The 44,108-nt window shown below is 73.1% G+C and carries 29 protein-coding genes and 4 pseudogenes (1 of these 33 only partly in view); 18 read left to right on the top strand and 15 right to left on the bottom strand.

Annotation, left to right across the window (positions count from 1 at the left end; genetic code table 11):
* Positions 1 to 175: 175 nt before the first annotated feature.
* The 3 genes from ACIRR9_RS45990 (at position 176) to ACIRR9_RS45980 (ending at position 3,710) form a co-directional block, all read left to right on the top strand.
* The gene (locus ACIRR9_RS45990) at positions 176 to 1,630 is read left to right on the top strand and encodes an FAD-dependent monooxygenase (RefSeq protein ID WP_403765058.1); all 1,455 of its coding nucleotides are present in this window, start codon (positions 176 to 178) and stop codon (positions 1,628 to 1,630) included.
* A 214-nt stretch (positions 1,631 to 1,844) separates the two neighbouring features.
* Positions 1,845 to 2,570, top strand: coding sequence for a dienelactone hydrolase family protein (locus tag ACIRR9_RS45985; RefSeq protein WP_403765056.1), 726 nt, complete (start codon positions 1,845 to 1,847; stop codon positions 2,568 to 2,570).
* A 579-nt stretch (positions 2,571 to 3,149) separates the two neighbouring features.
* Positions 3,150 to 3,710: a site-specific integrase gene (locus tag ACIRR9_RS45980; protein WP_403765054.1), complete on the top strand. Its 561-nt coding sequence runs from the start codon at positions 3,150 to 3,152 to the stop codon at positions 3,708 to 3,710.
* 201 nt (positions 3,711 to 3,911) lie between these two features.
* Here ACIRR9_RS45980 and ACIRR9_RS45975 read toward each other — a convergent pair whose 3' ends face one another.
* The 3 genes from ACIRR9_RS45975 to ACIRR9_RS45965 all read right to left on the bottom strand — a co-directional run bounded on the left by ACIRR9_RS45975 (position 3,912) and on the right by ACIRR9_RS45965 (position 5,037).
* A complete protein-coding gene (locus ACIRR9_RS45975; RefSeq protein ID WP_403765052.1) occupies positions 3,912 to 4,277 on the bottom strand; it encodes a hypothetical protein in 366 nt (121 codons plus the stop codon).
* A gap of 31 nt (positions 4,278 to 4,308) precedes the next feature.
* Positions 4,309 to 4,440: a hypothetical protein gene (locus ACIRR9_RS45970; RefSeq protein ID WP_356031989.1), complete on the bottom strand. Its 132-nt coding sequence runs from the start codon at positions 4,438 to 4,440 to the stop codon at positions 4,309 to 4,311.
* 381 nt (positions 4,441 to 4,821) lie between these two features.
* A complete protein-coding gene (locus tag ACIRR9_RS45965) occupies positions 4,822 to 5,037 on the bottom strand; it encodes a hypothetical protein (protein ID WP_403765050.1) in 216 nt (71 codons plus the stop codon).
* Between the two features lie 504 nt (positions 5,038 to 5,541).
* On the opposite strand from ACIRR9_RS45965, the gene ACIRR9_RS45960 reads away from it, so the two are divergent.
* Entirely contained in the window at positions 5,542 to 6,051 is a 510-nt protein-coding gene (locus tag ACIRR9_RS45960; protein WP_403765048.1) for a UDP binding domain-containing protein, read from the top strand.
* 159 nt (positions 6,052 to 6,210) lie between these two features.
* Here ACIRR9_RS45960 and ACIRR9_RS45955 read toward each other — a convergent pair whose 3' ends face one another.
* Positions 6,211 to 7,206 carry a hypothetical protein gene (locus ACIRR9_RS45955; protein WP_403765046.1) on the bottom strand — a complete coding sequence of 332 codons (996 nt, stop codon included), beginning with the start codon at positions 7,204 to 7,206 and terminating at the stop codon, positions 6,211 to 6,213.
* Positions 7,207 to 7,240: 34 nt separating this feature from the next.
* On the opposite strand from ACIRR9_RS45955, the pseudogene ACIRR9_RS45950 reads away from it, so the two are divergent.
* A pseudogene (locus ACIRR9_RS45950) lies at positions 7,241 to 7,405 on the top strand (transposase); the annotation flags it as partial.
* Between the two features lie 316 nt (positions 7,406 to 7,721).
* Positions 7,722 to 8,423, top strand: coding sequence for a G1 family glutamic endopeptidase (locus ACIRR9_RS45945; RefSeq protein WP_403765044.1), 702 nt, complete (start codon positions 7,722 to 7,724; stop codon positions 8,421 to 8,423).
* Between the two features lie 50 nt (positions 8,424 to 8,473).
* Here ACIRR9_RS45945 and ACIRR9_RS45940 read toward each other — a convergent pair.
* A pseudogene (locus ACIRR9_RS45940) lies at positions 8,474 to 8,715 on the bottom strand (dipeptidase); the annotation flags it as partial.
* A gap of 513 nt (positions 8,716 to 9,228) precedes the next feature.
* Between ACIRR9_RS45940 and ACIRR9_RS45935 the strand changes: the two are divergent.
* Positions 9,229 to 10,191 (top strand): ADP-ribosylglycohydrolase family protein, encoded by a 963-nt coding sequence (locus tag ACIRR9_RS45935; RefSeq protein ID WP_403765042.1) that lies wholly within the window; start codon positions 9,229 to 9,231, stop codon positions 10,189 to 10,191.
* A gap of 16 nt (positions 10,192 to 10,207) precedes the next feature.
* On the opposite strand, the pseudogene ACIRR9_RS45930 reads toward ACIRR9_RS45935, so the two are convergent.
* Both ACIRR9_RS45930 and ACIRR9_RS45925 read right to left on the bottom strand, forming a co-directional pair.
* Positions 10,208 to 10,522: pseudogene (locus tag ACIRR9_RS45930) on the bottom strand (transposase); the annotation flags it as partial.
* 134 nt (positions 10,523 to 10,656) lie between these two features.
* Positions 10,657 to 10,866: pseudogene (locus ACIRR9_RS45925) on the bottom strand (transposase); the annotation flags it as partial.
* Positions 10,867 to 11,364: 498 nt separating this feature from the next.
* Here ACIRR9_RS45925 and ACIRR9_RS45920 point away from each other — a divergent pair.
* Positions 11,365 to 12,573, top strand: coding sequence for an aminotransferase (locus ACIRR9_RS45920; protein ID WP_403765041.1), 1,209 nt, complete (start codon positions 11,365 to 11,367; stop codon positions 12,571 to 12,573).
* Here the strand turns inward: ACIRR9_RS45920 and vioC are convergent.
* Positions 12,563 to 13,591, bottom strand: a complete 1,029-nt coding sequence (vioC, locus tag ACIRR9_RS45915) for an arginine beta-hydroxylase, Fe(II)/alpha-ketoglutarate-dependent (RefSeq protein WP_403765039.1) — start codon at positions 13,589 to 13,591, stop codon at positions 12,563 to 12,565. The genes ACIRR9_RS45920 and vioC overlap by 11 nt on opposite strands.
* 231 nt (positions 13,592 to 13,822) lie before the next feature.
* Here vioC and ACIRR9_RS45910 point away from each other — a divergent pair, with 231 nt between their 5' ends.
* The 8 genes from ACIRR9_RS45910 to ACIRR9_RS45875 all read left to right on the top strand — a co-directional run bounded on the left by ACIRR9_RS45910 (position 13,823) and on the right by ACIRR9_RS45875 (position 34,614).
* Positions 13,823 to 14,968 (top strand): aminotransferase class I/II-fold pyridoxal phosphate-dependent enzyme, encoded by a 1,146-nt coding sequence (locus tag ACIRR9_RS45910; protein ID WP_403765037.1) that lies wholly within the window; start codon positions 13,823 to 13,825, stop codon positions 14,966 to 14,968.
* A gap of 97 nt (positions 14,969 to 15,065) precedes the next feature.
* The gene (locus ACIRR9_RS45905) at positions 15,066 to 16,430 is read left to right on the top strand and encodes an MFS transporter (RefSeq protein ID WP_403765036.1); all 1,365 of its coding nucleotides are present in this window, start codon (positions 15,066 to 15,068) and stop codon (positions 16,428 to 16,430) included.
* Between the two features lie 20 nt (positions 16,431 to 16,450).
* Entirely contained in the window at positions 16,451 to 20,128 is a 3,678-nt protein-coding gene (locus ACIRR9_RS45900) for an amino acid adenylation domain-containing protein (protein ID WP_403765034.1), read from the top strand.
* Positions 20,119 to 21,183, top strand: a complete 1,065-nt coding sequence (locus tag ACIRR9_RS45895) for a MupA/Atu3671 family FMN-dependent luciferase-like monooxygenase (protein ID WP_403765032.1) — start codon at positions 20,119 to 20,121, stop codon at positions 21,181 to 21,183. The genes ACIRR9_RS45900 and ACIRR9_RS45895 overlap by 10 nt, the downstream gene beginning before the upstream one ends.
* Positions 21,180 to 25,745, top strand: a complete 4,566-nt coding sequence (locus ACIRR9_RS45890) for an amino acid adenylation domain-containing protein (RefSeq protein WP_403765030.1) — start codon at positions 21,180 to 21,182, stop codon at positions 25,743 to 25,745. Before ACIRR9_RS45895 ends, ACIRR9_RS45890 begins: the two co-directional genes overlap by 4 nt.
* Positions 25,742 to 29,617, top strand: coding sequence for an amino acid adenylation domain-containing protein (locus ACIRR9_RS45885; RefSeq protein ID WP_403765028.1), 3,876 nt, complete (start codon positions 25,742 to 25,744; stop codon positions 29,615 to 29,617). The genes ACIRR9_RS45890 and ACIRR9_RS45885 overlap by 4 nt, the downstream gene beginning before the upstream one ends.
* 34 nt (positions 29,618 to 29,651) lie before the next feature.
* Positions 29,652 to 32,891: an amino acid adenylation domain-containing protein gene (locus ACIRR9_RS45880; RefSeq protein ID WP_403765026.1), complete on the top strand. Its 3,240-nt coding sequence runs from the start codon at positions 29,652 to 29,654 to the stop codon at positions 32,889 to 32,891.
* The gene (locus tag ACIRR9_RS45875; protein ID WP_403765025.1) at positions 32,881 to 34,614 is read left to right on the top strand and encodes a beta-ketoacyl synthase N-terminal-like domain-containing protein; all 1,734 of its coding nucleotides are present in this window, start codon (positions 32,881 to 32,883) and stop codon (positions 34,612 to 34,614) included. Before ACIRR9_RS45880 ends, ACIRR9_RS45875 begins: the two co-directional genes overlap by 11 nt.
* Positions 34,615 to 34,683: 69 nt before the next feature.
* Here the strand turns inward: ACIRR9_RS45875 and ACIRR9_RS45870 are convergent, their stop codons facing one another.
* From ACIRR9_RS45870 to ACIRR9_RS45845, 6 genes are all read right to left on the bottom strand, one after another.
* Positions 34,684 to 35,511 carry a DUF2306 domain-containing protein gene (locus tag ACIRR9_RS45870; RefSeq protein WP_403765023.1) on the bottom strand — a complete coding sequence of 276 codons (828 nt, stop codon included), beginning with the start codon at positions 35,509 to 35,511 and terminating at the stop codon, positions 34,684 to 34,686.
* A 67-nt stretch (positions 35,512 to 35,578) separates the two neighbouring features.
* Positions 35,579 to 37,915: a M20/M25/M40 family metallo-hydrolase gene (locus ACIRR9_RS45865; protein ID WP_403765021.1), complete on the bottom strand. Its 2,337-nt coding sequence runs from the start codon at positions 37,913 to 37,915 to the stop codon at positions 35,579 to 35,581.
* A gap of 11 nt (positions 37,916 to 37,926) precedes the next feature.
* On the bottom strand, positions 37,927 to 38,850 hold the full coding sequence (locus ACIRR9_RS45860) for a TauD/TfdA family dioxygenase (RefSeq protein ID WP_403765019.1): 924 nt from the start codon (positions 38,848 to 38,850) through the stop codon (positions 37,927 to 37,929).
* Entirely contained in the window at positions 38,847 to 40,088 is a 1,242-nt protein-coding gene (locus ACIRR9_RS45855) for an ATP-grasp domain-containing protein (protein WP_403765017.1), read from the bottom strand. The genes ACIRR9_RS45860 and ACIRR9_RS45855 overlap by 4 nt, the downstream gene beginning before the upstream one ends.
* Positions 40,081 to 41,496: an argininosuccinate lyase gene (locus ACIRR9_RS45850; RefSeq protein ID WP_365345303.1), complete on the bottom strand. Its 1,416-nt coding sequence runs from the start codon at positions 41,494 to 41,496 to the stop codon at positions 40,081 to 40,083. The genes ACIRR9_RS45855 and ACIRR9_RS45850 overlap by 8 nt, the downstream gene beginning before the upstream one ends.
* A 14-nt stretch (positions 41,497 to 41,510) precedes the next feature.
* Entirely contained in the window at positions 41,511 to 42,524 is a 1,014-nt protein-coding gene (locus ACIRR9_RS45845; RefSeq protein ID WP_403765015.1) for a cysteine synthase family protein, read from the bottom strand.
* Positions 42,525 to 42,686: 162 nt separating this feature from the next.
* Between ACIRR9_RS45845 and ACIRR9_RS45840 the strand changes: the two genes are divergently transcribed.
* Entirely contained in the window at positions 42,687 to 43,241 is a 555-nt protein-coding gene (locus ACIRR9_RS45840; RefSeq protein ID WP_403765013.1) for a DinB family protein, read from the top strand.
* A gap of 10 nt (positions 43,242 to 43,251) precedes the next feature.
* Complete coding sequence (locus tag ACIRR9_RS45835; RefSeq protein ID WP_403765011.1) at positions 43,252 to 43,869, top strand: GNAT family N-acetyltransferase; 618 nt, start codon at positions 43,252 to 43,254, stop codon at positions 43,867 to 43,869.
* A gap of 87 nt (positions 43,870 to 43,956) precedes the next feature.
* On the opposite strand, the gene ACIRR9_RS45830 is transcribed toward ACIRR9_RS45835, so the two are convergent.
* On the bottom strand, positions 43,957 to 44,108 hold the final stretch of the coding sequence (locus ACIRR9_RS45830) for an amino acid adenylation domain-containing protein (protein ID WP_403765009.1). Its footprint extends 2,218 nt past the window's final position; 152 of the gene's 2,370 nt are visible here — the last part of the coding sequence; the start codon falls outside the window, past its right edge — the gene reads right to left on this strand; it ends in the stop codon at positions 43,957 to 43,959.

Below are 44,108 nucleotides of genomic sequence, written 5' to 3'. Positions count from 1 at the left end.
CCGGCACCTGCACCACCTGCCACCAACCCCTGCCCAGAACAACCCCCACCAGCCAGAACCCGAGAGCCAGAGCAACTTAACGGAGTCCTACTAGTCATCTCCCGACAATCCGCAGCGGACGGCAAGCCCGACGGGCGGTCGGGCCGATGTCCGCTGCCCGGAGGAGGAAACTGCCATGATCGACGTCATCATCGCGGGCGCCGGACCCAACGGCCTGATGCTCGCCTGTGAACTCGCCCTGGCCGGCGCGCGCCCCCTCGTCCTGGAACGCCTCACCGAGCCGTCCGGCGAGCAGCGCGCGAACGGTCTGGTCGGCCAGGTCGTCCGCATGCTCGACCGGCGTGGACTGTATGAGCGGCTGACCGCACCCGGTGCCACGCCCGAGCCGGCGCCCGGTTACGTGTTCGGCGCGTTCCCGATCGGGCTGAACGACCTGCCGGACAACCCCCTCTACACGTTGATGGTGCCGCAGCACACGGTCGAGCGGATGCTCGCCGAGCGCGCGGCCGAACTGGGCGTCGAGGTCCGCCGCGGTCACGAGGTCACCGGGCTGAGCCAACGAGAAGGCTCGGTGACGGTCGAGTTGCGCGGGCGGGAGCCGGTGGAGGCGGCGTTCCTGGTCGGCGCCGACGGAGGGCACAGTACCGTCCGCAAGCTCACCGGGATCGGGTTCCCCGGCGTGACCACGGATGCCTCGGTATCGCGTACCGGACACGTGAGCGTGCTCCCGGAGATGGTCGGCGCCGATGGCGGCCTGGACGTACCGGGCTTCGGCGTCATTCCGCCGTTTCGGCACCTGCGCACCGAACGCGGCCTGATCACCTGGGCGCCGTTCCCGGGCGGCACCCAGATGGTCAGCACGACGGAGTGGGACCAGCCGGCCGAGGGGGAGAGCTCACTTGACGAGCTTCGGGCGAGCGCCTCCCGGGTCCTCGGCACGGACCTGCCGCTCCACCCGCCGACCGGGCCGGGACCCCATCTGATGAGGCGACTGTTCGGCGGCAACACCCGGATCGCGTCGCAGTACCGCGCGGGCCGGGTGTTCCTGCTCGGTGACGCCGCACACGTGCACTCGGCGATAGGAGGGCCAGGGCTCAATCTGGGCCTGCAGGACGCGGTGAACCTCGGCTGGAAGCTGGCCGCGGAGCTGCGCGGTCACGCGTCGGAAGGGCTGCTGGACACCTACGAGTCGGAGCGGTCCCCGGCGGCACGGCGGGTGGCCATGCACACGCAGGCGCAGTCACTGCTGACTCGCCCGGGCGGCGATGTGACGGCGTTGCGAGAACTGTTCGGCGAACTGCTCGATCAGCCCGGGACACGGCAGCACATCGCGAATCTGATGTCCGGCGCGGACATCACCTATGACATGGGGCCGGCGACCGGACCGCTCGTCGGCCGATGGGCGCCGGACCTGCCAGGCCTGCGTGCGTTGACCCGCATCGGCCGCCCGCTGCTTCTGGACCCCACCGGCACCCTCGACACGGGCCCCTGGGCCCCGCACGTCGACACCGTGGCCACCCCGGAACTCGACACCGCGCTGCTCCTGCGGCCCGACTGCTACATCGCCTGGCAGGGCACCACGAACGACGGCCTGCACGAAGCACTGGGGACCTGGCTCAGGCCGGCCTGAAGCGAACCCGCCGAGCGAGCAAGCACCGGCTGTCGCAGAACCCGCACACATGAACAGTTCTGCGACAGCCTTCGGAGTGATCGTGTTTCCCCGGGCCGTCGTACATGTGACCTTCAGAGCTTCATGCCCTCGAATCCAGAGGGACACCTGCGCTGTTCTGCCAGCGGCAGAACACCAGCCCGACCGGGCTCGACGATCACTACAGTCCAGTCTCATGGCGACGACTACAGCGCGCACGGTCGAATACCCGGCCGACGGTCTGAGGATGGTCGGGCACCTCTCGCTCCCCGTTGGCGCCGGCCGTCGGCCAGCAGTCCTGATCGGGCCCGAGGGAATGGGGCTCAGCGACGTCGAGCGCCGCCGGGCCGATGCGCTCGCCGAGCTGGGATACGTAGCGCTGGCCTTCGACCTCCACGGCGGGCGCTATCTGGGTGACCCCGAGGAGATGCTGGCCCGTTGCCTGCCGCTGCTCGCCGACCCCGACCGGATGCGGGGCATCGGCCACGCGGCGCTCGACGTGTTGCGCGCCGAACCGCGGACCGACCCTGACCGGATCGCCGCCGTCGGCTACGGCACCGGAGGCGCCATCGGGCTGGAACTCGGGCGCGACGGCGTCGACCTGCGCGTGATCGGGACAGTCAACGCGCTGACCACGGGCCGACCGGGCGAGGCGGCGCGTATCCGTTGCCCGGTGTGGGCCGGGGTCGGGTCGGAAGACCCGATCATGCCGCCCGCGCAACGGGACGCGTTCACCGCCGAGATGCAGGCCGCGGGCGTCGACTGGCGCCTCACGGTCTACGGCGGCGCCCTGCACGCCTTCCACCACCCACCGGTCGACCACACCGTGGTCCCCGGCGTCGGCTACCACCCACGGCACGCGCAGCGAGCCTGGCACGACGTCGTCGACCTGCTCACCGAGTGCCTGCCCGTGACGGAGTGACCTGGTCAGTCCAAGCTCGGGCACCCGCTGACCAGCGCTTACCTGTCGCCGATGCGGGTTTTTGGCGTATTCGGCCACACCCCTTGCAGCGGCGCAGGACGTTGACGACGCACTCTCTGCCCAAGATCGGGACGTCCACGCACCTTTCGGGTCGAGGTGCTCGCGCAGCTTTCCGCGCTGGGCGGGTAGCGCATCCCTGATGGAGAGGCCAAGCGTGGGGAACTTCTCGGCGATCTCGGCAGGGTCAGGAATGGGATCGCTGACGGGAATCTCCCAGTTGCTGCCATGGCGCTTCCAGCCGTCGAGGTCAGGCTCGATCGGGCGGATACGCTTCACGATCCCGTCCACGACCCGTCATCACTGAATTGGGGTCCGTCGCCTGGCCACCTGCCCCGAGCTTCGGCGTCAGATATCGCTGAAGACTCGGCGCCGCGAAGCCCTGAAGGTCACAAGAAAACCTCTCAAAAAGCGTCCCGCAACTGACCTCGGAATCGATGCGGACAGGGGACCTCGTGGTTCTAATCAGTGGGGTTGTCCCTCAGCCGAGGGAGTCATGCCGGTTCCCGGACAGAGGCCGACATGCGCCCGCTGGAGCCGCTGTGCTCCTTCTTCTTCGAGCTGGCCAAGGCCCTGAAGGCCAAGTCGCTGGCGGAATACACGTACGACACGCTGGACTTGGTCGACTTCCTGGAGGAGCTGGACCCGCCGGCCGATCTGCTGTCGGCCACCGAAGAGGACCTGATCGCCTACCGCGAGGACCGCACCGAGCACCAGGACGAGCCGATCTCGGCCGGCACCTGGCAGCGCCGCCGGGCGCTGATCAACAACTTCTACGACTGGGCGATGGAAGAGGCAAAGCTGCTGGACATCGAGGTTGGCGAGCCACGGCGGGACGGTCTGCCACGGCCGGTGGTGTTGCAGGCCACGGCGAAGTACAGCTTGAGGCGGACGGTGGAGATCCAGCACGAGACGATGCTTGAGCTGGCCGAGGTCCAGGGCAGGTTCGATGCGCTTGCGGCGGTGGCCGCGAACCTCTACGCGGAGAACCTTGCGCTGAAGAAGAAGCTCGGCGGCCGCCGGCGGCTGGCCGTCATCCCGGCCCAGGACGCCGACTCGCCGGCGGTTCGAACAGACAGCTGAGCACACAAGTCCGTACGCGGTGGCGCACGACGAAGAACTCGTACGCGGCTGAGCACGTTCGGTGGTACTTCCCCCCTCTTCGAGGAGGGGGGCCGTCGAGGCTCTGGCAGAGGTTCTCGCCATGTATGCGGGCGTGGGGCGGGCAGATCAGCCAACGGTCTCGTCGAGGTGTTCCTCGCGCCGCCCCCTCGGGTTGCGAGGTCAGTTGCAGATGCCGTCGATGGCGGACTGGGCACCGAAGTCGACGACCCTGGCGCAGATGTAGTGTCCTGGGCCGTCGTCCCGCCAACCAGAGCCGCCGCCAGTGGTGTTGGAGATCTCCCTGCCGTTGTCCGTCAGGATGAACTGACAACCGCGAGGAGCAACGGTTGGGTTGAGCTCTTGCGCGTCATGCCAGGCGCCGTTGATGAACTTCAGCTGGATCTCCTGATCGGCGGTGCAGTACGCCGTGTGGATCCAGTGATCGCCCTCGTTGGCGGCGAAAGCGGGCGACGCGGACAGGGCGACCATGGCACCGAAGCCGAGGACGGCGACGGCGGATCGCAGGGACGTACGGCAAGACAGCATGGAGCGGATTCCTTCCGAAGACGAGGGACAGTCAGGAGACGGAGGCTGCGGGGGTCTCGCCGCCGTAGTAGTACGTCGGGCTGGTGAAGTAGGAGACGCCGTAGTACGTGCCGGGGCCCACCGTGACCGGGTTGGACCAGACGGTCCCGCTCGGGCCTGGCACCACCGCACACTTCCGGCTGCCGGGCACGACGTTCTGGTGTCAGTCACAGGCGCCGGGTGATTCCGCATACCCGTACGTTCTGGAACCGTCGACGAACCGTACGCGCAGGTAGTAGCAGTGGCTCGTGGCGATGGGAACACTGTCGTGATACACGAACCAACCCCGGCCAGTGCCCAGGACAGTGGGGGCGTGACCGCGTAGGTCGGCTCTCCTGACTGCCAGGCCGGCTTGTCCATGACCTGGTACCACATCTGTACGTCGGTCTCAGGTGTGTTGATGATTGCAACCCCCACGCCATTCGGATCCACGCACGAGCAACCCCGAGCTACCAAGGGGCCCTGTTCGATCAGAACCGCCCTCATGATCGATAGGAATGCGGCTTCAGATGTACAGCACGGGCGAATCCACGGGGCCGTACCAGGTCCCGGCGATGTCGGGGAACACCTCCACGTAGTAGGCGCCGGAGGGGTATGTCCCGAAGTTGATGTAGTCCGCGACGTCGCAGTTCGCAGCAGGACCCTGCGGGCAGGCATAGGCCCACTGCCATACCACTTGGTTGGTGTTCTTGTTGACGAGTTGGACGTTGATGGATTCCACGTGCTCGCTGCCGGTAAGGTAGCCGTTCCCGGTGATATCGCTACCGCTGGCACTGATGCAGGGCGCAACCTGCACATCATGGCCATAGGGGCTGAAACTGAACCACGCACGGCAGCCTCACCCGCTCGCCGCGCCCGCGCTTCCGGTGGCCGTGTTGGTTGCGCCCCCGGCGATTGCCAGAGTTGCGACTGCCATGGCGGTGGCACGCTTGGTCTTCCCGAACTTGAGCATTCGTTCCCCCTCGTGTGGTCGCGGCCGGTCATGGCCGCTCGACTTCCGCGTTGTTGCCGCTTTGGCCCGGCCTTGCGCTAGGCAGCACAACCAGACTGCCTTGGGTGGTTGTGTGGAGTCGCGTTTCCCGCACGAATCCGTACACCCCGGTCGGCCCCTGTCAGCTCACTGCAAATGTAGGACTGGCAAGCATCGTGTGGAGTGTCAGGTTGCACGGTGAAGCGGGGGCTCCGGTGTCAAAGTGCACAGCGAGTTGGGAGAGGCCAGGCCGTCGTGATCCTCCGCGAAGCCGACGCCGTCGACACCCGCCGCCGACAGCGCGTCGTCGACCTCGCCCGCGAGGAACTCGGGCCTGACCTGCGCGGCAAGCGGATCACCGTCTGGGGCGCCGCCTTCAAACCCGAGACCGACGACATCCGCGACTCTCCCGCCCTCGCCGTCGCACAGGCCCTGCACGACCTCGGCGTCACCGTCACCGACCCCAAAGCCCTCGACAACGCCCGCAAGCTCCACCCCGAACTCGACTACACCGAAGACCCGATCGCCGCCGTCCAGGACGCTGACCTCCTCTGCCCGCCGTCGATGTCGTTGCGCAGACGCAGCGGCCAGGAGGCCGGAACGCCGTCGATCTCGGCAGGGGAGGAGGTGATCAGGATGCCGTTGCCGGACTGGCGGACATCCAGGTGCTGCATCCCCTCAGTGGAGTGGAACGCGGTGCCGAACCATTCCGTGGTCGGCTGGCCGCTCTCGCCCCGTGGATGGCGAGGCTTGTGCTGCTTGTGACGTCCCATGATGTGCCTCGCAGACGTGGCCCCGTGCACGGGCCGATCGGTCCGCTGACCCCACAACCGGCTGCCCGGCAGGTCGGGTGCGCCACGGGCCCGTCATTCACCCGCCCAGCCGCATCTGGCTGTCGGGCCCCCGCCGTAGAAGCGGTCACGGTCAGCCGGCTACGACGTCGCGGAGTTCCCGTACGGCGCGTTCGTGGTGGTGCTGGGCGGGGATCGCCTCGTACAGGTCCAGGGCGCGGCGGCGGACCAGGCCGGTGCGGTAGTCCGCGGGCAGCGCCGTCAGGGCGTCGACCGTACGGCGGCACGCCTGCTCGGTGTCGCCGTCGTGATGGGCACAAGCGGCGGCGTCGATGTTCAGCAGGGTCCGCGTCATGGTGCTGGTCGGCGCGGACAGTTCCAGGGCGCGCTGCTGGCTCTCCCGGGCGCGGCGGGCGTCTCCGAGGGTGGTGAAGGCGTGGCTGAGGTGGACGTGGTGCTTCTGCTCGCCGTACGTCAGCCAGGTGTCCGACCGCTCGGAGGCGGGGAGCCGGTTCATGAGGGCGTCGGCGGCGGTGAGCGCCTGGCGGGCCTGTTCGTTCTGGTGGTTGAGGGCGTAGGCGCGGGCGGCGACGGCGGCTGCCAGTACCGCGGCGGCGGTCGGCCGGGTGCCGGCCGTCTGCCGGGCCTGGTCGGCGAGTTGGGCCGCCGCTTTCTGGGCGCCGTAGTTGAGCGGCACCATCGCTTCCCGGGCGAGGACCCAGGCACGCAGGTGGGGGTCGCCGGATTCGGCGGCGGCCCGGGCGGCGGTGGCGAACCAGGCGCGGGACTCGCGGCGGCTGCCCAGGTCGTGCAGGACGATCGCGGTCATCCCGGCCATCTGCCCGGCCGTCCGGCACAGCCGTGCCCTGACCGGGGCGGGCTGAGGGATGGTGAGGAGCGGGCGCAGGGTCGTGAAGTCGGTGACCAGGTCGGCCAGGACGCGGGTGGGTGCCTGGCCGTGGTAGCCGTATCCGTAGCTCTCGGCTGCGGCCTCGAGGTCGGCCAGGTCCTGGGGAGTGTCGGGGGAGAGGGTCTGGTCGACGTCGGTCCGGGCGGCGGTGAGCGCGGCGAGGGCCGGAGCGGTGAGGCCGGCGGCCAGCGCGCCACGCAGCAGGTTGCGGCGCTTCATCGGATCTTCTCCATGGTCGGGCTCCGTGCTGTGAACGGCGGTGTCCTCCCGGGGTTCCGCCCGCGCGATGGCCTGGGACCGCATCCATCCCCGCCTGACCACCCGCTCCGCTTGGATCGACCACACTGGCGAACTCCCCATCATCGAAGGCACGCTGATCCGTCTCCAGGTCGACCGCCTGCCCGGCGAGGACCAGCCGTCGACGAACGCGGCGGCCTTGTACGGGCCGTTCATGCTTGCGGCGCGAGCGACTTCAGACCGTGTCCCGGGGCGACAATCTGATCCTCGGGGACCAACTCCGGAACTGGGCTGAGGAACTGCGGCGCCGCTGACGGTGCACGGCACGATGAGCAGGTGCGGGGAGAGCCGGGGAGGCCGGCGGTGGAAGCATGACGGCTCCTGACGAAGGGTGGTCGCGAGCGGGGTTGGGACGGAAGGATGGCAGACCCGGCGGCGGGAGCCGACCGCTGCTGGGCCCTTCGACCCTCCCAGGGAGCACCCCCTTGTTAAGACGCATGTGCATCTTCCTCGCCTCGCTCGTCCTGGCCGCCGCGTCCGTGCTGTTCTCGGCGAGCGCCGCCGGCGCGGCCCCCGTGCTGAGCGCCGACTGGTCCGGGTACGCCGCCGTCGGCTCCTACGACCTCGTCCAGGCCACGTGGGTGGTGCCGGCGGTCACCTGCGCCTTTGGCAGTCAGTACTCCAGCGTCTGGGTGGGCCTGGGCGGCTACAGCAGCAGCACGGTCGAGCAGATCGGCACCGAGGCCGACTGCTCGAACGGCACCCCGGTGTACTACGCCTGGTACCAGTTCTACCCGGATCAGCGGCACACCTTCAGCGAACCCGTCCACCCTGGCGACGAGCTGACCGCCTTCTCGGCCTACAACGCCGTCCAGAAGAACTACGACATGGGGATCCTGGACTACACCGGGTACTGGAGGGAGCTCCCGGTCGGCGCGGCCTCGGTCCCGCCGCCCAGTTCCGCCGAGGTCATCGTGGGGCTGCCCCCCTGTGACAGCGGCTGCATCCCGCCGCTGGCGAACTTCGGCACCGTCTCCATCACTGATGCCCTGGTCAACGCCGCCCCGCTGGGCAACGCCAATTGGTCGCAGATCATCATGACCACCGGCACGAGGGGCCAGAAGAAGGACACCGTCAGTGCGCTGAGCACCAGCATCACCGGCAGCGACTTCAGCGCCACCTGGGTCAGCGCCGGCTAGGCCAGAACCCGCTGATGGCATGAGACCCCCAGTGACCCGAGCCGCCCGGTTCAGTGGGCCGCGTAGTTGTAGAGGAACAGTGCCTGCGCGACCGACAGCCGCTCCAGTTCCTGGGGGAGACGCTCTCGTCGACGGCGTGGATCCGGGCCTGCGGATCGCTCACGCCGATCGGCAGGATCTCCGCGTGCGGGTACGGCGATGCGAGGGTGCCGCACGGCGGGGTGGCCCCGCTCTGGCCGGCGTGCCGCATCTCCTGGCCCGAATGGGCGACCGCCATCGCCTCGGGCATCGCTGTCCTCATCTGGTCGGCCAGGCCGGCTGGGTTACGGGGGCGGCCGGGCACGGCGTCCGGCAGGAGAAGGCGGCGGTGGCGCTGCGGGGGCGGCGTTTCGTGGAGTTGACTGATCTGCTGGTCGAGCAGGGTGGCCGGCGCCGGCGGGAGCAGCACGGGGTGGCGAGGCAGACGGTTTCGGCGTCGTGGTGGAACTTGCGCTGCCGCGGCTCGGCTGTTGCTGGCTACGACAGGTCGGGACATGCCGGGCAGCGGGGAAGACCATAGGCTGAGGAAGCTCGGGGTCTGCCGTGGAGGTCTGTGATGCCCCGGAGCATCTGGTCAGGTGCGATCAGCTTTGGCCTGGTCACTTCTGTGAACTACGAGATGAGGCCGACAACCGAGGATCGGTCGTCGGCCCCTTCAGAGCTCAGAGTTCCTTCACGTCGCTTGTGCAGGCGACGATCTGGTTCGGGGGGCCGAAGAAGGAATGGGTTCTCGCGGATGTCGACGCAACGCCGGTAACCTGCGCGAATGAAGCGGATTCAGCGGGCCGCTGGCGCGGTTGTCGGCTCAGCAGTGGGTGACGCTCTGGGCGGCCCCTTCGAGTTCGGTCCCCAGGGCGCATTTTCCGCGCGGTTTCCCGTGCCTGGTGCCGGTGGCGAGATGTGCGGAGGTGGTGGCTGGGACCCCGGCGAGGCCACTGACGACACACAGATGGCCGTCCTGGTCGCGGAGTCGCTGCTGGAGCGGGGCGGGCTGGATCTGCCGGACATCTTCGCCCGCTTCCAGCGGTGGGCGGCATCAGAGCCGAAGGACATCGGCTTGCAGACCGAGGACGTCCTGACCAACGGCATGCCCTGGGACCTCGCCGCCGCGATCCACTTCCAGGTCAACCAACGAGCAGCGGGAAACGGCTCCTTGATGCGGGCGTCGACCTCCGCAGTCCACTTCGCTCCCGCCGGCCGGGAAGCCACCATGGACGCGGCCCGCCGTATCGCTGCCCTCACCCATGGGGATCGCGCGGCATGGGAAGGCACCGCGATCTTCCACGAGCTCATCCGTGTCACCTTCGAGGACATCGACCCCCTCGCCGCGCTCCCGGACGTGCTGGCTCTTGTCCACCCCGACCACCGCGGCCGCTACGACACCGTCCTCGCGCCCGACTGGCACCCTGATCAGGCGACCGAGTTCAACGGTGCCGTCTGGCCCTGTCTGGGCTCCGCCGTCTGGGCCCTGCGCACCACCGACAGCTTCGAAGACGCGATACGTGCGGCGATCGACCTGGGCGGCGACACGGACACCGTCGCCGCGGTGACCGGAGGCCTCGCGGGGGCGTATTACGGGCTGGACGCGATCCCCGCCCACTGGACCAGGCCGCTCCAGGTCCCCCTCCCAGGATTCGACGGACGAGTGCTGTACCTGCCCGACCTGCTCCACCTTGCACACCGCCTCGGAGAGGGGCTGGGTTCGGTCAAGATTTCCGTGACGGGGTGACGGAGCGTGGTGTCGATCAGGTGAGAAGGACGCGTTTACGGAGTAGTGCGAATCCGGCCCGGCCATACATCTGGCGTTTGAGCATCTTGATCCGGTTGGTGTGGCCTTCGACGGGGCCGGAACTCCAGGACGGCGTCAGGCCCGCGATGACAGCTTCGTGATCGCGCCGGAGGCCGTCGGGGAAAGCGTGCAGAGCGGGCAGGTCATCGGCATGGACGGCGTCTGTCCATGCGGTGAGATCCTCTTCGGCGAGGTCACGGACCATCCGTGCGAAGGCATGTACGTGTCCGCGGGTGGCAGTCAGCTCAGGGCATCGGGCGAGGACTTCGCCCCTGGGCGCCGGGGCTGCACGCCGGTCGTCCGGGTGCGCGGCCGGGGTTCCGGTCGGGTATCGATGGTCGGCATGACCTGCTGCAAGCCCAGCCGGAGGTCCCGGCTGTTCTACTCGGTCCGGAACTGATCGTTTCAGAATGCGGTTCGGAGGCGGCGGAGGCATATGAGGCTGCAAGCCAGTTCGAGCAGGCCCTGGTGGAGATCAGCGCGTGGTTCGTAGCGGGTGCGGAGCCGTTTGAACTGGTGCAGCCAGGCGAAGGCACGTTCGACCACCCGGCGGACCTTGCCCGGTTCGGAGCCGAGGGCGACGCCGCGTCGGGCGATCACGGGCTTGATGCCGCGCTTCCACAACGGACACGGCAACATCGCGGCCGCTCTACGGCATCACGGGCGCGACAGCGACCGTCCCGTCGGCCTGCTCCTGGCAATGTGATCAACAACTTGGCCGGGGCCCTGCTGCGTGGTGCGGGCGGTTCGGTCTGTGCTGGCCGGGGACGGGGCTGGCGGATCGCGTCTGTGGCCGGGCCGAAGAGGAGCAGGGGCGTCTGTCGGGGGGGTGTTTGTGTGCTGGGCGGGCGGGCGGGCCGTGGTTTCCGTCGGTCGGGCTTGTTCTGGAGTGCGGTCGTTGCGGAGTGGTTGCCCGTGACTGCTGCCGGTCGTCTGGGTGTGCGTGTGGCCCGACCTTCTTGAACGGGTGATGTGTCGGCGGGGTCGTAGGAGCATGCGGTCACTGATCGGTGGCTTGTGTGTGGGGTGGTGGTGGGGGGTGTTGTGGGTGTCCCTGGAATGGGTGAGTGGTCGTGGGTGTGCTGGGCGGGAAGGCTCCGCGGGTAGTGACGAATGGAGTGTTCCGTGCGATTCAATGCCCGTGTGTGCAAGGAAACGGATTCGCCGATCGGTCTGGCGTACGGTCTCCTGGGCCGTCGTGCCGGTGACCGTCCGTTGCTGGATCTGGCCCAGGCCGCTCCGCAGTACCCGGCCGCGCCGGAAGTGGTGGCCCATGTCGCCGCCGTCGCCCGGGACGCCCATGGTGCGGACTATGTCGAGCTCGCCGGTCTGCCGAAGCTGCGGGAGTCGTTCGCGGCCGAGCTCGCTGACGCCTACCGGGGGACGGTGCGTGCCGAGCATGTCGTGGTCACCGCGGGCTGCAACCAGGCGTTCTGTCTTGCGGTGTCGGCGCTGGCGGGGCCCGGTGACGAGGTCGTCCTGGTCCTGCCCTACTACTTCAACCACGACATGTGGCTGCGTATGAACGGGATCCGGCCCCGCTATCTGGAACCGGGTCCGGACCTGCTGCCCTCGCCGGCGGCCTGTGAGCGTCTGATCAGCGACCGGGTCCGGGCGGTGCTCCTGGTGACACCGGGCAATCCCAGCGGGGTGGTCCTGCCGCCCGGGCTGATCGCCGAGTTCGCGGCGCTTGCCGACCGCCACGGCATCGCGTTGATCCTCGACGAGACCTACCGGACCTTCCGCGGCGACACGGAGCCGGCGCACCGGCTCTTGTGCGACCGGGACCTGGAACGCGGTGTGATCAGCCTGCACAGTTTCTCCAAGGACCTGGCCCTGCCCGGCTACCGGGTGGGAGCGGTCGTGGGGTCTTTCGAGCTCAACCGCCAGATCATGAAGTTGCTGGACTGCGTCGCCATCTGTGCTCCCCGGATCGGCCAGGAGGCGGCCTGGGCCGGCCTGACCCGGGCCGCGGACTGGCGGGCGCGGCGGGCGGCGGAGGTCGCCGTGAAGCAGGCCCGGTTCGAGGCCGTCATGGCGGACCGCCCGGGCGGCTTCGAGCTGCTCTCCTGCGGCGGTTTCTTCGGGTGGGTGCGGCACCCGTTCACCGGGCGCGCCACGCAGGACGTCGTCCGTGATCTCGTGCTGAGGCACGACACCCTGGTCATTCCCGGTACGGCCTTCCTGCCCGAGGACCGCGGGACCTTCCGGGTGAGCTTCAGCAACGTCGAGGAGGCGGCCTTCGCCGATCTGGCCGTGCGGTTGGGTGCCGCCGGCACGGCTGTGGGGGCCGGCCGGCCCGGTGCCTGGCTCAGTAGATGATCCGGTCGGCCGCGGCGGGCCGCCAGGCCCGCGAGCCGCGGATGTTCCGGGTGATGTTCAACCGCTTGAGCCAGCGGTCCGACCCGTCGTAGCGTGGCCGGAACGACTTCCGGCCGTGCACGGCGCGGAAATTGTCGATGAAAGCGATGTCGCCGGGCCGCAGAATCACGTCCCGCATGTTCTTCTCTATCTGGTCGCACAGATCACGGAACGCGTTCAGCGACCGTTTCGTCCAGTCGTCATGTTTCATGTGGTAGGGGTCGAGCGCCATGTACGGGTCGTGGCGGTCGCCGAAAAGGACCGGGCGTTTCACGGGATTCTCGTTCCAGGACCGGATGAGCGCGAAACTCCGTGCGCGCAGCCGGTCCTGAACCGGATTCCCGGTCGACTGCGCGGTGTTCTGCGGCAGATGTGAATTGTCGGGCATCTGTGTGAACTCCGCCTCGAGCAGGGCGGTCACGTCGAGTGCGTCCCAGTCCAGGTCGCCGGCGTCGCACACCACCGTCTCGGCGAGATCGGGGTTCTTCAGGCACATCAGGGCGACATAGTCGCCCCGGCAGGGGTGGAAGGCGTCCTCGGTGTGCCAGGACAGGTGCTGCAGACTGTTGGAGCCCAGTTCGTAGTGTTCGTGTCCCTTGATCGGCAGTACGTCGTGCATGATCCGGCCGTCCTGCTGGGTGGACCAGCCGAACACGTCGCCCAGCCGTGCCGCGCACAGCAGGAAGAAGATCTCCTGGGGCAGCGCCGTCGATGCCGCCTCGGTGTTCCGCCAGTGTTCCGGGGTGGGGCCGAGCGTCCTGTCGTCCACGTCGAGACCGGACACCAGGCACACGGCCGACGGCTCGGTGCTGCGGAACTCCTCCAGGAATTCCAGCAGCCGGGAGGGCAGCGAACAGGCCAGCACCGGCGCCCGCCGGATCAGCTCGGGATTCTCGATCGTGGCGAAGGTCCCCGCGAGTTCGGTGAGCAGCGGAGCCAGGGCGGTGTTGTCCTTTGCCGTGAGTGTCAGCTGATGCATGGTGTGCTCTCCTCGAAACGGTCCGTGCCAGGGCGGTCTCGCTCTTCCGGTCGGATCACGCAGTCTAGAAGCGATCATTCGCGCTATTCGGTCCCCGTTAGATGGGACAGGTCGAAAGCCGTGCCGACGACCTAGCGTTCATGCCGTTGCACTGCAGATGAGGTCGATCCGTGCCGCCTCCTGTTTCGGTGTGCGGTGACGTCTGAGCGGCTACAAGGGGCTGATGAATCGATGAGTGACGTTGTCAATCTGACGACGATGGAGGTCGACGCGCTAACCGATGCCGACGGCGGACTGAACCTCACCGACGGCCATGCCCGCCTTGGTCTGACGGCGGAGCAGGCGGCGATCGTCGCCGGTATTCCGGAGATGTTCGCGGAGGCGTCGTGCCGCCCGTTCAAGGACATCGAGCGTGAAGCGCACACGGCATTTCTGCATGCGGTCGGTCAGTACAGCGCGCCCATCGGAACAGGCAGGATCTTCAGCTGTTACTCGTCGACGCTGGCCACCGACATCGTGGCCCGCGCGCTGCCGGCCGGTGCGACCATCGCGGTACTGCACCCGACCTTCGACAACATCGCGGACCTGTTCACCACCCGCGGTCTGAACCTCGTTCCGATGTCCGAGCAGGCGCTGATGAACAAGGACTGGCCAGGAGCGCCGGTCAGCGCCGTCGTGGTGACGCATCCCAACAACCCGACCGGTCTGGTGACCCCCCGCGGACATCTGCGCTCCCTGGCCGAGCACGCCGCCCGCAACGGACAGACCGTCATCATCGACGCGAGCTTCCGCGGCCAGGTCCCCGACGCCCAGTACGACACCTACGAGGTGCTGGAAGCCGCCGGTGCCGACTGGATCGTCATCGAGGACACCGGCAAGCTGTGGCCGACCCACGAACTGAAGATCGGCATGCTGGCGTTCAGCGAGCGCACCCGCTACCCGCTGTACCGGGCGTTCTCCGAGTCGCTGCTCGCCGCGTCGCCGGTGGTGCTTCGCCTCGTCACCGAGCTGGCCGGCGACTGGGTGGCGGGCGGCCGGGAACGCGCCCGCGACATGGTGGAGCGCAACCGTACGGTCGTCCGGGAGGCGATCGAGGCGGTGGGCCTCGAACTGGCCGACCCCCTCTCGCAGATCAGCGTCGCCCGGATCGCTCTGCCGCAGGACGGGCCGGGCTCCGGGGAGCTCTACCAGAAGCTGGTCGCGCACGGGGTCCACGTGCTGCCGTGCGCCCCCTTCCACTGGGCCGACCCGAAGAGCGGCGAGCGCTTCATCCGTATCTCCCTGGCCCGGCCGCACGACACCGTCCTGAAGGGGGCGCAGAAGCTCGCGCAGGCCTTCGCGGAGCTCTCGGCCGACGAGGACGCGCTGGTCGCATGAGCGTCGGCGGGTCCCCGGCCGGTTTCTCGGCGGACCGGGCGGGGGCCCGCCGCACGCAGGTCCCGACTCCGTACGACGAGAAGGCGATGGACATCTGATGCGCACTGCCGGCAGGCAGACCTCCGAGCCGTCCGCGGCCCCCGCCCCCACCTCGGGGCTCGGCCCGTTCGGCCTGATCTGGGCAGGACACCTGCTGTCCCTGGTCGGCAGCTCGGTGCTGCGCTTCGGGCTGGTCGTCCAGGCCTGGGGCGAGGGCCGGCAGGCCACCGACGTCGTCGTGCTGTCGTTGTGCGCGCTGCTTCCGCAGATCGCGTTCAGTCCGATGGCCGGGGCCCTGGTGGACCGGCTTCCCAAGCGCCGTGCCCTCCAGCTCGCCGACCTGGGCGGCCTGTTGTCCGTCACGGTGCTGGCCGTCGCCCATGCCCTCGGCGCCCTGGACCTGCGGCTGGTGTACGTCGCGGTGGCCGGCATGGGCACGGCCGCCGCGTTCCAGTACCCCGCGCTCTCCTCGGCCGTTGTGGTACTGGTGGGCGAGGACCGCCTGCAACGCGCGAACGGCCTGCTGTCCTCCGCGAAGAACAGCGCCGACCTGGGCGGCCCCGTCCTGGGCGGCGCGCTGGTGGCGTTCTCCGGGCTCGGGGTCCTGATCTGGATCGACATGGCCAGCTACGTCCTGGCCCTGGCCGCGGTGCAGTACGCCCGCTTCACGGAACCCGCCCGCCCCCCGGCCGGCCCGGCACGGCCCGGCCGGCTGTTCGCCGAAGCCGGCGCGGGAGTCCGGGAGCTGTGGCGACTTCCCAGTCTGCGTGACCTGACCCTGGTGTTCTTCGTCGTCAACCTGGTGATGATGCTCGGCTTCGCCGCGGTGCAGCCGATGGTGCTGGCGCGCACCGGCAGCAGCGTCGGTGCGCTCGCCGCCGTCAACACCTGCATCGGGGTCGGCGGGGTGGCCGGCGGGCTGCTGCTGGCCGCCTGGGGCGGGCCGCGCAACCGGGTCCGGGGGATGATGCTCGGCATCATCGGGATGTGCCTGAGCGCCCAGGTCGCCATGGCCCTCGCCGACACCGTGCCCGGCTGGTGCCTGTCGATCCTGGTCGGCGCCCTGCTGATGCCGGTGGTCAACTCGGCGATGCAGTCGGTGATCCAGGCCAAGGTGCCGCAGGAGCTCCAGGGCCGGGTCTTCGGCGCCGTGATGTTCGTGTCGCAGATCTCCGTGCCGGTCGCGATGGCGGCCTCCGGCCCGCTCGTCGACCATGTCTTCGAACCCCAGGCCGCCGCGCACAGCGGTTTCGTGCACCTGCTGGCGCCGCTGGTCGGGCAGGGCCGCGGCAGCGGCATGGCGGCCCTGCTGCTGCTCGCCGGGGTCTGCGGCACGGCCGCCGCGCTGTGGGGTCTGTCCCGGCGCACACTGCGCGACATCGACACGCTGCTGCCCGATCTCGTCGCCGACCCGGCGAAGTGAACCGACCGGAAGGGTGAACCATGGCTCACACCCCCGGGACGCCCGAGGCAGGTGCGGCGTCCGCCGGCTCCCGCGAGGAGGACCCGGCCCGCCGCCCGGCGCGGGCCTGCGCACCGGAGCCGGCTGTTCCGCAGATGCCGGGGCCGGCCGCCTCCGCCACCGTGAGCGGTCTCTTCGAGCGCTGGGCGGCCCGCGCCCCGCACGCCGTGGCGCTGGTCTCGGACGGCATCCGGATCGGATACGCAGAGCTGGACGCCCGCGCCGACGAACTGGCCGCGCTGCTGCGGCAACAGGGCGCCGGCCGCGGCGATGTCGTCGGCGTCCTCCTGGAACGCGGAGCGGACATGGTGGTCGCTCTGCTGGCCGTGCTCAAGGCGGGTGCCGGCTACGCCGTGCTCGACCCGGGGCTGCCCGTGGGACGGCTGCGCGCCATGGCCGAGGACGCGCGGGTGCAACTGGTGCTCCACGACCCGCGTACCGTGCCGGCCGGCCCGCTGGGAGCCGGCCCGCTGGGAGCCGGCCTGCTGGGGGCGGGCCCGCGGCTGCTGGCCGTGACCGCAACGCCGCACGCCGGACCAGCGGGCGCGCGCACGGCACTGCCGCGGCCCGAGGACGTCGCCTGCGTCATGTTCACCTCGGGCTCGACGGGCCGGCCCAAGGGCGTCGCCGCCTCCCACCGGGCCGTCACCGCCACCGTGACGGGCCAGCGGTACGCCGAGTTCGGACCCGGGACGGTCTGGCTGCAGTGCAGCCCCGTCTCCTGGGACGCCTTCGTCCTCGAACTGTGGGGCCCGCTGCTGAACGGGGGCACCTGCGTGCTGCACCCCGGCATGCGGCCCGACCCGCTGGAGATCTGCCGGCTGACCCGGCTGCACGGCGTCACCGACATGTATCTCTCCGCCGGGCTCTTCAACGTGATCGTGGACGAGTGCCCGCAGGCCCTCACCGGGGTGCGGCGGCTCACCGTCGGCGGCGAGGCGCTGTCCGCGCGGCACACCCAGGAGGCCCTGCACCGCCACCCGGGACTGCGGCTGCGCAACGGCTACGGCCCGGTCGAGGCAATGGTCTTCCTCACCACGCACCCGGTCGCCGCGGGCGACCGGGCGCCCTCCGTGCCCATCGGACGCCCGCTGGCCGGCAAACAGGTCCGGGTGCTGGACGCACGGCTGCGGCCGGTCGCCGACGGCGTCGCCGGGGAGCTGTACGCGGCGGGCGAGGGCCTCGCCCACGGCTACACGGGCCGGCCCGCGCTCACCGCCGAGCGGTTCGTGCCCGACCCGGACGGTGCCCCGGGTACGCGTATGTACCGCACGGGCGACCTGGTGAAGCGCCGGCCCGACGGGGTCCTGGAGTTCGCCGGGCGGGCCGACGACCAGGTGAAGATCCGGGGTTTCCGGGTGGAGCCGGGCGAGGTCGAGGCCGTACTGGCGGCTCATCCGGCGGTGGAGCGGGCGGTGGTGGCCGCCCGCGCCGACGCCCTGGGCGAACCGCGGCTGGTGGCGTACGTCGTGCCGAACGCGGGCGCCGGCCGGCCGGCCGGCGAGGACGAACTGCGCACCCACGCCCGGCTGACGCTCCCGGACTTCATGGTCCCGGCCGCGTTCGTGACACTGGACGCACTGCCGCTGCTGCCCAGCGGCAAACTCGACCGGACGGCGCTGCCCGCCCCGCCCGCCGCCCGCCCGGCGGCCGACGGCGCCACCCCGCGGACGGACGCCGAGCGGATCCTGTGCGAGCTGTTCGCCGAGGTGCTGCAGTCGCAGGCGGTCGGCGTCCACGACGACTTCTTCGCCCTCGGCGGCCATTCGCTGCGCGCCGCCCGGCTGCTCGGCCGCATCCACGCCGAACTCGGTGCGCAGATCGGCATCCGGGACTTCTTCGCGTCGCCGACCGTCGCCGCACTCGCCGCCAAACTCCCCGCGCACCCCGACCCGGTGGCGCCGCCCGCGCTGCCGCCCCGCCCCGACGCGGTGCCCCTGTCCTTCGCCCAGCGCCGCCTGTGGTTCCTCGACCGCACCGACGCGGGCGCGGCCTACACCGTCCCGGTGCTGGCCCGGATCGACGGCCCGGTGGACGCCGGGGTCCTGGCAAAGGCCATGGCGGCCGTCGCCGTACGCCATGAGCCGCTGCGCACACTGTTCCCGCAGGACCCCGACGGCGAGCCGGTGCAGCAGATCCTCGACGGGCCCGCGGCCCGGCCCCGGCTGCTCCGGCGTACCGTCGTCGAAGCCGGCCTGGAGCGGGCGGTCGCCAAGACGGCCCGCCATCGCTTCGACCTTGCCACCGAACTGCCCTGGCACGCGGTGCTGTTCGACATCGAGGACCGGCCCAACAGCCACGCCCTGCTGCTGGTCGTCCACCACATCGCCGCCGACGGCTGGTCGCTGGCCCCGCTCTTCGCCGACCTGTCCCGGTCCTGTGCCGGCCGCACCCTGCCCCCGCTGTCCTGGCAGTACGCCGACCACGCCGCCGACCAGGCTCGGCGGCTCGGCGACCCGGCCGACCCGCACAGCACGGCGGCCCGGCAACTGGACCACTGGCGGACCCGGCTGCGGGGCCTGCCGGCCGTCCCGGCGATGCCCCGTCGCACCGGGGACCGGGCGCCGGCCGGCGCGGGCCTTGACGCCGGGGCGGTGGTCCGCCGGCTCGACGGCGCCGTCCACAGCCGGCTCACCGACCTGGGCCGGGCGCACGGCGCGACGCTGTTCATGGTGCTGCACGCCGCGCTGGCCGCCGTCCTGGACCGGATGGCGCCGGGCGAGGACATCCCGATCGGCACCCCGGTGGCCTGTCGCGGCGGCGCCGTACCGGCCGACGACGCCGTCGGGTTCTTCGTCAATCTGCTGGTGCTGCGCGCCGGACCGGTCGGCGACGTCTCCGCGGCCGGACTGCTCGCCCGGGTGCGGGCCTGCGACCTCGCCGCCTACGACCACCAGGACGTGCCCTTCGAGCAGGTCGTCGAGGCACTCAACCCACCCCGCCGGCCCGGCCACCATCCCTTCACGGACGTCGTCCTCGCCCTGCAGAACAATGTGCGGGCGGCGCTGCGGCTGCCCGGCGCCGAGACCTCGATCGAGGTGCTGCGCCCCGGCGCGGCCCGTTTCCAGCTCCTCGTCGACGTCACCGAGGACCACACCGAGGACGGCTCGCCGGCCGGCCTGACGGTGACCGTCGAGCACCGGCGCGACGTGTTCGCCGACGAGTCGGCCGAGTGGTTCGCCAACGCGCTGACGGCCCTGCTCACCCTGCTGCCCGACGCGCCCGGGGCCGCGATCCGCAACCTCCCCCTGCCCGCCCCGCCGGCGCCCGCCCCGCCGGCGCCCGCCCCGCCGGCGCACGCCCCGGCCTCCGACCGCCCGGCCTCCGACGCCCCGGCGCAGGGCACCCCGCCGCCGGACACCCTGGTGGGCACGATCGCCGCCGTGTGGTCCGAGGTGCTGCGCGTGGACCGGATCGGTCCGCACGACGACTTCTTCGCCCTCGGCGGGAACTCGCTGCGCGCCGTCCGCGCCGCGGCCCGGCTCGCCACCGCCGGAAAACTGCCGGTCTCCACCGCCCAGCTCTTCGAGCACCCCACCCCCGCCGCCCTGGCCGCCGCCCTGGCCGCCCGGGGCTCCGGCACCCCGGTCCCGGACCGGGCTCCCATCCCGCGGCTGCGCCGCACGCCGCGCAAGGAGGTCCCGCCACCATGGAACTGAGCGTGATGTTCTTCGGCGCGGACCGGGCCGGCCCCGCGGCCGGCCCGCCGGACCACGCGGCCGCGTACGAGGACATCCTCGCCGTCGCACGGGCGGCCGACGAACTCGGCTTCGCCGCCGTCTGGACACCGGAGCGGCACTTCCAGGAGGTCGGCCAGGTCTTTCCCAGCCCGCCCGTGCTCAGCGCCGCGCTCGCCGTGGCCACCGAGCGGATCGCGCTGCGCGGCGGCAGCGTGGTGCTGCCGCTGCACCATCCGCTGCGGGTGGTGGAGGACTGGGCGGTGGTGGACAACCTCTCGCACGGCCGGGCCGGCTTCTCCGTCGCCACCGGCTGGCACTCCGCGGACTTCGTGCTCGCGCCCGGCCACTACGACGACCGGCGGGCCCGCGCGCTGCGGGACATCCCCCTGCTGCGCGGTCTGTGGGCGGGTGAGACGGGCGAGTTCACCGACGGCACCGGCCGGACCGTCGCCGTACGGCCACAGCCCACCCCCGTGCAGCCCACGCTGCCGCTGTGGCTGACCACCTCCGGATCGCCGGCCACCTGGGAGGCCGCGGGGCGGCTGCGCACCGGGGTGCTCGGCGCCACCGTGGGGCACAACCGCACGGACCTGGCAGACCGGATCGCCCGTTACCGCGAGGCCTACCGGGCCGCCCCCGAGCAGCCCGGCACACCCGGCCGCGGCACGGTCACCCTGATGACCCACACCTTCGTCGGCGCCGACGACACGGAGGCACGACGGCTCGTCGAGGCCCCGCTGAAGGCGTACCTGGCCTCCTACGTGCGCCAGAGCACCGCCAACCGCGGGGCCCGACCGGCGGCCGCGCCGCTGGACGGACGGCAGCTGGAACTGCTCACCGAGTTCGCCTTCGAGCGCTACCTCACCTGGGGCAGCCTGCTGGGCTCGGCCGCAACCTGCGCCAAGACGCTCGCCGACCTGCGCGAGCTCGGCTGCGACGAGGTCGCCTGCTTCGTCGACTTCGGTCTCGGCCGGGACCAGATCCTGGACTCGCTGCACCGGCTCGCCGCACTGCGAAAGGACCTCCTGACATGACGTCGTCCCTATCGGCGGCCGACCGCTTCGGCGCGCTCGGCAGCGAGCAGCGGGTGCGGCTGCTGCGCCGGCTGGTGGAAGAGGGCCGGGCGGACGCCGTACCGGCCGTGGTCCCGCCCCGTGCCGGCAGCGGGCCGGTGCCGCTCAGCCCGGCCCAGGAGGACCTGTGGGTCTACGAGTCGCTGTATCCGGGGACCGGGGCGCTCAACCTGTGCTGCGCCTACCACTTCGACGGCCCGGTCGACCCGGACCGGCTCACCGCCGCGCTCACCGTGCTGCAGTCCAACCACGACATCCTGCGCGCCCGGATCTTCGGCGAACCGGGCGCGCTGCGCCTGGACTTCCCCGCCGAGGGGCCCTTCCCGCTGGAGCGGACCGACCTGCGCGGCACCGGCGGCACCTTCACGGACCTGGCCGAGGAGTTCCGCCGCCGCCCCTTTTGGCTGGGCGGCGGACAACGGCTGATCCGGGGGCTGTTCGTCACCCGCGGCGACGGGCGGTCCACCCTGTTGCTGGCCCTGCACCACATCGTCACCGACTGGTGGTCCTTCGACGTCCTGCACACGGAGTTCGCCGACGCCTACCGGGCGGTCCGCGACGGCACCGAGCCGCCCGGGCCGCCCGCGATCCAGTACGCGGACTTCGCCGACTGGCAGCGGGAACTGCAGGAGTCCGGAGTGTTCGACGCCCGGCTGGACTTCTGGGAGCGCTACCTCGCCGACCTGCCCGAACCGCTGCAAGTGCCCGGGGCGTTCGGCACCGGGGCGAACTTCGGCATCGCCCAGCTGCCCTTCCACACGGACGCCCGCACCGCACAGGCGGTACGGGACCTCGCCCGCCGGCACGGCACCACCGTCTACGGCGTGCTGATCTCGGCCTTCGCCGCGTTCGCGGCCCGGCTCGGCGGGCGCCGCGACCTGATCCTCGGCACCCCCACCGCCAACCGCTCGGCCAAGGGCCTGGAGCGGGTCATCGGCTACGTGATGAACGCCGTGCCCACCCGCTGGCGGTTCGGCCCCGGCGAGTCCTTCACCTCCCTGCTCACCCGCTTCGCGGCCGACTTCCCGCAGGTGCTCGGCCACGCCGAGGTGCCCGTCGGCCGGATCGTGGCCCGTACCGCGCCGCGGCGCGACGCCGGGCAGTCACCGCTGTTCCAGTGGGTGTTCATGTACCTGCCGCGTCAGGAGAGCGTCCGCCGGCTGCGGGAGTTCTCCGAGCCCGAACGCATCCACACCGGAGGCGAGCACGACCTCGTCGGCATCGTCCAGGACGCCGACGACGGCTTCGCCGGAACCCTGGAAGTACGCACCGACCGCTACGACCCCGCGGTGGTGCGGCACTGGGCGGCGGGGTTCAGGGCGATGCTGACCAGCCTGGTGACCGACCCCGACGCGCCCCTCACCGCACACCACCCGGTGCCCGCCGGCCACGCCGGGCCGCTCGCGGCGGCCCGGCCCGGACCGGCCCCCCTCACCCTGCCCGGCCTCCTGGCCCGGCAGGCGGCCCGCACCCCCGACGCCCCGGCCCTCGACTCCGGCGACGAGGTACTGAGCTACGCCCAACTGGCCGACCGGGTCGCCCGCCTCGCCGGGCGGCTGCGCGCGCTGGGCGCCGGCCCCGGCCGCATCGTCGCTCTCGCGCTGCCCCGCTCGGCGCAGGCCGTGGTGTCGGCGCTGGCGGTGCAGTACACGGGCGCCGCCCATCTGCCGGTGGACCCGGCCCATCCCGCCGAACGGATCCGGCTCATCCTCCAGGAGGCGGAGCCGGCGGCCCTGATCACCCCCGCCGGCACGGACCGCCCGCCCTACGCGGCGGACGGCCTGCCCGTCCTGCCGCTCGACGGCCGCGCCTACGACGGGGATCCGCTGCCCGCCCGTACCGCCGCCCCCGACGAGGCCGCCTACGTCATCTACACCTCCGGTTCCACCGGCCGGCCCAAGGGCGTCGTGGTCGGCCACCGCGGGGTCGCCGCGCTCGCCGAGGGATTCGCGGCCGGACTCGGCATCGACGCCGCAAGCCGGGTGCTGCAGGCCGGCTCGCCCGCCTTCGACATCTGCCTGGCGGAGCTGGCCATGGCGTTCCACGCCGGCGCCACCCTGGTCGTCCCGCCGCCCGGGCCGCTCGCCGGGGAGGCGCTGGCCGAGGTGCTGCGCGAACGCCGTGTCACCGCCGCCCTGCTGCCTCCCGCCCTGCTCGCCCACACCCCGGCAAAGGACCTGCCGCAACTGCGGACCCTGGCCACCGGGGCCGAGACCTGCCCACCCGGGCTGCCCGCCCGCTGGGCGGCGCACGGGCGCCGGGTCCTCAACGCCTACGGACCGACCGAGGCCACCGTCGGCATCACCCTCTCGGACCCGCTGCCCGGCGACGGCACCAGACCCCCCATCGGCCGGCCCCTGCCCGGCGCGCGCGTCCAGGTCCTCGACCCTCTGCTGCGACCGGCACCGGTCGGCGTCCAGGGCGAGCTGTACCTTTCCGGGGACGGACTGGCCCACGGCTATCTGGGCCGCCCCGGGCAGAGCGCGCAGCGGTTCGTCGCCGATCCGTACGGTCCGCCCGGCAGCCGGATGTACCGCACCGGCGACCTGGCCCGCCTCCGCCCGGACGGCCAGCTGGACTTCCTCGGCCGGGCCGACGACCAGCTGAAGGTGAACGGACTGCGCGTCGAACTGGGGGAGATCGAGGCCCGGCTCGCCGAACACCCCTGCGTGGAGCGGGCGGTGGTGTCCCTGCGGGAGCGCGGACTGGTCGCGCACATCGTGCCGCGCCCGGAGCGGACCGTGGACGGCGACGCCCTGCGGGAGCACGCGGCCGCCCGGCTGCCCGCGGCGATGGTGCCGGCGGCCTACGTCGCGATCGACACGGTCCCGCTCACCCCCTCCGGCAAGATCGACCGGGCGGCACTGCCCGACGCCCCGGCCACGGCACCGGCCGGCCGGCCGGGGCGCGGCGCGGCCACCGCGGACGAGGCCGTGCTGTGCGCCCTGTGCACCGAGCTCCTCGGCGGCCGCGAGGTGTCCGCCGAAGGCGACTTCTTCGCCCTGGGCGGCGACAGCGTCATGGCCATCCAGCTGGCCGGCCGGGCCGCCGCCGAAGGGCTGCGCTTCACCCCCGCCGACGTCTTCACGGCCCGCACCCCCGCCCGGCTCGCGGAGCTGGCCCGCACCGCCGGACCGGCCGCCGCCGACGACGACGGGACCGGGCCGGTGCCGCTCACCCCGTTGATGCACTGGTGGCGTGAGCGGGGCGGCAGCCCGGACACCTTCGCCATGAGCGTGCTGCTGCCCACCCCGCCCGGCACCGACGCGGCCCGGGTCGAGGCCGCACTGGGCCGGCTGCGCGAACGCCATGCGGCCCTGCGGATGCGGCTCGTCCCGGGCGACGGCAACTGGCAGCTGTACGCGCCGCCCGCCGCCGACGCGGGACCCGCGCTGAGCCGCCGGGTGGCCGCGGCGGACCGGCCGCAGGACGCCGTGACCACCGCCGCGCGCGCCGCCGCGGCACAGCCGGACCTCGACCCCGCCGGCGGCCGGATGCTCGACGGCGTCTGGTACGACCGCGGACCGGCCGGCACCGGCCGGCTGTTGCTGACGCTGCACCACCTGGCCGTGGACGGGGTGTCGTTGCGGATCATCGCCGCCGAACTCGCGGAACTGCTGGCCGGCCGGGAACCGGCCACCGCTCCCCGTACGTCCATGCGCCGCTGGGGCGGACTGCTGTACCGCGAGGCCGGCCGCCGCACCGCCGAACTCCCCTGGTGGGAAGCGACACTGAGCCGCCCCGAAGCCCGGCTGACGGACGGCCGGCCGTCAGCCGGACGACGCGTCACGCACACTGTGCGGCTGCCGGCCGCCCTGAGCGACACCCTGCTCGGCGCCCTGCCCGCCGCGTTCCACTGCGGACCCGACGCCGTCCTGCTCACCGCGCTCACCGCGGCCGGTGTGCGCTGGCGCGGCGGCGGACCGGGCCTGCTGGTGGACCTGGAGGGCCACGGCCGCACGGAGTTCACCGACCAGGCCGACGTGTCCGGGACCGTCGGATGGTTCACCACACTGCACCCGGTGCTGCTCGACCTGACCGACGCCGAAGGCTTCTGGTCCGGCGGCGAGTCCGCGGGGCTCGCGCTGAAGGAGGTCAAGGAGCGGCTGCGCAAGACCCCCGGCGGCGGCCTCGGCTGGGGACTGCTGCGCCATCTGAGCCCCGAGGGCACGGCCCGGCTGAGCCCGCTGCCCCACCCGGACCTGCGTTTCAACTACCTCGGCCGGATCCCCGACGGCACCCCGGCCGGTTTCGAACTGCTGGACAGCGCCGGCATGCCGGCCGCCCACACGGTCGAGGTGGACGCCGTCGCCGACGGGACGGGGCTGACGGCGAGCTGGACCTACGACGACGCCACGATCGACGGCGCGCAGGTGCGCCGGCTCGCGCGGCTGTGGTCCGACGCGCTCGGCGTGCTCGCGGACCACGCCTCGGACCGGGAAGCAGGCGGCTTCACCGCCTCCGACTTCCCGCTGGTCGAACTCTCCCAGGACCAGCTCGACCTGCTGCAGGAGGAGCTGTGAGCCGCGCCATAGCCGACATCCTGCCGCTCTCGCCCGCCCAGCAGGGCCTGTTCTTCCACGCCGAGCTGACCGCGGACGGAGTCGACCCCTACCTGGTCCAGGTCCGGTTCGAGCTGACCGGGCCCGTCCGGGTACCCGCGCTGCGCGAGGCCGTGGCCGCGCTGCTGCGCCGCCACCCGAACCTGCGGGCCTGCTTCCGGCACAGGGGACTCGACCAGCCCGTGCAGCTGATCCCGCACCGGGCCGAGGTGCCCTGGCTGGAGGCCGATCTCACCGGCCGTGCCCCCGGCGCGGCCGACGCGGAGCTGGAGCGGCTGCTCGCCGCCGACCGGCTCAGCCGCTTCGACGTCTCCCGGCCGCCCCTGCTGCGCTGTCTGCTGGTACGCCGGGACGACCGCACGGAACTGGTGCTGACGCTCCACCACATACTCCTCGACGGCTGGTCCGTGCCGGTCCTCGCCCAGGAACTGGACACGCTCTACGAGAGCGGCGAGGACGTGCTTGCGGCGGCCGTCCCGTACCGCGACTACCTGAGCTGGCTGCGCGGCCAGGACCCGACCGCGGCACGCGCCGCCTGGCGCGACGCGCTGGCGGGTCTGGCCGCGCCGACACTGCTGGGACCGGGCCGCGGTGCGTTTCGCGGCGGCGCCGTCGCGGACTGCCGCGAGGAACGGCTGTCCGCGCGGCTCAGCACGGCCCTGGCGCGTACCGCCCGGGAGGCGGGGGTCACGCCGGGCACCGTGGCCCAGGTCGCCTGGGCCTTGGTGCTGGCCCGCGGTACCGGCCTGGACGACGTGGTCTTCGGCGGGGTGGTGTCCGGGCGGCCGGCCCAGCTGCCGGGCGTGGAGACCATGGTCGGGCTCTTCCTCAACACCCTGCCGGTACGGGTGCGGCTGCGCCCCGGGGAGCCGACGGGAGACCTGCTGCGGCGGATCCAGCGGGAGCAGCAGAGCCTGACGCCTCATCACACGGCGCGGCTGGTCGACGTGGCCCGGGACGCGGGGGCCGGTGAGCTGTTCGACACCGTCCTGGCCTTCGAGAACTTCCCGCGGGGCGCCCTCGCCCCCGGCGGCCGGCTGCGGCTGGTCGCCACGGCGGACGCCACGCACTATCCGTGGTCGCTCGCGGTGGTGGCCGGTGAGCGCTGGCTGCTGCGGCTCGGCCACCCACCGGACGCCGACGGCGCCGCGCCCCTCGCCCGGCTGACGGCGGCGTTCGAGGCGCTGACCGCCGAAGGCGCCCTCGGACGACCCGCCGATGGGATCGACGTGCTGCCCGAGGGCGAGCGGGAGCGGCTGCTGGCGGCGGGCCGCGGCCGGCGCCGGACGGCGCCCTTGCGGTCCGTCCCGGAGCGGTTCGCGGCCCAGGCCGCCCGGACCCCGGACGCGCCGGCCGTCGAGTCGCCGGACAACACCCTCTCCTACGCCGCGCTGGCAGCGGCCGCCCGGCGGCTGGCCGCCGGGCTGACGGCGGCCGGAGCCGCCCCCGGCGCCCCGGTCGCGCTGCTGCTGCCGAGGTCGGCCGGGCTGGTGACCGCCCAACTGGCCGTGCTGCTGACGGGCGGGTACTACGTACCGCTGGATCCGGCGCACCCCCCGGCCCGGCTGACCGGGCTGCTGCGTGACTGCGGGGCACGGCTCGTGGTGACCGCCGACGGCACCGCACCGCCGTGGCTGCCGGCGGGCGCCCGGGCGGTCGCCGTCACCACGACCGGTGCCGAGGCCGCGCCGGCCCTGCGGCCGCATCCCGACGCGCCCGCCTGCCTGATGTACACCTCGGGCTCCACCGGCGAACCCAAGGGGGTGCTCACTCCGCACCGCGCCGTCGTGGAGCTGGCCGGCGACGAGAGGTTCGCCGCTCACCGCAGGGTGCTCTTCCACAGCGCCCACACCTTCGACGCGGCCACCTACGAGGTGTGGGTGCCCCTGCTGACCGGCGGCACGGTCGTCGTCGGACCCGGCGTCGTGCCCGCGGAGCTGCGCCGGACCCTGGGGCGGCACCGGATCACCGCGCTGTGGCTGACCGCGGAACTCTTCCGCACGGTGGCCGACCTGGCCCCCGGCGCGCTGGCCGGGCTCGACGAGGTGTGGGCCGGCGGCGACGTGGTGCCGCCGCAGGCCGTACGCCAGGTCCTCGCCGTCTGCCCGGACATCGTGGTCGTCAACGGCTACGGGCCCACCGAGACCACCGTGTTCGCCACCGCCCACCGGGTGACCGCCGTGCCGGCCGGGCCGCTGCCCATCGGACGGCCCCTGGACAACACCCGCGCATACGTCCTCGACGGCCGGCTGCGCCCGGCCCCCACCGGTACCACCGGCGAGCTGTATCTCGCGGGCGGTGGGCTGGCCTGCGGCTACCTCGGCCGCCCCGCCGCGACCGCCGCCCGGTTCGTCCCCGACCCCTACGGCCCGCCGGGCACCCGGATGTACCGCACCGGGGACCTCGCCCGGTTCGCCACCGACGGCACGCTGCTCTTCGCGGGACGGGCGGACGCCCAGGTCAAGGTGCGGGGCTTCCGGATCGAACCGGCCGGGGTGGAGGCCGTCCTGCGGGGCGTCGACGGGGTGCGGCAGGCCGTCGTGACGGTCCGGGCCGATCCGGGCGGCGGCAAACGGCTCGCCGCCCATCTGCTGCTGGCCGCCGGCACCACCGTCGACGAGGTGCGCGGCCGGGCCCGGCGGCTGCTGCCGGAGCAGCTGCTGCCGTCGCTGTGGACGCGGCTCGACCGGATCCCGCTCACCGCGCACGGCAAACTCGACCGGGAGGCACTTCCCGAACCGGCCCCGGCTCCCGGCCCGGCGGCGCCCCCCGGCAGCGACCGGGAACGGCTCCTGTGCAAGCTCTTCGCCGAGGTCCTCGACCTGCCGGCGGTCCACGGCGACACGGACTTCTTCGCGGCCGGCGGGCACTCGCTGCTGGGCCTGCGGCTGGCCGCCCGGATCGAGGCGGAGTTCGGCACCCGGATACCGGTGGGCGCGCTGTTCACCGACGCCACCCCGGCCGCCCTCGCCCGGCGGCTGGAGCGGGGCCGCGGGGCGTCGCCGCTGCGCGGCCTCGACCCCGTCCTCACCCTGCGCGAGGGCGACGGCCGGCCCGCCCTGTTCTGCCTGCACTACGGGCTCGGCATGGCCTGGTCGTACGCCACCCTGCTGCCGGGGCTCGACCCCGGACGGCCCGTGCACGCACTGCAGTCCCCACTGCTGAGCGATCCGGCCGCCGCACTGCCGGCCGACATCGCCGAGATCACCGACGACTGCCTCACACGGATCCGCGCCCTGCAGCCGCACGGTCCGTACGCGCTGGCCGGATACTCGTTCGGGGGCATCCTCGCGGCCGAACTGGCAGGCCGGCTGCGCGCCGAGGGCCAGGAGGTGGCCCTCACCGCGGTCCTCGACTGCGTACCGGCGGACCCGGACACCACCGTACCGGCGTGGGACACCGACGAGGTCGACCAGGACACGCTGAAGCAGCTGCTGCTGCACACCGCGCCGACCGAACCGCAGCCGGCCGGCCGGGTGGACGCCGACCGTGTCCTCCTGCGGCTGTCTGCTCCCGACGGCCCGTTCGCGGGCGTCGACCCCCAGCGGCTCGCGGTCCTGCTGCCGCTGCGCGCCCGCCACATCCGCCTCAGCCTCGGCTGGCGCCCGCCCCGCTACGACGGCCGTGTCCTGCTGGTCAGCGCCGGCGACGAACCCGGGCTGCCGCCGACCGCGCAGAAGGCGGCCCGCTGGCGGCGGGCGGTGCGCGAGGTCGAGGTGATGGAGCTGCCCTGCTCGCACGAGCAGGTCCTGGCCCCCCGGTTCGCGCCCCGGGTCGCGGCCGCGATCGAGACGGAACTGCGGGCCCGTCCGGCCGCAGGCGGACGGCCGTGAGCCGCCCGGCGTACCCCACCGCTGGAGGACGGAAGTGATCTACGAGTTCCCCGTGTCGCCGACACAGGCCCGGCTACTGGTCCTGGACCGGCTGTTCCCCGGTACCGCGCAGTACAACGTGCCCGCCGCATTCCGGGTGCGCGGCCCCTTCGACCCGGCCGCTCTCACCCGGGCCCTGGACTCGCTCGTTGACCGGCACGAGTCGCTGCGGACCGTCTTTGGGCCGGGGGCGGACGGCGAACCCGTGCAGCTGGTCGCCGCCGAGGCGCGGGCGGCGGTGCGTTTCGAGGCGGGGGCAGCGGCCGCCGAGGTCCGCGAGCGCATGCTCGCGGACGCCGCCCGGCCCTTCGACACCGCCACCGGGCCGCTGCTGCGGTGCACGGTGTACAAGGCGGCGGACGGCACCCACCACATCCTGCTCGTCGCCCACCACATCGTCTGCGACGGCTGGTCGCTGCAACTGATGCTGCGTGAACTGTCCGCCGCCTACGCCGCCCACGCCGCCGGCGCGCCCTGGGTGCCGCCCGGACCGCAGCTGCAGTACCCCGACCTCGCCGGCTGGCAGCGCGAACGGCTGGCCACCGGGGAGTACGCCGCGGCCGTGGCGCACTGGGCGGACACCCTGCGCGGCGCCCCGGCCACCTCGGCGCCGCCCGCGGACCGGCTGCCGCCGCCCGCCCGCACGGTCGACGGCGGAGTCGAGCAGTTCGTGCTCCCGCCGGAGCTGCGCAACCGGCTGTCCCAGGTGGCACGGCAATCCGGCGGCACCCCGTTCATGGCACTGTTCGCGGCCTTCGCGGCCTTCCTCGGCCGGCTGTCCGGCCGCACCGATCTGGTCATCGGCGTTCCCGTGTCCGGCCGTGACCGCCCCGAACTGCAGGACATGGTGGGCATGCTCACCAACACCCTCGCGGTGCGGGCCGACCTGTCCGCACAGGTGACCTACACCGGGTTGATCGGCCGGGTGCGGGCCCGGCTGCTGGCCGGCCAGGCATACCAGGACGCGCCCTTCGAGGCCGTCGTGGACGCCGTCGCCCCCGAGCGGGTACCCGGCCAGGAGCCGCTGGTCCAGGTGATGTTCGCCTACGACGACGACACCGAGATGGTCCTCGACCTGCCCGGTGCGCAGGTACGCCGGATTCCGCTGCAGCTGCCGGTCGCCAAGTTCGATCTGCTGCTGTACGTGGAACGCTGGGGCGAGGAGCTGGTCGCGCAGTTCATCTACTCCAGCGACGTCTTCGACCCGGACACGGTGCGCTGTTGGGCGGACAACTTCCGCACCCTGCTGGACGGTCTGCTGGCCGCGCCCGACGCCCCCGTCGACGCGGCCGCCCTGCTCTCCGGCGAGGAGCTCGCGGGCGTCCTGCGCGCCGCCGACCGCACCGCGCAGGCCGCGCCCTGGGCACTCGTCCCCGACCTGGTGGCCCGGCAGGCCGCCGCCCGTCCCGACGCCCCGGCGCTGGTGTGCGGCGAGACCGTGCTCACCTACCGGGAACTGCTGGCACGGGCCGACACCCTGGCCCGGCGGCTGCGTGCGGCCGGGGTGCGTCCCGAGGTGCCGGTGGCGCTGCTGCTGCCCCGGTCCGCGGAGATGGGAGTGGCGGCGCTCGCCGTGCTGCGGGCCGGCGGGGCGTACGTGCCGCTGGACCCGGGGCACCCCACCGCCCGGCTGTCGTACATGGTCCAGGACTCGGGCGCCCGCCTGCTGCTGGCATCCGCCGGGACGGCCGGGACGGCCGCGGAACTAGGGATCCCCGTACTGCGCGTGGACCGTGCGGAGGACTGCGACGGCACGGACTGCCCGGCGGCGGAGTCCGCAACGGCCCATCGGCCCGGCCCGTCCGATCTGGCGTACGTCCTGTACACGTCCGGCTCCACCGGCACCCCCAAGGGCGTGGCCGTCGAGCACCGTGCGCTCGCCAACCTGTGCCTCGCGGTGGGCCCGGCCTTTGCGGTGGGCCCGGGGGACCGGGTGCTGCAGTACGTCAACTTCGGCTTCGACGTGGCCGTGTCGGACCTCTTCTTCGCCTGGACCGCGGGCGCCGAGCTGCACGTGGCGGCGGCGCAGGAGCGACTCGGCGAGGACCTGCTCGCCCGGTTGCGCGACTCCCGGATCGGCTACGTCTTCCTGCCGCCGTCGGCCGCCCTGTCGGTGCCGTACGACGGCGGCCTCGGCCTGCCCGACCTGCGGACGGTCGCGTTCGGCGGCGAGGCGGTCCCCGCCGAGCTGGTCGAGCGCTGGGCGGCGCCGGGCCGCCGGGTGCTGGACGCGTACGGGCCCAGCGAGGCGGCCGTCTACGCCACGCTCGCCGAACTCCGGCCCGGTGAGCCGGTGGTGATCGGCCGCCCGGTGCCGGGGGCCCGGGTCCACGTGCTGGACACCCGGCTGCGGCCGGTGCCGACCGGCGCCACCGGCGAGGTCTATGTGGCCGGGGCCTCTCTCGGCCGGGGCTACGCGGGCCGGCCCGGCATGACGGCGGAGCGGTTCGTGCCGGATCCGTACGGGCCGCCCGGCGCCCGGATGTACCGGACCGGTGACCTCGGCCGCCGGGACGCCGACGGGGTGCTGTCCTATCTCGGGCGGACCGACGCACAGGTCAAGGTGCGCGGTTTCCGTATCGAACTCGGCGAGATCGAGAGTGCGCTGGCCGCTCATCCCGGGGTCGCGATCGCGGCCGCGGCGGTGTGCGGCCCGGTGACCGACCGGCATCTGGTCGCCTACGTCGTGGCCGTCGACGCCGATGGCCCGGACGGCGGCGAACTGCGGGCTCACCTGCTGGACCGGCTGCCCGGCTACATGGTGCCCGAGCGGTTCGTCCGGCTCGACACCATGCCCGTCAACCGCTCCGGGAAGATCGACCGCGCCCGGCTGCCCGATCCGGCCGGCCTCGACGAACGGCCGGCGACGCCCGGCACGGCGCCCGCCACGCCGACGGAGCGCCGGGTGGCCGCCGTGTGGGCCCGCGTCCTGGGCCACGACCGGATCGGCGCCCACGAGAACTTCTTCGACGCCGGCGGCAACTCCGTACGGCTGCTTGCCGTCCTGGGCGCACTGCGCGCGGACGGAGCGGATCAGGCTCTGGTGCTCGTCGACCTGTTCCGGCACCCGACCGTCGCCTCCCTGGCCGCCCATCTCGACCGGGCCGGCACCGGGCCCGCACCGGTGGCCACCACCGAGGCGGCCCGGCGCGGCCGGGCCCGGCGCACCCGGACGGCGGGCGCACATGCCCGCCGGACCACCCGAACCGGAGGGACACCACGCCATGACCGATGACCCCACCCACGGCGCCGACGCCGTTGCGATCACCGGTGTGAGCGGCCGCTTCCCCGGTGCCCCCGACCTCGACCGGTACTGGGGCGCCCTGCGCGACGGCCGTCGCACACTCACCGACTTCGACAAGGACGAGCTGCTCGCCGCCGAAGTGCCGGGCGACGAACTGCGCCGCCCCGAGTACGTACGTACCAAGGGCTGGCTTCCGGACGCCGACCGCTTCGACTTCCGGCACTTCGGGTTCAACCGTTCCGAGGCGGCGGCCCTCGACCCGCAGCACCGGCTGCTGTTGCAGACGGCCTGGTCGGCCCTGCAGGACGCGGGCCACGACCCGCGCACCCCGCCGGCCCGGACCGGCGTCTACGCGGGCGGCGGCCTCACCGAGCACATGCTCGCCGCGCACGACGACGAACGGCTGGCGGCCACACTGGGCGAACTGCAGGTCCGGATCCTCACCGACCGGGAGTTCCTGGCCCCCTGGATCTCCTACCGGCTCGGCCTGGACGGCCCGAGCATCGGTGTGCAGACGGCCTGCTCCACGTCCCTGACCGCCGTCCATCTCGCCGTCCAGGCACTGCTGCTCGGCGAATGCGACACGGCACTGGCCGGCGGGGTGGCCCTGGACGCGGTACGCCCGCGCGGATATCTGTACCGCAAGGGCGGGATCTTCTCGCCGGACGGTCGCTGTCTGCCGTTCGCGCCGGAGGCGGCGGGCACGGTGCCGGGCAACGGCGTGGGCCTGGTGGTCCTGCGGCGGCTGGAGGACGCGCTGGCCGACGGGGACCCGGTGCGTGCCGTGATCCGTGGTTCGGCCGTCACCAACGACGGCGCCGGGAAGGTGGGTTTCACCGCTCCGGGGGTGGCGGGCCAGACGGCCGCCATCACCGAGGCGTGGGCGGCCGCCGGCCTCGACCCCGCCCGGGCCCAGTACCTGGAGGCGCACGGCACCGGCACGAAGCTGGGGGACCGGGTGGAACTCGCCGCGGCCGCCGCGGCGTTCGCGGCGGCGGGCACCGGCCGGATCGCGCTCGGCTCGGTGAAGGCCAACATCGGTCACCTGGACGCCGCCGCGGGCGTGGCGGCCCTGGTCAAGACGGTGCTGATGCTGCAGCGGCGGACGCTCGTGCCCAGCGCGGGGGTCACCCGGCCGCATCCGGAACTCGGCATGGCGGACACGCCGTTCCGGCTGCCCACCGCCGCCGAGCCGTGGACCGTCCAGGAAGGCGGGCCCCGCCTGGCGGGCGTCAGCTCCGTCGGCATCGGCGGCACCAACGTGCACGTCGTGCTGGAGGAGGCCCCGCAGCCCCGCCCCGGCGTCGGCCGCCGTACCGCCCGGCCGGCCCGGGTGTTCTCCGGGGAGGCACTGGGAGCGCTGCACCGGACCACCGGACCGGACGGGGACGCCTCCGGCCCGGCACGGCCGGAGCCGGACACCTCGCCGAAGCGGCCGGCCGGCGCTCTTGAGGCGGCGCTCGCCCGCATGCTCGTCGAGACGCTGGGCCTGGACGGACCGCAGGATTTCGGCCGCACCTACTTCGAGGCGGGCGGCGACTCGCTGGCGGCCGTCACCCTGGTCGGCCGGATCCGGGACGAACACGGCATCGAGGCGCCCATCACGGTCTTCCTGGAGGACTTCCCGCTGCACAAACTCGTCGACCGGATCGTCGCGCAGGCGGCGCAGGACCCGCTGGCCGGGCTGCTGGAGGAGTTCGAAGCAGGGGAGTGAGAACGTACGAGAAGAGGCCGGGCCCCGCAGGGGACCCGGCCTCCGTTCCGTCCGCCGGCCGAGGCCGCGTCACCCGGGCACCTCGGCCACGGTCACGCCGTCGGTGCGCTCACCGCCGTCGTACGCGCGCGCCTTGCGTGCCGCGGCCCGCCGCGCGGAGCGGCGCAGCTGTTCGCGCTCCAGCCACCACTCGACCAGGAGCAGGGCGACCGTCCAGCCCAGCCACACGTCGAGGCCGGACCACACCTGGAACATCACGTCCTCGTTCCCGGCGAAGTGCGAGTGGAGCAGCGGCTTGACGAACCAGCCGATCGGGATGATGAGGATCGTGTTGCTGATGACGCTCATGGTCAGGGCGAAGCTGCGCAGCATCCAGCGGCGGTGGTCGGCGGTCCGCCCCTGCCGGGCCAGTACGAATCCGTAGGTGGTGGTGGACAGCCACAGGACCGACGTGAGGGTGTCGCTGAAGGCGTTCAACGGGGCGTACGGCCAGACGAAGGTGAGCACCAGCGCGCTCACCGCGGCCGGGTAGATGCCGGCGAAGACGTACAGGCGGCCGGAGATCCGGTGGATGTGGGGCCTGCGCCGGCGCAGCGAGGGCCACACCTGCAGGACGCAGGTGATGATCGCCACCGTCGAGCCGACGATGTGGATCATCAGGATGGGGAAGAAGAGAGGATGCTCCGCGGGGGAGAGCCTGCTCCTGGCGGAGTCGAAGGTGATGTACCGCGACCAGACGGAGACGAGGATCCCGGTCACCGCGAGCGAGAGCAGGACCAGTGCGACGGTCTGCCCGCGCCCGGGGCGGCGGCGCTCGGGGGCGGATCTGCTGCCGGCGGCCTGATGCGCGCCACCGGTCTCCGCGAGAGCGGCGGATGACTGGTTTTCGGAGTCCATGGACGAAGCGTGGCCCCGCGCGGACGGCACCGGGCAGTCCCTTCTTGACGTGACAGCGGCACCCCGGTCAGAGCGTGAGGGTGCGCACCACCAGGGTCTGCCCGGCGACCGACGGCCATCCCGCCCAGCTCACGTCGGAGGGGAGGGCGGGCGCCCCGGCCCCGGCGGGCAGGCCGGCCGAGACGGCCACCACCCGCAGGCGCAGCGCTCCCGCGCCGCGGAAGCGGACGGTCAGGTCCACGCCGCCCGGGGCCGGTGCCGCGTAGGTCGCCGTCCAGCGCCAGTCGCCGTCCGCGGCCGGGAGGTTGCGGCCGCCCGCGGCCCGGGCGCCGTCCAGGTCGGCGCCGGCGATCCGGGCACGGGCGGTGTCGGCGTAGAGCACGATCTGGTGGGTGCCTGCCGGTACCCGCAGCCGGGCCCGCACGGTCCGCACCCCGTCCCGCTCGGTGGCGGAGACCCGCTCGGTGCGCGGCGCCTCCAGCGCGGCCGCCCGTGCCGTCCCGCCGTACAGGTCCAGTCCGCGCAGCAGCGGTATCCGGTCGCCGAGGGACACCCGGCCGTCCGTCAGGAGGCGGCCGACGACGGGCTGTTCCGGGCCGCCCTCGCTGACCCAGGTGGCGTGTTTGGTGTCCGCGTCCAGGACATAGCCGAGGCTGACCGCACGCGGCTGCCGGCCGCTGTAGCCGTCGAGGGCGCTGCCGACCCCGACCGTGCCCACCGCGAGGACGGCGAGCGCCGCCATCGCCGCGGTCAGCGCCCGGCGGGACGGCAGCGGTTCGAACAGGGTGAGCGCCAGCGCCCCCAGCAGCGCCGCCAGGACCAGCGGAGCGACCGTCAGGGACAGGCCCAGGGCGGGCAGCAGCAGGATGGTCAGCGGCAGCACGAGCGCCATCGCCGGTACGGCCGCCGCCGCGGCCGCCGCCGTACGCCAGCAGGAGTCCTCGTCCGTCAGCCGGACGGCCGCGGCGACCGCGGCCGTCCCGATCAGCGCGGGCCAGGTGAACAGATAGCTGCCGCCGGGCAGCAGTACCGCGCACAGCGCGCCCAGCGCCCAGAACCAGCCGAGCACGCCCATGGCGACGTCGAGGGCCGACACCCGCCGGCGCAGCAGGCGGTACCAGCCGGTCAGGGCCACCAGAAGCAGCAGCGATTCCCCGAGCAGATAGCGGCCCGGCCGGTAGACGGCACCCGCGGTGAGCGCGAACTCCGGGCGGAGCAGGCTCAGCACCCACCAGCCGCCGAAGCCGGCCGCCGCCGCGGCCAGCAGGGCCAGCGGCAGGGTCGCGGCCGTCCGGGCGGTGCCGCGCGCGCAGAGCCCCCGGCGGCGTCCCCGCCACAGCAGCAGCACCCAGCACAGCCCGGCCAGGCAGGCGAGCGGCAGGACCAGTCGTTCCGGGTACGACAGCACGGTCCCGAACACCGCGAAATAGGTGGTCCTGCTCCGGCCCGCGGTCAGGTCGGCCCCGGCCAGCTGCCGGACGGCGCCGAGCGCGGCGTCGCCCATGCTCTGCACGCTGGCCCCGCTGACGTGGTCGATGGAGTCGTGCGGGGTGTGGTAGTCCGGGGCGCCCTGGAAGAACGCGAAGTTCAGGCCGCGCACGCCGGCCTCGCCGAGCGCGGTGAGGTCGGTGTCGTTGGGCAGCATGCCGAAGATCTCGTCGGCGAGCGAGGTGGTGTACGCACCGGATGCCCGTACGGCGGGCGCGAGTCCGCCGCCCACGGTCTGGAACAGCACCGCCGGCCCCGAGGTCCCGCGTGCCTCCAGGTTGACCGCGACCACGCGCCGTGGATCGCCCGCGACGCCCGAGTCGACGAAGGCCTGTGCGCCCAGCAGCCCCTGTTCCTCGCCGTCGGTGAGCAGGATGCCGATGTCGTTGCGCGGGCGGGGGCCGCTGCGCAGCACCCGGAGGATCTCCAGCACGGCGGCGACGTTGGAGCCGTCGTCCGAGGCGCCGGGGCCGGTCGGGACCGAGTCGTAGTGGGCCACCAGCAGTACCGTGCCGGTGGGCCGGGTGCCGGGGACGGTGGCGTAGATGTCGGTGACCCGCCCGGCCGAGGTGACGCCCGCCGAGGTCCGGCCGGCGACCCGGGCCAGCTCGCGGGGCGACGTCCCGGCGTCCCGGAGCCGGCCGAGGAGATAGGCGCGGACCTTCGCCTGGGCCGGCGAGCCGCTCGGGTGCGGCTCGGTGGCTATGCCGTCCAGGGCGGTGAGGGCGCGCTGAGCCGAGAACCGGGTCGCCGGCGCCGAACCGGACCGGGCGGAAGACGGGTCGAGGGGCAGGACGGCAGCGACGCCCGTGAGCAGCAGGAGCGCCAGCATGATCCAGGCGGGCGTCCGGGACCGGCGCCGGGGCCGGGTCGGCTCCGGGGCGGGCCGGCGCGATATCTGGGTCAGGGCGGACATCGGTGGCCCCTTCAGGGTCGGCCGGCGGATGCCGGGCCGGCGTGCAGGACCGCCGTCCTGCGGTCGCCGGTGGCGGGTTCCATGCTGTGGGCGGTGCGGATGTTGTCCAGGAGCAGTACGTCCCCGGCCTGCCAGTGGATCCGGGCCGCGGCACGGTCGTACGCGGCGTTCACCGTGTCCACGTCGGCCTTGGTGAACGGCTCGCCGTCGCCGTAGCACGTCTCGAACGGCAGCCCCGGCCGGCCGAGGGCGGTGACGAGGTAGTCGCGGACCGGTGGGTCCATGGTCCACTCGCTGCAGAACGCCAGCAGATTGGACCAGGCGAGTGGGCCGTCCGGTGCGGTGGACCGGATCGCCGGCCGGGTGCGCCGGGTGACCAGACCCCGGTCGTCCCACGTCAGCTCCACGCCCTCGGCGGCCGCGTACGCCTCCACCGCGGCGGCGTCGAGCCCGGGGAAGGCGTCCTGCCAGGACATGCCGATCAGCCCGCCGGTGTACCTCCGCACCAGGGTCCAGCCGTTGCGGCCGGCCCGTTCGGTCATCCGGTCCGGCAGCAGGGGCAGAACCGCGCGTCCGTCGGCAACGCCGGTGGCCCCTCCCGAGTCCGCCGTCCGCAGACAGGCGACGAGCAGGAACGGCGGTGGCTGGCGCTGCCAGCCCAGTTCATGGTGCATGCACATGGGGGAGGTACCGGGCCAGGCCGGCTGGGACCAGACCCCGCGGCCCAGCGGCTGCCGGGCGGCGAACGGCTCCAGCTGGTCCAGGGCGGCCAGCCCCAGTCCGTCGGCCAGCTCGGCCAGCGCGTCGGCGCCGTCGACGCCCGCCCCGCGGACGACCACCGCGCCCGACGGCTCCAGCAGTTCCCGGACTCCGCAGGACAGCGCCTCCGGCCCGGACACCTCCAACACCGTGGTGCCGGATGCCGACGTGGTCATGTGCGGGCCTCTCCCGGGTCGTCGGAGCTGATGCCGACGGACAGTGTCCGTACGGCCTGTTCGGCGCGGTCGGCCGCCTGCCGGGGCGTCTCACCGACGGCCACGACGTGGCCGAGCCGGTCGAGGAAAGTGCCCTGCCGGGTGATGCGCTGCCCGGGCCGGGCCGTGACGGCCGCGTCCACCACACCGGGCAGCCGCCGGGCCGCCGCGACGTCCGGCAGGGTGCGCACCTCGCCGTCGGCGCCGGGCACCACGAACCGGATCGCCGCGCAGCCCGCGCGGGCCGGGGCGCGGGCCGGGACACGTCCGGCGGTCAGGGCCATCAGTTCCGTGATCAGGTCCTGACCGGTGGCCGCCAGGACGGCCTGCGGGATCATCCCGCCGGCCAGCCGCGGGTTGACCTCCACCACCTGGGCCCGGCCGCCCGCCAGGCGCAGTTCGACATGGGCGGCGCCCCAGCCCAGCCGGAGTGCGGCCAGGGCGGCCCGGGCGCTGTCGCAGAGCAGGGCACGGGTCGCGTCGTCGACGGGCGCCGGCACGTCGTGGCCGGTCTCCAGGAAGCCGCGGGCCTGGTCGAGGTGCTTGCCGACGACGGCCCGTACCTCGCCGTCGAACATCTCCACCGAGAACTCGGGACCGTCCAGGTAGGTCTCGACCAGCACGGAAGCCGGCAGCGGGTTGCCGCGTTCGTCCGCGGTGGTGGCGAGCAGCAGGGCGGTGTGCGCGGCGACGGCCTCCAGGGTGTCGCAGCGCCGTACACCGAGGGACCCGGACCGGCCCGGGGGTTTGACCACGACCGGCAGGCCCAGCTCGGCGGCGGCCTTCGCCGCCTCCCGCGGCGACCCGGCCGTACGGAACGCGGGGGAGGGCACGCCCTGTTCGGCGAACCGCCGGCGTTGGACCGCCTTGTCACGGGCCGCCGTCAGTGTCCCGGGGTCCGGTCCGGGCAGCCCGAGGGCCCGGGCCGCGGTGGCGGCGGTGCCGACAGAGTACTCGGAGCTGGAGGTCACCCCCGCGATGCGGTGCGCACGGGTCAGCCGCCGGCACTGTTCGAGCACCGCGGCCGGATCGCCGGTGGCGCAGCGGTGGTGGGGGACGTCCAGCTCGCTCAGATAGGGGTAGCGGGCGGGGTCCGCGCAGATCATGTGCGGGACCAGGCCCAGTTCCCGGGCGCGCTCGGCGAACAGCCGCCCGGTGCCCGTGGTGTTGCTCTCGACGAACACCAGCAGTTCAGCCATGGATGAGTTCCTCACTCGCCCGGTGCAGCCGTTCGGCGGCCAGTCGTTCGGTGGTGCGGATCCGCTCCAGAGTCCGGTGCAGCTCGTGGCGGAGCTCCCGGGCCGCGGCGAGCGACGCCTCCCGGCTGCCCGGGCCGCCGCCGTACCGGGCGCGGTCCGCGACCTCGCGCAGGTCCGGCCGGCTCAGTCCCTCCGGCGGCCAGCCGGCGCCGTTCTCGATGGCTCCCAGCACCGCCGCCCCGATCCGTTCGTGGGCCTCGCGGAACGGCACCCCGCGCCCGACCAGTTCGTTGGCCAGGACCGTGGCGTCGACGAAGCCCTGGCCGGCGGCCGACCAGGCGGTGTCCACCCGGGGCCGGGCCCCGGACACCACCAGGGCGGCCATCGCCAGGATGTCGTCGGTGGTGCGCAGGGCCGTCTCGACGGGGGCCATCGCCTCGGTGCCCACTTCGATGGAGTTGGTGAACGGCACCGACTTGCTGGCGGTGACCGCCGTGACCCAGGCGCCCACCACCCGGCTGGGGCGGGCCTTGAGATATTCCAGCAGGAACGCGTTCCGTTTCTGCGGCATGGCCGAGGAGCTGCCCACCAGCCAGTCCGGAAAGTCCAGATAGCCCAGCTCGGAGGTGCTCCACAGCTGCAGGTCGGTGGCGAGGCGGGACACCGTCACACCGAGGTTCGCGGCGTTGGCCAGGGTGTCCAGCGCGATGTCCCGGGAGGCGATCGCGTCGACGGCGTGCAGGGGGCCCGACTCGAAGCCCAGAAGGGCCGCGGTCCGCGCGGTGTTCAGCGCCAGGTCGGTGCCGGCCACCGCGTGCGCGCCGAGCGGGCAGCGCCGGATCGACTCCACCGCGTGCGCTATGCGTTCCAGGTCACGGTGGAGCGCCAGTGCCACCCCCGTGAGGTAGTAGCCGTAGGTGATCGGCATCGCGGGCTGGTAGTGCGTGTGGATCGCCATGACCGCGTCCAGGTGCTTCCCGGCCGCGGCGAGCAGCGTGGTCAGCAGCCGGCATCCGCCGGCCAGCAGGTCGATGCCCTGCCGGCGCAGGGCCAGCAGGGTGGTGGTGGCGTTCAGGTCGTTGCGGGAGCGGCCGGTGTGCAGCAGCCCTCCGGTCTCGGAGCCGCACAGTTCGCTCAGCGCCTGCTCGTACGCCAGGTACAGGCCGCGCGGGCGGGGCCGGGAGAGGACGGCGGCGAAGCCCTCCTCCTCGACGCGGGACACCGTGCGCAGCAGCCGGGCGGCCCGGTCCGGCGGGATGATGCGCTGCTCGGCGAGCATCACCACGTGGGCCCGGTCGACCCGGCTGATCAGCCGCAGCGCCGCCAGGTCGGACGGGTCGTCCGGCAGGCCGTAGTAGAGCCGCTGGGCCTTGTGCGAGAGAGCACCCTTGATGCGTCCCGTGCTCACGGACGGCGTCCGGTTCACGGCCGGGGCCCCGGCGGGGCGGCGACATCGGACAGCCGGCGCCTGTTCCAGCGCATCCAGGTCCACGAGGACTCGCCGGCCGGCCGGTTCACCTCGCGCGGTTCGCCGTCGGCCCGGCGCACGGGATCGGCGTCCAGCCAGCTGTCGTCGTAGACCGTGTCGAGATAGCGGTCGCCCTGGTCCGGGAGCATCACCACGGCCCGGACGCCCGGGTTGCGGGCCGACCACCAGCGGGCCACCGCCACGGCGGCGCCGGAGGTGGGGCCGTGGAAGAGGCCGTTGGCGCGGTGCAGCCGGCGGGTCTGGCGGTAGGCCTCGCCGGCCGGGCACCAGTGCACCTCGTCGAAGGAGGTGTGGTCGAGGATGCCGGGCAGCACGCTGTTGCCGAGGCCGCGCAGCTCGCGCACCTGGTCCGGCTGCCCGAACAGCACGCTGCCGGGGGTGTCCACACCGACGGCTCGCAGTCCGGGGTGGTGCAGGCGCAGCCCGGCCGCGGTCCCGCACATGGACCCGCCCGAGCCCACCGGGCCGATCAGCGCGTCGACGGCGCCGAGCCGCCGGTGCAGGTGCTCGGCGACGATCGAGTACGACGCCGGGTTGAGGGGGTTGTCGTACTGGCGTGGCCAGAAGTGGTCCGGGAACCGCTCGCGGACCTTGGCGAGCCGGGCCAGCCGTACCGTCTGGTACTCGCCGAGCGCGGACGGCGTCCGGCACATCTCGACGGTGGCGCCGAGGTCCGCCACCCGACGGCACAGCCGGTCGTCCATCGCGGGGTCGGTGACCAGCACCAGCCGGCGGCCGATGAGGGCGGCCTTCACCGCCAGGGCCAGCCCGTAGGTGCCGCTCGTGGACTCGACGACGACGGTGTCGGGTCCTATCTCGCCTGTTTCCAGGGCCGTGTTGACGATGTGGTGGGCCGGCACCATCTTCATCAGTTTGAAGGAGGCGCCCCAGAGATCGGGGCCGAGCCTCACCACATGAGGCAGGAGATCGGCAGTGGCCGCGTCCAACTCGGGCTCCGAATGAATCAAGACCACGGTCGGGCCGTCTTTCTACGATGTGAACGAGAGTCCTGAGTACAAAAGGCACGTTAGGGAGCCGCCGGAACAGGCGGGAGTCACCTGAATCAGGGGCCCGGCCGGGGTGAAAGGGCCCTGGTAGATTCCGCAGGCATGACAAATTCCGATGCTCCGGTCCTGGCGGACACCCCGCTCGCGGGCGATGAGGCCGCGGCGCTGCTGGGCACGCTGGAGCGCATGCGCACCCTCCTGGAATGGAAGTGCTCCGGCCTGGACGCGGCCGGCATGAACGCGACGCTCGGCCCCTCCACGATGACGCTGGGCGGGCTGGTCAAGCACATGGCCTGTGTGGAGGACACCCACTTCCTCAGACTGCTGCACGCCCGGGAGCCGGGTGCACCGTGGGACACCGTCGACTGGGATTCCGACCCGGACTGGGAGTGGCGCACGGCCGCCGACGACTCCCCCGAGGAACTGCTCGCGCTCTGGCGGGCCGCGGTGGGGCGGTCCCGGGCGTCGGTCGCCGAGGCGCTCGATCAGGGCGGCCTCGACCACGTGGGGGCCTTCGTGAACCGGCGGGGCCAGTCCCCGAACCTGCGCTACGCCGTGATCACCATGATCGAGGAGTACGCGCGGCACACCGGGCACGCCGATCTGATCCGCGAGTCCGTGGACGGTCTGGTCGGCGAGGACCCGCCCCGGGACTGAGGAGCTCACGATGACCGGCCAAGCGCCTTTCTCTCCGGACGAGTTGACCATCGTCCCGGCCAACGAGGCCGCCTGGGACGACATCGCCGCCGTCTTCGGCACCACCGAGGCCGGCCGTTGCCAGTGCCAGCGGTTCAAGGTGACCGGCTGGATCTGGCGCGACACCACCCAGCAGGAGCGGACGGAGCGTCTGGAGGCCCAGACGTCCTGCGGTGTCCCGGACGCCTCCGACACCTCCGGGCTGGTGGCGTACGCCGACGGCGAGCCCGTCGGCTGGGTCGCCGTCCAGCCCCGGACCGCCTATCCCAAGCTGCGCACCTCGCGTGTGGTGTGGGCGGGCCGGGACCAGGACAAAGACGACGACGAGGTCTGGGCGGCGACCTGTTTCGTCGTCCGCAAGGGCTACCGGGGCAGAGGGCTGACCTACCCGCTCGCCCGGGCCGCCGTCGTCTTCGCCCGGGACCGCGGGGCCCGCGCCCTGGAGGCGTATCCGATGACCACCCAGCCCGGCCGGCAGGTCACCTGGGGGGAACTCCATGTGGGCGCCCGGCAGGTCTTCGAGGAGGCGGGTCTGCGGGAGGTCACCCGGCCCACGCTCCGGCGCACCGTGATGCGGATCGACTTCTAGCCGGCCCGGCCCCGCGGCCCGCCACCACAGCACAGCACCCGGCTCCGGACCAGGTCCGCAGCCGGGTGCTGTGCTGTGCGGTGCGGGTCAGCCGGCCGCGGCGGCCTGGCGGATCGACTCCGCCGCCTCCCGGAGGGTTCCCGTGAGCAGGGCGGTGACGTCGGGCTTCGCCGGCAGTTCCCGCTCGCACGCGTCGAGCAGCTGGAAGGCGAGCATCGAATGGCCGCCGAGCTGGGTGA

The sequence above is a fragment of the Streptomyces sp. NPDC101234 genome (assembly GCF_044767525.1).
In the GTDB taxonomy this organism is placed as follows: Bacteria; Actinomycetota; Actinomycetes; order Streptomycetales; family Streptomycetaceae; genus Streptomyces; species Streptomyces sasae.
The sequence above is the reverse complement of the archived record's forward strand: the minus strand, read 5'-3'. Positions and strand labels throughout refer to the sequence as shown.

What these genes read in the sequence shown, in the direction of transcription:
- ACIRR9_RS45990 (WP_403765058.1), top strand. Translation starts at nt 176, where the DNA reads ATGATCGACGTCATCATCGCGGGCGCCGGACCCAACGGCCTGATGCTC.
- ACIRR9_RS45985 (WP_403765056.1), top strand. Translation starts at nt 1,845, where the DNA reads ATGGCGACGACTACAGCGCGCACGGTCGAATACCCGGCCGACGGTCTG.
- ACIRR9_RS45980 (WP_403765054.1), top strand. Translation starts at nt 3,150, where the DNA reads ATGCGCCCGCTGGAGCCGCTGTGCTCCTTCTTCTTCGAGCTGGCCAAG.
- ACIRR9_RS45975 (WP_403765052.1), bottom strand. Translation starts at nt 4,277, where the DNA reads ATGCTGTCTTGCCGTACGTCCCTGCGATCCGCCGTCGCCGTCCTCGGC.
- ACIRR9_RS45955 (WP_403765046.1), bottom strand. Translation starts at nt 7,206, where the DNA reads ATGAAGCGCCGCAACCTGCTGCGTGGCGCGCTGGCCGCCGGCCTCACC.
- ACIRR9_RS45945 (WP_403765044.1), top strand. Translation starts at nt 7,722, where the DNA reads ATGTGCATCTTCCTCGCCTCGCTCGTCCTGGCCGCCGCGTCCGTGCTG.
- ACIRR9_RS45935 (WP_403765042.1), top strand. Translation starts at nt 9,229, where the DNA reads ATGAAGCGGATTCAGCGGGCCGCTGGCGCGGTTGTCGGCTCAGCAGTG.
- ACIRR9_RS45920 (WP_403765041.1), top strand. Translation starts at nt 11,365, where the DNA reads ATGGAGTGTTCCGTGCGATTCAATGCCCGTGTGTGCAAGGAAACGGAT.
- vioC (WP_403765039.1), bottom strand. Translation starts at nt 13,591, where the DNA reads ATGCATCAGCTGACACTCACGGCAAAGGACAACACCGCCCTGGCTCCG.
- ACIRR9_RS45910 (WP_403765037.1), top strand. Translation starts at nt 13,823, where the DNA reads ATGAGTGACGTTGTCAATCTGACGACGATGGAGGTCGACGCGCTAACC.
- ACIRR9_RS45905 (WP_403765036.1), top strand. Translation starts at nt 15,066, where the DNA reads ATGCGCACTGCCGGCAGGCAGACCTCCGAGCCGTCCGCGGCCCCCGCC.
- ACIRR9_RS45900 (WP_403765034.1), top strand. Translation starts at nt 16,451, where the DNA reads ATGGCTCACACCCCCGGGACGCCCGAGGCAGGTGCGGCGTCCGCCGGC.
- ACIRR9_RS45895 (WP_403765032.1), top strand. Translation starts at nt 20,119, where the DNA reads ATGGAACTGAGCGTGATGTTCTTCGGCGCGGACCGGGCCGGCCCCGCG.
- ACIRR9_RS45890 (WP_403765030.1), top strand. Translation starts at nt 21,180, where the DNA reads ATGACGTCGTCCCTATCGGCGGCCGACCGCTTCGGCGCGCTCGGCAGC.
- ACIRR9_RS45875 (WP_403765025.1), top strand. Translation starts at nt 32,881, where the DNA reads ATGACCGATGACCCCACCCACGGCGCCGACGCCGTTGCGATCACCGGT.
- ACIRR9_RS45870 (WP_403765023.1), bottom strand. Translation starts at nt 35,511, where the DNA reads ATGGACTCCGAAAACCAGTCATCCGCCGCTCTCGCGGAGACCGGTGGC.
- ACIRR9_RS45865 (WP_403765021.1), bottom strand. Translation starts at nt 37,915, where the DNA reads ATGTCCGCCCTGACCCAGATATCGCGCCGGCCCGCCCCGGAGCCGACC.
- ACIRR9_RS45860 (WP_403765019.1), bottom strand. Translation starts at nt 38,850, where the DNA reads ATGACCACGTCGGCATCCGGCACCACGGTGTTGGAGGTGTCCGGGCCG.
- ACIRR9_RS45855 (WP_403765017.1), bottom strand. Translation starts at nt 40,088, where the DNA reads ATGGCTGAACTGCTGGTGTTCGTCGAGAGCAACACCACGGGCACCGGG.
- ACIRR9_RS45840 (WP_403765013.1), top strand. Translation starts at nt 42,687, where the DNA reads ATGACAAATTCCGATGCTCCGGTCCTGGCGGACACCCCGCTCGCGGGC.
- ACIRR9_RS45835 (WP_403765011.1), top strand. Translation starts at nt 43,252, where the DNA reads ATGACCGGCCAAGCGCCTTTCTCTCCGGACGAGTTGACCATCGTCCCG.